This is a genomic window from Stenotrophomonas sp. SBJS02 (genome assembly GCF_020428325.2).
In the GTDB taxonomy this organism is placed as follows: Bacteria; Pseudomonadota; Gammaproteobacteria; order Xanthomonadales; family Xanthomonadaceae; genus Stenotrophomonas; species Stenotrophomonas africana.
This window is the reverse complement of record NZ_CP109812.1, coordinates 228,232-285,417: the sequence shown is the minus strand read 5'-3', so window position 1 is coordinate 285,417 and position 57,186 is coordinate 228,232. Positions and strand designations below refer to the sequence as shown.

The 57,186-nt window shown below is 67.1% G+C and carries 49 protein-coding genes and 1 riboswitch (1 of these 50 only partly in view); of the genes, 23 read left to right on the top strand and 26 right to left on the bottom strand.

Annotated elements, in window-relative coordinates:
* Positions 1-206: the start of a lysozyme inhibitor LprI family protein gene (locus tag FQS62_RS01280; protein ID WP_157804554.1), read on the bottom strand. The gene continues 658 nt to the left of window position 1, outside the view; only the first 206 of its 864 coding nucleotides appear in the window; its start codon is at positions 204-206; its stop codon lies beyond the left edge, outside the window.
* A gap of 265 nt (positions 207-471) precedes the next feature.
* Here FQS62_RS01280 and FQS62_RS01275 point away from each other — a divergent pair, with 265 nt between their 5' ends.
* The 6 genes from FQS62_RS01275 (at position 472) to FQS62_RS01250 (ending at position 5,271) form a co-directional block, all read left to right on the top strand.
* Complete coding sequence (locus FQS62_RS01275) at positions 472-876, top strand: lysozyme inhibitor LprI family protein (protein WP_226053678.1); 405 nt, start codon at positions 472-474, stop codon at positions 874-876.
* Between the two features lie 42 nt (positions 877-918).
* A complete protein-coding gene (locus FQS62_RS01270) occupies positions 919-2,700 on the top strand; it encodes a peptidoglycan-binding domain-containing protein (RefSeq protein WP_208043546.1) in 1,782 nt (593 codons plus the stop codon).
* A 145-nt stretch (positions 2,701-2,845) separates the two neighbouring features.
* Positions 2,846-3,136: a type II toxin-antitoxin system RelE/ParE family toxin gene (locus FQS62_RS01265; protein ID WP_049431373.1), complete on the top strand. Its 291-nt coding sequence runs from the start codon at positions 2,846-2,848 to the stop codon at positions 3,134-3,136.
* A gap of 38 nt (positions 3,137-3,174) precedes the next feature.
* Positions 3,175-3,468, top strand: coding sequence for an addiction module antidote protein (locus FQS62_RS01260; RefSeq protein ID WP_226053677.1), 294 nt, complete (start codon positions 3,175-3,177; stop codon positions 3,466-3,468).
* A 285-nt stretch (positions 3,469-3,753) separates the two neighbouring features.
* Complete coding sequence (locus tag FQS62_RS01255) at positions 3,754-4,734, top strand: cation diffusion facilitator family transporter (protein ID WP_208043547.1); 981 nt, start codon at positions 3,754-3,756, stop codon at positions 4,732-4,734.
* A 111-nt stretch (positions 4,735-4,845) separates the two neighbouring features.
* Positions 4,846-5,271, top strand: a complete 426-nt coding sequence (locus tag FQS62_RS01250; protein WP_004153735.1) for an organic hydroperoxide resistance protein — start codon at positions 4,846-4,848, stop codon at positions 5,269-5,271.
* A gap of 227 nt (positions 5,272-5,498) precedes the next feature.
* Here FQS62_RS01250 and mmsB read toward each other — a convergent pair whose 3' ends face one another.
* The 5 genes from mmsB to FQS62_RS01225 are packed head-to-tail and all read right to left on the bottom strand — an operon-like array spanning position 5,499 to position 11,038.
* Entirely contained in the window at positions 5,499-6,389 is an 891-nt protein-coding gene (gene mmsB, locus FQS62_RS01245; RefSeq protein WP_208043727.1) for a 3-hydroxyisobutyrate dehydrogenase, read from the bottom strand.
* Positions 6,386-7,561 (bottom strand): enoyl-CoA hydratase/isomerase family protein, encoded by a 1,176-nt coding sequence (locus FQS62_RS01240; RefSeq protein WP_208043726.1) that lies wholly within the window; start codon positions 7,559-7,561, stop codon positions 6,386-6,388. Before FQS62_RS01240 ends, mmsB begins: the two co-directional genes overlap by 4 nt.
* Entirely contained in the window at positions 7,558-8,355 is a 798-nt protein-coding gene (locus FQS62_RS01235; RefSeq protein ID WP_049448190.1) for an enoyl-CoA hydratase, read from the bottom strand. Before FQS62_RS01235 ends, FQS62_RS01240 begins: the two co-directional genes overlap by 4 nt.
* A complete protein-coding gene (locus FQS62_RS01230; RefSeq protein WP_032954680.1) occupies positions 8,352-9,518 on the bottom strand; it encodes an acyl-CoA dehydrogenase family protein in 1,167 nt (388 codons plus the stop codon). Before FQS62_RS01230 ends, FQS62_RS01235 begins: the two co-directional genes overlap by 4 nt.
* Before the next feature lie 14 nt (positions 9,519-9,532).
* On the bottom strand, positions 9,533-11,038 hold the full coding sequence (locus tag FQS62_RS01225) for a CoA-acylating methylmalonate-semialdehyde dehydrogenase (RefSeq protein WP_049448187.1): 1,506 nt from the start codon (positions 11,036-11,038) through the stop codon (positions 9,533-9,535).
* Between the two features lie 116 nt (positions 11,039-11,154).
* Here FQS62_RS01225 and FQS62_RS01220 point away from each other — a divergent pair, with 116 nt between their 5' ends.
* Positions 11,155-12,522: a helix-turn-helix domain-containing protein gene (locus FQS62_RS01220; protein ID WP_226053676.1), complete on the top strand. Its 1,368-nt coding sequence runs from the start codon at positions 11,155-11,157 to the stop codon at positions 12,520-12,522.
* Between the two features lie 344 nt (positions 12,523-12,866).
* Here the strand turns inward: FQS62_RS01220 and FQS62_RS01215 are convergent, their stop codons facing one another.
* Positions 12,867-14,759, bottom strand: a complete 1,893-nt coding sequence (locus FQS62_RS01215) for a patatin-like phospholipase family protein (RefSeq protein ID WP_049443629.1) — start codon at positions 14,757-14,759, stop codon at positions 12,867-12,869.
* A gap of 188 nt (positions 14,760-14,947) precedes the next feature.
* Between FQS62_RS01215 and FQS62_RS01210 the strand changes: the two genes are divergently transcribed.
* The 4 genes from FQS62_RS01210 (at position 14,948) to pncA (ending at position 19,314) form a co-directional block, all read left to right on the top strand.
* A complete protein-coding gene (locus FQS62_RS01210) occupies positions 14,948-16,003 on the top strand; it encodes a bifunctional nicotinamide-nucleotide adenylyltransferase/Nudix hydroxylase (RefSeq protein WP_086016255.1) in 1,056 nt (351 codons plus the stop codon).
* 64 nt (positions 16,004-16,067) lie between these two features.
* Entirely contained in the window at positions 16,068-17,477 is a 1,410-nt protein-coding gene (locus FQS62_RS01205; RefSeq protein WP_154348344.1) for a nicotinate phosphoribosyltransferase, read from the top strand.
* Positions 17,478-17,556: 79 nt separating this feature from the next.
* A riboswitch (cobalamin riboswitch) is annotated at positions 17,557-17,786 on the top strand.
* Positions 17,787-17,960: 174 nt separating this feature from the next.
* On the top strand, positions 17,961-18,632 hold the full coding sequence (locus tag FQS62_RS01200; protein ID WP_208043454.1) for an epoxyqueuosine reductase QueH: 672 nt from the start codon (positions 17,961-17,963) through the stop codon (positions 18,630-18,632).
* A gap of 55 nt (positions 18,633-18,687) precedes the next feature.
* Positions 18,688-19,314: a bifunctional nicotinamidase/pyrazinamidase gene (gene pncA / locus FQS62_RS01195; RefSeq protein WP_049443635.1), complete on the top strand. Its 627-nt coding sequence runs from the start codon at positions 18,688-18,690 to the stop codon at positions 19,312-19,314.
* Between the two features lie 96 nt (positions 19,315-19,410).
* On the opposite strand, the gene purU is transcribed toward pncA, so the two are convergent.
* The gene (gene purU, locus FQS62_RS01190; protein ID WP_099589804.1) at positions 19,411-20,262 is read right to left on the bottom strand and encodes a formyltetrahydrofolate deformylase; all 852 of its coding nucleotides are present in this window, start codon (positions 20,260-20,262) and stop codon (positions 19,411-19,413) included.
* 114 nt (positions 20,263-20,376) lie between these two features.
* On the opposite strand from purU, the gene FQS62_RS01185 reads away from it, so the two are divergent.
* Positions 20,377-21,288, top strand: a complete 912-nt coding sequence (locus tag FQS62_RS01185; RefSeq protein WP_049443637.1) for a LysR family transcriptional regulator — start codon at positions 20,377-20,379, stop codon at positions 21,286-21,288.
* A 3-nt stretch (positions 21,289-21,291) separates the two neighbouring features.
* On the opposite strand, the gene FQS62_RS01180 is transcribed toward FQS62_RS01185, so the two are convergent.
* From FQS62_RS01180 to FQS62_RS01170, 3 genes are all read right to left on the bottom strand, one after another.
* A complete protein-coding gene (locus FQS62_RS01180) occupies positions 21,292-22,392 on the bottom strand; it encodes an NADH:flavin oxidoreductase/NADH oxidase (RefSeq protein ID WP_080354786.1) in 1,101 nt (366 codons plus the stop codon).
* 165 nt (positions 22,393-22,557) lie between these two features.
* A complete protein-coding gene (locus FQS62_RS01175; protein WP_208043453.1) occupies positions 22,558-23,364 on the bottom strand; it encodes an NAD-dependent protein deacetylase in 807 nt (268 codons plus the stop codon).
* Positions 23,365-23,419: 55 nt separating this feature from the next.
* Positions 23,420-23,821 (bottom strand): acyl-CoA thioesterase, encoded by a 402-nt coding sequence (locus tag FQS62_RS01170; protein ID WP_049443640.1) that lies wholly within the window; start codon positions 23,819-23,821, stop codon positions 23,420-23,422.
* Positions 23,822-23,973: 152 nt separating this feature from the next.
* Between FQS62_RS01170 and FQS62_RS01165 the strand changes: the two genes are divergently transcribed.
* Positions 23,974-24,609: a LysE family translocator gene (locus FQS62_RS01165; RefSeq protein WP_208043452.1), complete on the top strand. Its 636-nt coding sequence runs from the start codon at positions 23,974-23,976 to the stop codon at positions 24,607-24,609.
* Positions 24,610-24,798: 189 nt separating this feature from the next.
* Here the strand turns inward: FQS62_RS01165 and FQS62_RS01160 are convergent, their stop codons facing one another.
* Together FQS62_RS01160 and FQS62_RS01155 are read right to left on the bottom strand one after the other, a co-directional pair.
* On the bottom strand, positions 24,799-25,818 hold the full coding sequence (locus FQS62_RS01160) for a ribonucleotide-diphosphate reductase subunit beta (protein ID WP_008264781.1): 1,020 nt from the start codon (positions 25,816-25,818) through the stop codon (positions 24,799-24,801).
* A gap of 144 nt (positions 25,819-25,962) precedes the next feature.
* Positions 25,963-28,365 carry a ribonucleoside-diphosphate reductase subunit alpha gene (locus FQS62_RS01155; protein WP_099589792.1) on the bottom strand — a complete coding sequence of 801 codons (2,403 nt, stop codon included), beginning with the start codon at positions 28,363-28,365 and terminating at the stop codon, positions 25,963-25,965.
* A gap of 531 nt (positions 28,366-28,896) precedes the next feature.
* On the opposite strand from FQS62_RS01155, the gene FQS62_RS01150 reads away from it, so the two are divergent.
* Positions 28,897-29,733: a DUF2884 family protein gene (locus FQS62_RS01150; RefSeq protein ID WP_208043637.1), complete on the top strand. Its 837-nt coding sequence runs from the start codon at positions 28,897-28,899 to the stop codon at positions 29,731-29,733.
* Between the two features lie 100 nt (positions 29,734-29,833).
* On the opposite strand, the gene zapE is transcribed toward FQS62_RS01150, so the two are convergent.
* Complete coding sequence (zapE, locus tag FQS62_RS01145) at positions 29,834-30,934, bottom strand: cell division protein ZapE (protein ID WP_057500051.1); 1,101 nt, start codon at positions 30,932-30,934, stop codon at positions 29,834-29,836.
* Positions 30,931-31,602 carry an alpha/beta hydrolase gene (locus FQS62_RS01140; protein ID WP_208043638.1) on the bottom strand — a complete coding sequence of 224 codons (672 nt, stop codon included), beginning with the start codon at positions 31,600-31,602 and terminating at the stop codon, positions 30,931-30,933. Before FQS62_RS01140 ends, zapE begins: the two co-directional genes overlap by 4 nt.
* A 43-nt stretch (positions 31,603-31,645) precedes the next feature.
* Between FQS62_RS01140 and FQS62_RS01135 the strand changes: the two genes are divergently transcribed.
* Positions 31,646-32,503: an EamA family transporter gene (locus tag FQS62_RS01135; protein WP_208043639.1), complete on the top strand. Its 858-nt coding sequence runs from the start codon at positions 31,646-31,648 to the stop codon at positions 32,501-32,503.
* 112 nt (positions 32,504-32,615) lie between these two features.
* Here FQS62_RS01135 and FQS62_RS01130 read toward each other — a convergent pair whose 3' ends face one another.
* The 3 genes from FQS62_RS01130 to FQS62_RS01120 form a co-directional block, all read right to left on the bottom strand.
* Positions 32,616-34,061 carry an ExeM/NucH family extracellular endonuclease gene (locus FQS62_RS01130; protein WP_208042868.1) on the bottom strand — a complete coding sequence of 482 codons (1,446 nt, stop codon included), beginning with the start codon at positions 34,059-34,061 and terminating at the stop codon, positions 32,616-32,618.
* Positions 34,062-34,325: 264 nt separating this feature from the next.
* Positions 34,326-34,844, bottom strand: coding sequence for a c-type cytochrome (locus FQS62_RS01125; RefSeq protein WP_005407662.1), 519 nt, complete (start codon positions 34,842-34,844; stop codon positions 34,326-34,328).
* A 205-nt stretch (positions 34,845-35,049) separates the two neighbouring features.
* Positions 35,050-35,658, bottom strand: a complete 609-nt coding sequence (locus tag FQS62_RS01120) for a TetR/AcrR family transcriptional regulator (RefSeq protein ID WP_208042867.1) — start codon at positions 35,656-35,658, stop codon at positions 35,050-35,052.
* A 161-nt stretch (positions 35,659-35,819) separates the two neighbouring features.
* Between FQS62_RS01120 and FQS62_RS01115 the strand changes: the two genes are divergently transcribed.
* The 3 genes from FQS62_RS01115 to FQS62_RS01105 are packed head-to-tail and all read left to right on the top strand — an operon-like array spanning position 35,820 to position 40,613.
* Entirely contained in the window at positions 35,820-36,983 is a 1,164-nt protein-coding gene (locus tag FQS62_RS01115) for an isovaleryl-CoA dehydrogenase (RefSeq protein ID WP_057500055.1), read from the top strand.
* Between the two features lie 10 nt (positions 36,984-36,993).
* The gene (locus tag FQS62_RS01110) at positions 36,994-38,604 is read left to right on the top strand and encodes a carboxyl transferase domain-containing protein (RefSeq protein WP_049448800.1); all 1,611 of its coding nucleotides are present in this window, start codon (positions 36,994-36,996) and stop codon (positions 38,602-38,604) included.
* A 26-nt stretch (positions 38,605-38,630) separates the two neighbouring features.
* Positions 38,631-40,613: an acetyl-CoA carboxylase biotin carboxylase subunit gene (locus FQS62_RS01105; RefSeq protein ID WP_208042866.1), complete on the top strand. Its 1,983-nt coding sequence runs from the start codon at positions 38,631-38,633 to the stop codon at positions 40,611-40,613.
* Between the two features lie 19 nt (positions 40,614-40,632).
* Here FQS62_RS01105 and FQS62_RS01100 read toward each other — a convergent pair whose 3' ends face one another.
* The gene (locus tag FQS62_RS01100) at positions 40,633-41,799 is read right to left on the bottom strand and encodes a putative peptide maturation dehydrogenase (protein ID WP_049448796.1); all 1,167 of its coding nucleotides are present in this window, start codon (positions 41,797-41,799) and stop codon (positions 40,633-40,635) included.
* A gap of 138 nt (positions 41,800-41,937) precedes the next feature.
* On the opposite strand from FQS62_RS01100, the gene FQS62_RS01095 reads away from it, so the two are divergent.
* Positions 41,938-42,234, top strand: a complete 297-nt coding sequence (locus FQS62_RS01095) for an NHLP-related RiPP peptide (RefSeq protein ID WP_049448795.1) — start codon at positions 41,938-41,940, stop codon at positions 42,232-42,234.
* A gap of 7 nt (positions 42,235-42,241) precedes the next feature.
* Here the strand turns inward: FQS62_RS01095 and FQS62_RS01090 are convergent, their stop codons facing one another.
* From FQS62_RS01090 to aceB, 4 genes are all read right to left on the bottom strand, one after another.
* Positions 42,242-44,740, bottom strand: a complete 2,499-nt coding sequence (locus FQS62_RS01090) for a putative peptide modification system cyclase (RefSeq protein WP_099589786.1) — start codon at positions 44,738-44,740, stop codon at positions 42,242-42,244.
* A gap of 4 nt (positions 44,741-44,744) precedes the next feature.
* Positions 44,745-45,785, bottom strand: a complete 1,041-nt coding sequence (locus tag FQS62_RS01085; protein ID WP_049448791.1) for a GGDEF domain-containing protein — start codon at positions 45,783-45,785, stop codon at positions 44,745-44,747.
* 418 nt (positions 45,786-46,203) lie between these two features.
* Positions 46,204-47,505 (bottom strand): isocitrate lyase, encoded by a 1,302-nt coding sequence (gene aceA, locus FQS62_RS01080; RefSeq protein ID WP_014035583.1) that lies wholly within the window; start codon positions 47,503-47,505, stop codon positions 46,204-46,206.
* 64 nt (positions 47,506-47,569) lie between these two features.
* On the bottom strand, positions 47,570-49,207 hold the full coding sequence (gene aceB / locus FQS62_RS01075) for a malate synthase A (protein WP_154348332.1): 1,638 nt from the start codon (positions 49,205-49,207) through the stop codon (positions 47,570-47,572).
* Between the two features lie 110 nt (positions 49,208-49,317).
* Here aceB and FQS62_RS01070 point away from each other — a divergent pair, with 110 nt between their 5' ends.
* On the top strand, positions 49,318-50,286 hold the full coding sequence (locus tag FQS62_RS01070; RefSeq protein ID WP_049448787.1) for a LysR family transcriptional regulator: 969 nt from the start codon (positions 49,318-49,320) through the stop codon (positions 50,284-50,286).
* Positions 50,287-50,622: 336 nt separating this feature from the next.
* On the top strand, positions 50,623-51,531 hold the full coding sequence (locus tag FQS62_RS01065) for a LysR family transcriptional regulator (RefSeq protein ID WP_049447258.1): 909 nt from the start codon (positions 50,623-50,625) through the stop codon (positions 51,529-51,531).
* A gap of 82 nt (positions 51,532-51,613) precedes the next feature.
* On the opposite strand, the gene FQS62_RS01060 is transcribed toward FQS62_RS01065, so the two are convergent.
* Together FQS62_RS01060 and lepB are read right to left on the bottom strand one after the other, a co-directional pair.
* Positions 51,614-52,870 carry an MFS transporter gene (locus tag FQS62_RS01060; RefSeq protein WP_049447256.1) on the bottom strand — a complete coding sequence of 419 codons (1,257 nt, stop codon included), beginning with the start codon at positions 52,868-52,870 and terminating at the stop codon, positions 51,614-51,616.
* Positions 52,871-52,994: 124 nt separating this feature from the next.
* Positions 52,995-53,621 (bottom strand): signal peptidase I, encoded by a 627-nt coding sequence (gene lepB / locus FQS62_RS01055; RefSeq protein WP_049447254.1) that lies wholly within the window; start codon positions 53,619-53,621, stop codon positions 52,995-52,997.
* A 304-nt stretch (positions 53,622-53,925) separates the two neighbouring features.
* Between lepB and FQS62_RS01050 the strand changes: the two genes are divergently transcribed.
* Positions 53,926-54,327, top strand: coding sequence for a hypothetical protein (locus FQS62_RS01050; RefSeq protein WP_049410017.1), 402 nt, complete (start codon positions 53,926-53,928; stop codon positions 54,325-54,327).
* A 3-nt stretch (positions 54,328-54,330) separates the two neighbouring features.
* Entirely contained in the window at positions 54,331-54,777 is a 447-nt protein-coding gene (locus FQS62_RS01045; RefSeq protein ID WP_049447252.1) for a hypothetical protein, read from the top strand.
* Between the two features lie 155 nt (positions 54,778-54,932).
* Here FQS62_RS01045 and dcp read toward each other — a convergent pair whose 3' ends face one another.
* On the bottom strand, positions 54,933-57,089 hold the full coding sequence (gene dcp, locus FQS62_RS01040) for a peptidyl-dipeptidase Dcp (protein ID WP_088480834.1): 2,157 nt from the start codon (positions 57,087-57,089) through the stop codon (positions 54,933-54,935).
* Between the last annotated feature and the right edge of the window lie 97 nt (positions 57,090-57,186).

Here is a 57,186-nt window from a genome sequence, read left to right as displayed (position 1 = left end):
TAGGAGCTGTCGGGGTAACCGGTGGGCGCGCCGCCTGCCGGCGCCAGCGCGGCCGGCGCTGACGCAGCGGCGGTGGATTCGGCCGATGCGGGGGAAGAAGGGGCCTGGCAGGCGGCCAGTACCGCACACAGACCCAGCGCCACCCAGTGCCGGCGGCCAGCGTGCTTCGTTACATTGCCCTTGCGGGGTGCCATTGCTTCACTCACGTGCGTCTCCCTGGCGTGCAGCCGGCGGGTGCCGGCCCAAGCGGGGCCGTCCATCGGTCCCCATCACGCGGGCCATCCTAAGGCAGCCTTCCGCCCCGGTACCTGACTGGATTCATGTTGCACCGATGCCGCCGCTGAAGTCCGGCCTAGAGGGCAACCGGTCACATTTGTCGTGAATCGTTGACGACGACGAAATAGTGACGCCGCTATAGTCCAGCGCTCGCAATGGATTGGACGTGTGGAGCAGATGATGCAGCACAAGCGCATGAGCAGGACCCTCGCCGCCGCGCTGGCGATTGCCGCCCTGGCCGTCGGCACGGCAACCGCAGCACCGGCTGCCAGCGGGCTGAGCCCGACCTTCACCACCTGCCGGGACAAGGCGCAGGGTGCTGTCGAGCAGGCCGCCTGCCTGACCTCGGAAAGCGCCCGTCAGGACCAGCGCCTGAACCAGGCGTACCGTCAGCTGCAGGCAAAGCTGAGTGGCGCGAAGAAGACCAAGCTGGTCAATGCCCAGCGCGCGTGGCTGCAGTCGCGCAGTCGCGATGGCGAACTGGATACCGCGCTGTACGACGATTCGCAGCCGGGCAACCTGCAGGGCGAGCTGAACGATGTGATGCGCCTGAGCGCGCGTGCCGACCAGCTGCAGAAGTATCTCCAGCTGCTGGACTGACCCAGGAGGGGCGGACCCTCTGACTGAACAAGGATGTAAGACATGCCAACCAACATCGATACCCACGATCTCGACGCCACCTCCGGCGCGGTGTATTTCGCCGTCGGCCGAGGCACCGAAGGTGGCCCCGCCTCCTACCACCTGGCCATCGCCGGCATCACACGGGGCGTGACCGAACCGCACTGGGGTACGGTGAACAAGGTCGCGCAGAACAGCGGTTACAGCCTGGGCGCGATCCAGGTCGACTTCGGCCAGCGTGGCGAATGGGCGCTGGGTGCCATCGACGGCCATGCCCTGAAGCCGGGCGAGACGACCTATGTCGACGCGGTGATCGATCAGGCCAGCGCCTACGCCAAGGCGCACAACCTGCCCTTCACCCAGGACCATGCCGACCTGCGCCGCGACCTGCTCAGCCACGGCAATGGGCTCAGCGGGCGCAGCTCGATCCAGTTCATCGACACCCACACGCGCGACAGCATCAATGCCTGGGCCGGTTCGGCCGAGGGCAAGCAGTGGATCCACGCCAACATCGACTACCCGCAGGTGCGCAACGCCACCCGGATCGGCATGACGATGGTGGACACGCATGGCAGCAACATCGCTGAGGAGAACCGGTTCGAAGCGATCAGCCTGATCGCCAAGACCGCCAACCAGTTGCCCAGCCAACTGCCCAAGCTGCAGAAGGTGCTGGAAGAAGGCGGTGACTACGAGGCGCTGCGCGCGAAGGCCGGGCAGATCCGCGAGACGTACCAGTACTTCGACGCGCCCAAGGCCGGCGACATCGCCGTGCGCTACGAAGACGCCTACGCCAGCAACAAAGAGGCGATGGACCGTGCCCACGCCAAGGTCAGCAGCCGCGACTACTCGCCCGCCGGTGAGCACAACGATGCGGACATCAAGGTGGCGCTGGACCAGATCGGCGCACCGCGCCAGCAGGCCGGTTCGCAGACGTTGAAGGAAGGGTCCAGCGGCCGTGACGTGCTGAAGCTGGAAAGCAACCTGGTCACGCTGGGCTATGCCAGTGCTGACGGCCAGCAGACACTGAATCCGGACCGGCGCTTCGATGCCACCACACGCAAGGCGGTGGAAGACTTCCAGCGCGCGCACAATCTGGACCCGGTGGACGGCAAGGCCGGGCCAGCCACGCTGGCCGCGATCGACCGCGACGCGCGCGAACTCCAGGGCAACCTGGCCGCGCTAGGGCTGACCGACGCCAAGGGCCAGGCCATCGGCAGCGATGGCTATCTGGGCGGTGGCAGCCGCCATGCGATCAACGCTTTCCAGCAGCAGCATGGCCTGCCTGCGACCGGCATTGCCGATGCGGAAACCCGCCAGGCGCTGGCCAATGAAGTGCAGCAGCGTGCGCAGGCACAGGGCAACACCCCGGAACAGCAGGCAGCGGCCGAGCCTGCGCGCGAGACGGTGTACCCGATGTCCGACCCGCGCAGCCCGCAGAACTGGCTGTACACCGAGACCCTGGTGCAGGTGAAGTTCGCCGAGGAAGCGCGTGGCCTGCCCTCCGGCGAGCACAGCGAGAAGCTGGCCGCTGCCCTCACCGTGGAAGCTGCGCGTGCCGGCCTGTACCGGGTTGATCGCGTTGAGCTGAACCAGGATGGCTCGATGGCGCGCGCGGTGCAGGCCAATGCGCTGCACGACGAAAGCGCGTTGAACCGCAATACCGCGCCGGTATCGACCGCTGACGCGATGCGCCAGAGCGTGCAGGAGAACAGCGAGCGGGCGTTGCAGGTGAGCGATCAGCAGCGCGAGCAGCAGAAGATCGACCAGCAGACCCAGCAGCACGGCCCGCGGGCCATGATGGCGTGAGGAATGCAGGCCCATGGGCCTGCTGTCGTCACTCGCGCCCGCCCCACTGGTCGGCCTGAGGCAGACCCGTGGGGTCGAGCACGGTGCGTCGATGAGCGTCGCGGATGCCGATTGAACCATGTATCCTTATGGATACGATGGATGAATGGCGATTCTCCAGGCAACAGAGACATTCACGCGATGGCTGCGTGGACTCAACGACAGCAGGGCCCGCGGCGTGATCGTGGAGCGCCTGCAGCGCGTCGCCCGCGGTCTCGAGGGAGATGTCCGATCAGTGGGTCATGGCGTAAGCGAACTGCGAATCAACCATGGGCCGGGATATCGCGTGTATTTCACACGTCGTGGGAGATCCATCGTCGTGCTCCTGCACGGTGGCGACAAGTCGAGCCAGCGTCGCGATATCGAAAAAGCGGTCAGGCTCGCGGAGCTGCTGTAGCCACCATTTGATTCCATGCCGTTCCCAGGACTCTCCCCATGAGCAAGCTGAAGACGATTCCCTTCGATCCCGCAGACTATCTGGATGATGACGTCGCAATCGCCGCCTATCTAAGCGAGGCGTTGGCAGCAGGTGACGCGGGCCACTTCCAGGAGGCACTCGGAACAGTGGCGCGCGCCCGCGGCATGGGCGGCGTTGCCGAGGTCTCCGGCCTGGGACGCGAAAGCCTGTACAAGGCGCTGCGCCCCGGAGCACACCCACGCTTCGATACCGTGCAACGTGTGCTGTCGGCGCTTGGGGTGCATCTGACCGTGCAGGCCGGCAAGGCCTGACCGCGACCGCTACATCCGCCGGGCATTGCCCGGCACTTCGACTACCAGCACGTGGCGCCGAAGGTACAGATTGATGGCCGGCCGAGGCAAAGAACACCTGCCCATGCACGCGGTAGACCTGCGTGTCACCGGCATCGTCGCGCTGCATATCCAGCATGCGGCCGAGAAATTCGATGACCATGTTGGCCACGCCCTGGACGACGCATTCGCGGTCACGCTCGCTGGGCGTCTCGGCGATGTCCTCGACGTTCTGCGACGATGCCGGACAGCAGAAGACAGCGGAGCATGCCGTCGCTCTACAATCGGGCCATGGCCACCGACCACCCGCATTTCTTCGACCCCGCCACCGAACAGGGCGTGCTGCGCCTGTCGATCGCCGGTGCACTGCTGCTGGCCGCTGCGGCGGTGGTGTTTGGCCTGCTGGCCAATTCCTCGCTGATCATCTTCGATGGCATCTACGGCCTGATCGACGTGGTGATGACCTGGCTGTCGCTGCTGGTGGCCCGGTTGATCGCGCTGTCCACGCAGACCGATGCACTGCAGTCGCGGCTCAACCAGCGCTTCACCATGGGCTTCTGGCACCTGGAGCCGATCGTGCTGGGCGTGAGCGGCACGCTGATGATCGGCGCGGCACTGTATGCGCTGGTCAATGCGGTGGATGCGCTGATGTCCGGTGGCCGCCACATCGCGCTGGGCCCGGCGATCATCTTCGCCGGCCTGTCACTGGTGGCCGAGAGCGCGCTGGGCTGGTTCGTGCTGCGCGCCAACCGCCGTATCGGCTCGGAATTCATCGCGCTGGATGCCAAGAACTGGGTGATCGCAGCCAGCATGTCGGCCTGCTACATGGTCGCCTTCCTCGGCGGCGTGCTGGTACAGGGCACCTCGTGGGCATGGGTCGGGCCGTACATCGACCCGGCCATCCTCGCCTTCGTCTGCGTGCTGGTGATGATTGCCCCGCTCGGCACCGTGCGCCGGGCGCTGGCCGGCATCCTGCTGGTCACCCCGCCGGAGCTGCAGGCGCACGTGGATGCCGTGGCACGCGCGATCGTGGCCAAGCATGGCTTCGTCGAGCACCGCAGCTACGTGGCCCAGGTGGGCCGTGGCGAGCAGATCGAGCTGTTCTTCGTGGTCCGCGAGGACGACCCGCCGCGGCCGCTGGTGGAATGGGACCAGCTGCGCGACGAGATCGGCGATGCGCTGGGCGAGGCCTCGCCGGACCGCTGGCTGACCATCATGTTCACCACCGACCGCGAGTGGACGATCTAGGCCCGCAGGACGATCGATCAAGTTTTTCGTACGCCTTGCAACCCAACGTACGCGGAAACCGGGCAAAGTAGGCTCCAACGAAACACCCACCCACCGACCAGGAGCATCCCGATGTCCATCGAAAAGGTTCTGTACACCGCCCAGGCCACCTCCACCGGCGGCCGTGAAGGCCGTTCCGTCTCCTCCGACAACGTGCTGGACATCCAGCTGTCGACCCCGCGCGAGCTGGGCGGCGCCGGCGGCCCGGGCACCAACCCGGAACAGCTGTTCGCAGCCGGCTACTCGGCCTGCTTCCTGGGCGCGCTGAAGTTCGTGGCCGGCCAGGCCAAGGTCGCGCTGCCGGCCGACACCACCGTGACCGGCAAGGTCGGCATCGGCCAGATCCCGACCGGCTTCGGCATCGAGGCCGAGCTGACCATCAACGTGCCGGGCGTGCCGCGCGAGCAGGTCGAAGAGCTGGTGCAGAAGGCGCACATCGTGTGCCCGTACTCGAATGCCACCCGCGGCAACATCGACGTGACGCTGATCGTTGCCTGATGCGGTGATGCCGGCCAGCGGCCGGCACTACCCGCGTGCAGGGCAAAAAATGGGCCGATGCCGGTCGAAACCGGGCATCCGCCCATCCCACCTCGGGTGGGCCCCGGCGCGCGCCGGGGACGCATTTGCTTCTGTAGAGCCGAGCCCATGCTCGGCTGATCCGTCCGGCGCTGGAACATCCGGCGGAAAAGCAGCCGAGCATGGGCTCGGCTCTACCTACCCAAGCCTTATTTCTCGCTCGTGATGAGCTGCACGACGCTGGAGAAATCCAGCTTGCCGCGGCCGGCCTGGTGGTTCATCGAGTACAGGTTGCGGGCCACTTCGCCCAGCGGGATCGAGGCGCCGACGCTCATCGCCGCTTCCACCGCCAGGCCCATGTCCTTCAGCATCAGATCGCTGCCGAAGCCGCCGCTGTAGCCGCGCGAGGCCGGGGCGTTTTCCAGCACACCCGGCCACGGGTTGCACACTTCGGTGGCCCAGCTGCGGCCGGTGCTGACCGCCATCATCTGCGACAGCACCTTCGGGTCCAGCCCGTGCGCCACGCCGAGGGCGATGGCTTCGCCGGTCACCGCCATGATCACGCCCAGCGCCATGTTGTTGCACAGCTTGGCGACCTGGCCGGCACCGCTGGCGCCGACATGGAAGATGTTCTTGCCCATTGCCTGCAGCACCGGGCGGGCGCGTTCCAGCGCGTCCTCTTCGCCACCGACGATGAAGGTCAGGGTGCCGGCCTGGGCACCGGCGGTACCGCCCGATACCGGCGCGTCGATCATCTGCAGGCCACGCGCGGCGGCCGCTTCCGAGACCTTGCGGGCACTGGCCGGTGCGATCGTGCTGCAGTCGATGACCAGTGCACCGGCCGGAATCGCGGCGAGAATGCCGTCATCGCCCAGGTACACACCCTCGACGTGGCGGCTGGCCGGCAGCATCGAGATCACCACTTCGGCATCGGCCAGGGTGTCGTGTGCCGACGACGCAGCGCTCGCGCCGGCATCGACGGCGGCCTGCACCGCGGCCGGGACAAGATCGAACACGCGCACGGTATGGCCGTTCTTGACCAGATTGGCGGCCATCGGGCCACCCATGTTGCCCAACCCGATGAATGCAATGCGGCTCATGCAAGGCTCCTTTCAACAAGGGGAGTGCCCAGGTCGGCCAGCGGGTGTGCGGCATCGGCCCAGGGGGAAGCGAAGAAGGTGTCGGCCCACGCGGCGGTGGCCTCGGCCAGGGTGGCCGGGTTCCACTGCGGATTGCGGTCCTTGTCGATCAGCAGCGCGCGGATGCCTTCGGCGAAATCACCGTGGGCGGCGCAATGCAGGGCGACGATGTATTCCAGGCGATAGATCGCGGCCAGGTCCTGGCCGGCACTGCGGCGCTGCAGCTCGTACGACAGCCGTGCCGAACCCGGTGCACCGGCGGCGAGGGTCTTCTGTGCCGCCTGCAACCAGGCATCGTCGGTCTGCAGACCGGCAATGCGCGCCACGATGGTCTGCAGGTCATCGCCTTCGCAGAGCACCTCGACCTGCGCTGCATTGGCCAGCAGCGGACCGGTCGCAGCATCACTGGCATGCGACTGCAGCAGATGGGTCAGGCGTTCGTGGTTGTGTGCGGCATCACTGGACCAGGCCACCTGCAGCAGCGCATCGAACACCGCGCTGCGGCGTTCTTCAGCCACGTGCACATCGGCCAAGCCGGCGTAGATGGCATCGCCTGGATTGAGCAGTGCGCCGGTCAGGGCCAGGAACAGGCCGCCCTTGCCCGGCACGCGCGGCAGGAGCCAGCTGCCACCGACATCGGGGAACAGGCCAACAGTGATTTCCGGGAAGGCCAGCTTGGAGCGCTCGCTGACCACGCGGTGGCTGGCGCCGGACATCAGGCCGATGCCACCGCCCATCACGATGCCATGGCCCCAGCACAGGATCGGCTTGGCGTAGGTGTGGATGAGGTAATCGACGCGGTACTCGACGTCGAAGAACTCGGCGGCGTAGTCGTTCTCGCGGATGTCGCTGCGGCCGACCTCGCGGAAGGCAACCATGCTCTTGTACAGGCTGTGCAGGTCGCCGCCGGCGCAGAACGCCTTCTCACCGGCACCCTGCAGCACCACCATGGCGATGCCGTCGTCATCGGCCCAGGCATTCAGCTGCTTTAGCAACAGGTGCGCCATCGGCAGCGAGAAACCATTGAGCGTGCGCGGCGCGTTGAGCGTGGCGATGCCGATGCGCGTGCCGTTGCCGGCCACGCGCTCTTCGAACAACACCGGTGCGTCGTCGGCAGCGGTGTCGATACTCATGCGTTCTTCCACTGCGCGGCGCGCTTTTCCAGGAAGGCGGTCACGCCCTCGACCTGATCAGCGGTATCGAACAGGTCGACGAAGGCTTCGCGCTCGGCCACCAGCGCCGAGGCGTGGGTGCCGGTGCGGGTGGACTGCACCAGGGTCTTGCAGGCGGCGATGCTGGTCGGGCTCTGCTTGCCGGCCTTCTTCGCCCATTCCAGGGCCAGTGCCTTGGATTCGCCCTTGCCGACCTTTTCTTCGGCCAGGCCAATGCGCAGTGCGGTCTCGGCATTGATGCGCTCGCCCAGCAGGATCATGCGCTTGGCCCAGCCCTCGCCGACCAGGCGCGGCAGGTTCTGGGTGCCACCGGCGCACGGCAACAGGCCGACGGTGGCCTCCGGCAGCGCGACCTGGGCGTGGTCTTCGATGATGCGCAGGTCGCAGGCCAGTGCACATTCCAGGCCACCGCCCATGGCGTAGCCGTTGATCGCGGCGATCGACACACCACGGAAACCGGACAGCGCTTCGAAGGCTTCACCGAAACGGCGCGCGGCTTCACGTGCAGCGGCCTTGTCACCGGAGGCGAACTGGTTGAGGTCGGCACCGGCGGAGAAGAACTTCTCGCCGTCACCGGTGATCACCAGCGCGTAGATGTCGCGGTCTGCATTGAGCGCGCCGACCAGGTCGCGCAGCGCCGACAGACTGTGCACGGTCCAGGTGTGCGCCGGCGGGTTGTTCAGGGTGACCACGGCGGTGTGGCCATCGACCTCCAGCTTCAGGCCCACGTGCTCCTGGGTACGCCAATCCTTCATCGCAGTTCCTCTTCGGTGTTGAGCAGGTGACGGGCAACGATCACCCGCATGATCTCGTTGGTGCCTTCCAGGATCTGATGCACGCGGCAGTCACGCAGCAGGCGCTCGATCGGGTATTCGCGGATGTAGCCGTAGCCACCGTGGATCTGCAGCGCCTCGTTGCAGACGTTGAAACCGGCATCAGTGGCGAAGCGCTTGGCCATCGCGCACCACACGTTGGCGTCGCTGGCACCGGCATCGAGCTTGCGCGCGGCGGTGTGCACCATCTGCCGTGCGGCGACCAGCTGGGTGACCATGTCGGCCAGCTTGAACTGCAGCGCCTGGAATTCGGCCAACGCCTTGCCGAACTGGCGGCGCTCGCCCATGTAGCGGCGCGCGGCATCCAGCGCACCCTGCGCGGCGCCCAGCGAGCAGGCGGCGATGTTGATGCGGCCGCCATCGAGCCCCTTCATCGCCAGCTTGAAGCCGCCGCCTTCCTCTCCCAGAAGGTGGCTGACCGGCACGCGGACGTTCTCGAAGGTGATGCCGCGGGTGGGCTGGCTGTTCCAGCCCATCTTTTCTTCCTTGCGGCCGAAGCTGATGCCCGGCAGGTCCGACGGCACCGCAATCGCGCTGACACCGCCGGCACCGGCACCGCCGGTACGCGCCATCACCACCAGCAGCTCGGTGGCACCGGCGCCGGAGATGAAGGCCTTGGAACCGTTCAGCACATAGAAGTCGCCATCGCGCACGGCCGTGGTCTTCAGCGACGCCGCGTCGGAACCGGCACCCGGTTCGGTCAGGCAGTACGAGGCCAGCTTGTTGCCCGAGGACAGATCGGTGCCCCACGCATCGCGCAGCGCCGGCTGGCCCCACGTGGACACCATCCACGAGGCCATGTTGTGAATGCTGATGTAGGCCGCGGTCGACGGATCGACGTTGGCGAGCTCCTCGATGACGACGGCGGCGTCCAGTCGGCTCAGGCCGCTGCCGCCCACCTCCGGGTCCATGTACAGACCGCAGAAGCCCAGTTCACCGGCCTTGGCGATCGCCTCGCGCGGAAAGATGCCCTCCGCATCCCATCGCGCGGCGTGCGGCGCCAGTTCGGCCTGTGCGAAGTCGCGCGCCGCCTCGCGGTACGCCTGCTGTGCTTCTTCCAGTTCCGTCGTCATCGAGTGGCTCATGGCTGCTCCTGCCGTTACTTCAGGCTGATCGTGGTGTTGACGCCATGGCTCAGCGTTTCGTCATCGAACCAGCGCGCGGTGACCGTCTTGGTCTGGGTGTAGAACAGCACCACCTGCTTGCCGTACGGACCCAGGTCGCCCAGCTTGGACGCGCGCGAGCCGGTGAACGAGAACAGCGGCACCGGCACCGGGATCGGCACGTTGATGCCGACCTGGCCGACGTCGATGTCTTCCTGGAACTTGCGTGCGGCCGCGCCGGACTGGGTGAACAGGGCGGTGCCATTGCCGTTCGGGTTGCTGTTGACCATCGCGATGGCGTCTTCCAGCGTTTCCGCTTCGAGGATGACCAGCACCGGCCCGAAGATTTCTTCCTGGTAGATGCGCATGTCGGTGGTGACACCGGCAAAGATGGTCGGGCCGACGAAGTTGCCCTTCTCGAAGCCATCCACCTGCGGCTTGCGGCCATCCAGTACCAGCTTGGCGCCCTGCTCCACGCCCGAGGCGATCAGGCCTTCCACGCGCTCGCGGGCGCTGCAGGAAATGACCGGGCCGACGTCGGTGCCGGACACGGTGCCGGCGCTGACCTTCAGGGTCTGGGCCTTGGTCACCAGGTCCTGCACCCAGTTGCGCGCTTCACCGACCAGCACCAGGGTGGAGGCGGCCATGCAGCGCTGGCCGGCCGCACCGAAGGCGGCGCCGACCATCGCGTTGAGGGTCTGTTCCTTGTTGGCGTCCGGCAGCACCACGGCGTGGTTCTTGGCGCCCATCATGCACTGCACGCGCTTGCCGGCCAGCGAGGCGCGGTTGTAGACATGGGTGCCGACGCGGGTGGAACCGACGAACGACACGGCCTTGATGTCCGGGTGGTCGCAGATCGCGTTGACCACTTCCTCGCCACCGTGGACGACGTTCAGCACGCCCTTCGGAATGCCCGCTTCCAGCGCCAGCTCGACCAGGCGCATGGTGACCATCGGGTCCTGCTCGGACGGCTTGAGGATGAAGGTGTTGCCGGTGGCAATGGCCATCGGGAACATCCACAGCGGGATCATCGCCGGGAAGTTGAAGGGGGTGATGCCGGCGCACACGCCCAGCGGCTGCATGATCGTGTAGGTATCCACGCCATTGGCCACGTTGTTGGCCAGCTCGCCCAGCTGCAGGTTGCCGATGGCGGCGGCGTGCTCGACCACTTCCAGGCCGCGGAATACATCGCCTTCGGCGTCCGGCAGGGTCTTGCCCTGTTCGGCGGTGAGGATGTGGGCCAGCTCGCTCATGTTCTCGCGGATCAGCTGCTGGTACTTCAGGAAGATGCGCGCGCGGGTACCGATGGGGGTCTTGCGCCAGGTCTTGAAGGCTTCCTTGGCGGCGGCGACGGCGGCGTCCACTTCGCCGGTGGTGGCGAACGGCACCTTGGCCAGCACGTCCTGGGTGGCCGGATTGATCACGTCCTGCCAGTGGGAAGTGGCCGATTCAACGAACTGGCCATCGATCAGCATGCGGATACGGGGCGCTGCAACAGTCATGACGACAAATCCCACGGGGTGCGAAAGATGCTTGGCATTATTCACAGCACCCACCTCGATTTCCGGGCTGAATCCGCTTAATCTGGCCAACACGCCAGACGATTCATGTTAATTCTGTGAATTATTCAGCCACACAGCGGCAACTTGGCCTGCGCCTGCTGCGGCTGCGCGAGCAGCGTGGCTACAGCCAGGTGGACCTGGCCCGCGCCTTGGGCCTATCGGCCAGCTACCTGAACCAGATCGAGCGCAACAAGCGCCCGCTCACCCCGGCCGTGCAGAAGAAGCTGGGCGAGGTATTGGGCGATGTTTCCGCACTGTTCGACGAAGATGAGCCCGCCGCGCTGCAGGAGTCATTGGGCGAGACTCTGCGCGACCTCGGCCTGGCCGATGTCAGCGCGACCGAGCTGCGCGCCCTGGCCGGCAACCTGCCGCAGGTCAGCCGCGCGTTGCTGGACCTGCACCGCCGCCACCTGGCGCTGCGTGAGCATGCCGCCGCCCTGGAGTTCCAGCTGGGTGAACCCGGCGCCGGCAGCATCCTGCCCGCCGGTGACCAGGTGCGTGAGTTCTTCAACCGCATGCACAACCACATTCCCGAGCTGGATGAGCTGGCCGAGCGCCTGTTCGCCGAGTGGGGGCTGTCGCCCGGGCACGTGGCGCCGCGCCTGCGCCAGCTGTTGGCCGACCGCCATGGCGTGCTGGTGGAAGTGGCCGCGCTGCAGGCCGGGCGCGAGAAACGCCAGTACGACGCGGGCACGCGCCGGTTGTGGCTGCCGGACTACCTGGAGCCGGGCCAGCAGGCGTTCCAGATGGCCGCCGAGCTGGCCCTGCACGGTTACCTGCCGCAGATCGATGCGGTGGTGGCGCGTGCCGGCTTCACCGATGAGGCACGCATCGCGCAGGCGCGTATCGGCCTGTCGAACTATTTCGCCGGCGCACTGGTGATGCCGTATATGCGTTTCCTTCGGGCGGCCGAAGGCAGCAGCTACGACATCGAGCTGCTGGCGCATCAGTTCGGCGTCGGCTTCGAAGCGGTCTGCCATCGGCTGAGCACGCTGGCGCGGCGCAGTGCGCCCGGGCTGCCGTTCTTCTTCATCCGCGTGGACCGCGCCGGCAACGTGTCCAAGCGTCATTCGGCCACCGACTTCCACTTCTCGCAGGTGGGTGGATCGTGCCCGCTGTGGATCGTCTACGAGGCGTTCAACCAGCCCGGCCGCATCCTTACCCAGACCGCGCGCATGCCCGATGGCCGCCGCCATTTCTGGCTGGCGCGTCAGGTCAGCAGTGGCCCGGTGGGCCATGGCCAGCCCCGCAAGACCTTCGCGGTGGCGCTGGGCTGCGACCTGCAGCATGCCGAACGCCTGGTGTATTCGCTGGGGCTGGACGTGCAGAGCCCGGGCAACTCGGTGTCGATCGGGCCGGGTTGCCGGGTGTGCCCGCGCGAGGACTGCATGCAGCGCGCGTTCGCGCAGTTGCCGGGGAGGTAGGGGGTTTTGCAGGGCTGCGCCCTGCACCTGCCGAGGCCGAAGCAACAGCAACGGCAAAAGCTGGCATTCCGTGGAATGACGGGGTGGATCCGGTTGCGGGGGACGCCGTAAACCCGTCCTTGGGGGCTTGGCCGCGGCATCCATGCCGCGGACACCCCCGCAACCGGACCCACCCCGCCTTCGACAGTTTCCTGCCATCTGTCGGAACGACGTATTGCCCTGGTAGGTGTCGACCTTGGTCGACACGGTAGATCCACGCCATGCGTGGATGCTCTTCGATGAATGTTCGAAATCTTCGATTTCGATGGACATTCATCCACGCATGGCGTGGATCTACTACCGGGTCAGTAGATCGGCGTGACCTTCATCTGCGGCAGCGGGCGCGGTGCACCGTCGGTGAGGTCGGGACCGAGGTCCTCCCAGCTGCGGCCCTGCTCGACCATCAACCCCCACAGCTGCTGCGAGGCCAGCCGCTTGTCTTCCGAGCCCAGCTTGTACGAGGGCGGAGACGGTTCACCGCGGGCAACCATCGCGTACGCCGCGCGGTAGGCCAGCACCTGCTGCGCCGGGTCGTCGGTTCGCGCCACTTCCAGCGTGTAGCGCTGGTAGGCCGAGGCCAGGTTGCGCCAGCGGATCCAGTAGTGGTTCTCGAACGAGAACGAACAGAAGCGCGCACCGGCCAGGCTGCCCTTGTCGGCGATGCGGGTCAGCACCTCCTGCGGCATGTCCAGGTTCATGCCGCCCTCGTCGCCCTGCAGGCTGACGTGCACGATACGGTCGCGGTAGCCCGGCGCGCGCGCCTGCAGCAGATCGCGCCAGTTCTGCATGGTCGCCACCACCGCGAACAGGAAGCGACCCAGCTCGGCGGCTGCCAGTGGTGTGGCGATCGACTGGTAGGTGCGCTGCCAGCCGTGTCGGTTTTCGGTGGGCAGGAACACGGCGTGTTCCAGCGACTGGCGGCCACTGCTGCCGTGGTTCACCTCTTCGGCGTGCTGCGGGTAGACCAGATTGATGGCGAAGGTCGGCCAGCGTGGCAACGCGGCATCGAACAGATGGATCGGGAAGTTGCTGCTGATGCCACCATCGGAGAACCAGCAGATGCGGAAGGCGGTGATCACCGGACCGCAAGCCTGCCCGGCGCTGGTCAGTCCTTCCATGCTGTCGGCCACGTTGTGCTCGGGGTCGGCCGCCGGCGCGGTCGGTTCGCAGCGACGCTCGCGCCGCGAGGGCTCGTGCAGCGGCACTGCGCTGATCAACAGCGGGAAGCTCAGGCTCATGCGCGTGGCCACCAGCACCGGCAGCTGCGGGCCCGGCGGCAGGTGGTAGTACTGCCGCCCTTCCACCTCCAACGGCGGGCCGGCCTGCGTCACCAGCCACTGCACCACGCTGGCCGGGAACAGCTGCTCGAATTCCTCGCGCAGGAACCAGAACTGCGCGCCACCCAGCGGCAGCGTACGCGGCTCGTTGTGCGACACGCAGGTGGTGATCATCTGCAGGCTGATCGCATGCGGGCTGTCCGGCTCGCCGGCATAGCGCGGCGCGTCGTGCAGGTCGGCGAAGGTGAGCGGTGCATCCAGCGGCTTGCCGGACAACTGCTGCAGGCATTCGTGCAGCCACTCGGTCAGTGCCGGCGTGCGTGCATCGCGGCCGAGTCCACTGCACAGGCCCAGCAGGTTGCGCCGCGCCACACGCGCGACCCGCAGCGCGGCACCGGCTACGCCGGCACCATATGCACACAGCAGCGACGGCAGCAGCGTGGCCGCCACGCCGCTCCAACCACCGCCCCACCAGCCCAGGCCGAGCAGCAGCGCCAACGACACCAGCACTTCCAGCGGCGCGATCTCGAACACGGCAACCGCCAGGCACAGCAGCTTGTGCGGCAGGCTGGCATTGCCGGTCAGCACCACCAGCAGCCGATAGGCCGCGCGCGCGCCGCGCGCCGGCTGGAACAGGCTGTAGATGAAGCCGCGCCGCGACAGCTGCGCCGATACCGCCGACAACCCGCCATAGCCGGCATCGCCGGGCAGGTGCTCGCCGGCCTGCTGACGGCGATCACCACACGCTGCCGCAGCCGCCACCGCCGCGGCGATGGCGCCGGCCGAAGTGCCGCCGATGCTCTTGAAGCGATACTCGCGCGCCAGCGCCAGTACCGCATTGGGGTACACGATGCCGCTGGTGATGCCGCCTTTCATGACCAGATCGCAGTACTTGTCCGCCACTGTCTTGACCCCGAGCATGCCGTCCGCCGCGTGGGTACCAGTATGGCGCAGAGGCTTCTCAGGGCCTGAGAACACCACCGCAGTCCGGACAGGAATCTGCGGCGTTCAGCCGATGGCATGCCTGCAGGCTTGACCCGCCGCGCCATCGGCGTAGCATCTGCAGCAAGCCAAGGGACAGACCCGCGGCTGCCACAACGACATGAGGGATTCTCATGGAATTCGACTATCTCGTCTTCATCGGGCGATTCGAGCCCTTCCACAACGGCCACGCCGCCGTTGCCCGCTTGGCCCTGAGCCGGGCCCGCAAGCTGATCTTCCTGGTCGGTTCTGCCGATACTCCCCGCAGCCTCCGCAATCCCTGGACCGTGGCCGAACGCGCCGTGATGATCCAGGCTGCCCTCGATGGCCACACCGACCGCCTGCTGATCCGCCCGCTGCGCGACCACCTCTACAACGAAGCGCAGTGGATCGCCAACGTGCAGCGCCAGGTGGCCGAGGCCCTGCGCAACGACGGTGCCGCCGCCGATGCAAAGGTGGGCCTGATCGGCATGGACAAGGATGCCTCCAGCTATTACCTGCGCGAATTCCCGCAGTGGCCGCTGGTGGACGTGCAGCACACCGCCACCCTGTCGGCCACCGAGCTGCGGCGTTACCTGTTCGAAGCCGGCGACGTCGACTTCCACGGCGCGCTGCTGATGTTGCGTGGCAACGTGCCGGCGCCGGTGTACGACATGCTCGAAGCATTCCGCAAGAGCGCGCCTGCCTATGGCCAGCTGGTGGCCGAGTACCGCTTCATCGAACAGTACAAGGCCGCCTGGAAGGATGCGCCCTACGCGCCCACCTTCGTCACCACCGATGCGGTGGTGGTGCATTCGGGCCACGTGCTGCTGGTGCGTCGCCGTTCGGAACCCGGCAAGGGGCTGTGGGCGCTGCCCGGCGGTTTCGTCGGTCAGGAACAGAGCCTGCTCGACAGCTGCCTGCGCGAACTGCGCGAGGAAACCCGGCTGAAGATTCCGCTGCCGGTGCTGAAGGGTTCGCTGAAGGGACAGCAGGTGTTCGACCACCCGGATCGCAGCCAGCGTGGCCGCACCATCACCCACGGTTTCCACTTCGAATTCCCGGCCGGTGACCTGCCGCCGGTGCGCGGTGGCGACGATGCCGACAAGGCCCGCTGGATACCGGTAAGCGAAGCCCTGGACATGGGCCCGCAGCTGTTCGAAGACCACCTGCACATCCTGGAGTATTTCCTCGGCCGCGGCTGACCGGCCCGGCCTCCCCACTGGCGGATAGACCGCTGGTGTCACTCGACGCGAAGGAGCTTCCGTCATGCACTACCTCGATAATCTTCTCCTCAACACCGACAGCTACAAGGCCAGCCACTGGCTGCAATACCCGCCGGGTACCGATGCCACGTTCTTCTACGTCGAATCACGTGGCGGCCTGCACGATCGCACGGTGTTCTTCGGCCTGCAGGCGATCCTCAAGGACGCGCTGGCACGGCCGGTCACCCACGCCGATATCGACGACGCCGCTGCGGTGTTCGCCGCGCATGGCGAACCGTTCAACGAGGCCGGCTGGCGCGATATCGTCGACCGTCTCGGCGGCCATCTGCCGGTGCGCATCCGCGCCGTGCCCGAAGGCAGCGTGGTGCCCACCCACCAGGCACTGATGACCATCGAATCGACCGATCCGGCCGCATTCTGGGTGCCGTCGTACCTGGAAACGCTGCTGCTGCGCGTGTGGTACCCGGTCACCGTGGCCACCATCAGCTGGCATGCACGGCAGACCATTGCCGCGTTCCTGCAGCAGACCAGCGACGATCCGCAGGGGCAGCTGCCGTTCAAGCTGCACGACTTCGGCGCGCGCGGTGTCTCGAGCCTGGAATCGGCCGCGCTGGGCGGTGCCGCGCACCTGGTCAACTTCCTCGGCACCGATACGGTCTCGGCGCTGTGCCTGGCGCGCGCGCACTATCACGCGCCGATGGCCGGCTATTCGATTCCCGCCGCCGAGCACAGCACCATCACCAGCTGGGGCCGCGAGCGCGAGGTGGACGCCTACCGCAACATGCTGCGCCAGTTCGGCAAGCCCGGTGCGATCGTAGCGGTGGTGTCGGACAGCTATGACATCTACCGCGCCATCAGCGAGCACTGGGGTACCACCCTGCGCGATGAAGTGATCGCCTCCGGTGCCACCCTTGTCATCCGCCCCGACTCGGGCGACCCGGTGGAGGTGGTTGCCGAAAGCCTGCGCCGGCTGGATGAAGCCTTCGGCCACACCCTCAACAGCAAGGGCTACCGCGTGCTCAACCACGTGCGGGTGATCCAGGGCGATGGCATAAACCCGGATACCATCCGCACCATCCTGCAACGCATCACCGACGACGGCTACGCCGCTGACAACGTAGCCTTCGGCATGGGCGGTGCGCTGCTGCAGCGGCTGGACCGCGATACGCAGAAGTTCGCACTGAAGTGCTCGGCGGCGAGGGTCGAGGGTGAGTGGATCGACGTCTACAAGGATCCGGTCACCGATGCTGGCAAGACCAGCAAGCGCGGCCGCATGCGCCTGCTGCGCCGCCTGGACGATGGCAGCCTGCATACGGTGCCACTGCCGGCCAGCGGCGACGACACCCTGCCGGACGGCTTCGAAGACGCAATGGTGACCGTGTGGGAGAACGGCCGCCTGCTGCACGACCAGCGGCTGGACGATATCCGCACGCGGGCTGCCGCAGGGCATTGAAGGTGTTTCCGGGGTCGGATCCCGTTGCAGCGCAGCGGGCTCTGCCCCCTGAGCTCTTGACCCGCGCCACCAACAGGTCCACTTTGCACACGCCGAAGGTATCCCTCTCATCGCTCCGGCGCGGGGAGGGATTTAAACGGGAATCCGGTGAAGGCGCCTCGCGCGCCCATTCCGGAGCTGCCCCGCAGCGGTGAATGGAAACGAATCCTGCCAACAGCACTGGGCTCGCGCCTGGGAAGCGGCAGGTAGTAGGTGGGCTGCGGCCCGTGTCCATCAGCCCGAATACCGGCCCCGGCCGGGGGACACGACCGTTCCCTGACTCGACCTGGAATCTCCGCGGGGAGGTTGCCGGGGCCGTCGTCGTCCTGCGCGTGCAGGCCGCGCGGCCGCGCGCGTCCTGTCACGGTATCCGGCCAGACCTGTTCACCCACGCGCTGATGCATGGGCCACCGCCGTTGCCGGCGGTCCATGCGGTACCTGACGATGACCGAGCTCAAACGCCCCACCCTGACCCTGCCCGCCGACGGCAAGCGCCTGCTGCTGCATTCATGCTGCGCGCCCTGCTCCGGCGAGGTAATGGAGGCGATCACCGCCTCCGGGATCGACTACGCGATCTTCTTCTACAACCCCAACATCCATCCGGTGAAGGAATACGAACTGCGCAAGCAGGAAAACATCCGCTTCGCCGAGCAGCATGGCATTCCCTTCATCGACTGCGACTACGACACCGACAACTGGTTCAGCCGTGCCCGCGGCATGGAAAACGAGCCCGAACGCGGCATCCGCTGCACGATGTGCTTCGACATGCGTTTCGAGCGCACGGCGCTGTACGCGCACGAGCACGGCTACGACACCATCAGTTCTTCGCTGGGCATCTCGCGCTGGAAGAACATGGCGCAGATCAACGATTGCGGCATCCGCGCCGCCTCGCGCTATGAAGGCCTGCAGTACTGGGACTACAACTGGCGCAAGGGCGGCGGTGCCAGCCGCATGATCGAGATCAGCAAGCGCGAGCAGTTCTACCAGCAGGAGTACTGCGGCTGCGTGTATTCACTGCGCGATGCCAACCGCCACCGCCGCGAGAACGGCCGCGAACGGATCAAGATCGGCCTGCTGTACTACGGGCAGGACGCTGAGACGCCGCAGGGCGATTGACGTGCAGGCATGGGGCGGCCACGCTGGTCGCCCCTTCTGTTGTACCGGAACTGCCATGACCGCCCTGCCCGCCGATGTCGCCCTGCTGGTGATCGACCTGCAGCCGGACTTCATGCCCGGCGGTGCGCTGGCCTGCGACCAGGGCGATGCGCTGGTGGCACCGATTGCCGATCTGCTGGCGCAGCGCCGCTACCGCACCGTGGTGGCAACACAGGACTGGCACCCGGCCGACCATGCCTCGTTCGCCAGCCAGCACCCCGGCCAACGCCCCTTCGAGACCATCCTGCTGCATGCGCAGCCGCAGACCCTGTGGCCGGACCACTGCGTGCAGGGCAGCGCCGGTGCCGCCCTGCACCCGGACGTAGACTGGACCGTGGCCGACCTGATCCTGCGCAAGGGCACGCGCCAACAGGTGGATTCGTACAGCGCGTTCCGCGAGAACCATGGCCCTGACGGCGAGCGCCCGGCCACCGGCCTGGCCGGCTGGCTGCACGAACGCCGCATCCGCGAAGTGCACGTATGCGGCCTGGCCCGTGACTACTGCGTGCTGTGGAGCGCGCAGGACGCAGTGAAGTCCGGCTTCCGGGTGAAGTTCCTGTGGGAGCTGACCCGGCCGGTGACCGAGGCCAACGACGCGATGGTGCGCGAGGCGCTGGGCAAGGCGGGGATCGCGATCATCTGAGTTGCCCTGTAGAGCGAGCATGCTCGGCTCATCCGTCAGATTCACGGCATTGGGCCGAACTGCAGCCGAGCATGGCTCGGCTCTACAGAAAGGCACCTACCGGAACACCACCGTGCGATGCCCGTTGAGCAGGATGCGGTGCTCCACATGGCGGCGAACCGCGCGTGCCAGCACCAGCGATTCGGTATCGCTGCCCAGCCGCACCAGCTCGCGCGGTGCCATCGCGTGGTCCACGCGGGCCACGTCCTGTTCGATGATCGGGCCTTCGTCCAGGTCCTCGGTGACGTAGTGCGCGGTGGCGCCGATGATCTTGACCCCGCGCGCGTGTGCCTGGTGGTACGGCTGCGCGCCCTTGAAGCTGGGCAGGAAGCTGTGGTGGATGTTGATCGCGCGTCCAGCCAGCGCGCGGCAAAGCGTGGGTGACAGGATCTGCATGTAGCGCGCCAGCACCACCAGGTCGATGCGTTCGCGCTCGACCAGGTCGATGATCTGCTGCTCCTGCACCGCGCGTGTATCGGCGGTCACCGGCAGGTGGTGGAACGGCACCTGGTAGGACGCCGCCAGCGGCGCGAAGTCGGCGTGGTTGGACGCCACCGCCGCGATGTCCACCTTCAGCTGGCCACTGTGGGCGCGGAACAGCAGATCGTTGAGGCAGTGGCCCTGCTTGCTGACCAGCACCAGCAGGCGCGCGCGGCGTCGGCCATCGTGCAGCTGCCAATCCATGCCGAAGCCCTCGGCGAGCGTGGCCATGGCCGCGTGCACGGTCTCCAGCGGCAGGCCGGCATCGCGGTCGAAGTGCACGCGCAGGAAGAAGCGGCCACTTTCCTCATCACCGAACTGCTGGGCGTCGAGGATGTTGCAGCCGTGGTCGAACAGCATGCCGGACACGCGGTAGACGATGCCGGTGCGGTCGGGGCAGGACAGGGTAAGAATGGAATCGGGGCGCATCGCCACAGTGTAGGGCAGCGCCCTGCCCAGCGGCCGGATGATCACGGATGCAACCGACCTGCTTGGTTCAGTCCCAAGCGATACTTTGGACTCCCCGTGGCAAGCTGGTCGGTCATGAACCTGTTGCAACTGATCCGCAGCTTCACCCGCACCGCAGAGACCGGCAGCATTGCCGCCGCGGCCCGCATCCTTGGCATCAGCGCCACCGCAGTCGGTCAGAACATCAACCGTCTGGAGGCCCACCTGGGCGTACGGTTGCTGAACCGAAGCACGCGGCAGCTGGCCCTCAGCGAGGCCGGCGCGCTGTACCTGGCGCAGGTGCGCCACATCGAAGCCGACCTGGCGCGCGCGCAGGCGATGGTCACCTCCGGTGACATCGAACCGGCGGGGCCGCTGCGCATCGCCGGCAGCAGCGCCTTCGGTCGCCACGTGCTGGCACCGTTGCTGCCTTCGCTGCAGCAACGCTACCCGCAGCTGCAGCTGGAGCTGCGCCTGACCGACCGCGCCGTGCAGCATGGTCCTGAGGCGGTGGACGCCAGCATCCGCATCGGGGCGCAGCTGGAGGACGGCGTTGTCGCACGGCAGCTGGCACGCGTGCCCTTCGTGTTCTGTGCCTCACCGGCCTACCTGAAGGCACACGGCACGCCGAAGCAGCCCTCCGAGCTGAGCGGTCATCGCGGGCTGCTGCACCGCTTCCCCACCGATGGCCGGCCGCTGCGCTGGGGCCTGCTGAAGGATGGACAGCGCGTGGACGCCGCGCTGCCGCCGAGCATGGTCTGCGATGACATCGATGCACTGGCAACGCTGGCCGCGGCCGGTGCCGGCATCACCCGGCTGGCCGCCTTCGTGGCCGAGCCGTACCTGCGCGATGGTCGCCTGCAGGCGGTGTTCGGCGCCGACACTGGATGGCGCCCGGAGCCGATGGAGGTCTATTTCTGCGTCAGCGACCGCCGCGATTTCACCGCCAAGATCCGCGCGCTGTTCGAGCACCTGCAGGCCGGCATGGCGCCGGCCTGGCGGGTGTGAACCTCAGCGCGTCTTGAACACGCCGCGCGCATCGCGCGGCTCGCAGCGCAGGTACTGCGGCGCCGGTTCCACGCTGTCGCGCAGCGCGGCGGCGGCATGCCACGGCCAGCGCGGGTCGTAGAGAATGCCGCGCGCCAAGGCCACAGCATCGGCGTGGCGATGGCGCAGGATCGATTCGGCCTGCTCGGGCTCGGTGATCATGCCCACGGCGATGACCGGCATGCGCACCTTGGCCTTGATCGCTGCTGCGAACGGTACCTGGTAGCCCGGACCGACGGTGATCTTCTGGCGCTCGTCCAGGCCGCCGCTGGAGACATGCAGGAAATTGCAGCCGCGCGCGTCCAGCACCTGGGCCAGCGCTTCGCTCTGCACCAGATCCCAACCGCCATCGACCCAGTCGCTGGCGGAAATACGCACGCCCACCGCGACCTTGTCGGACACCGCCGCACGCACCGCATCGAACACTTCCACCAGCAGGCGCAGGCGGTTCGGCAGCGAGCCACCGTAGCCATCGGTGCGGTGGTTGCTCAGCGGCGACAGGAACTGGTGCAGCAGATAACCGTGCGCGGCATGCAGCTCGATCAGCTCGAAGCCCAGGCGCTCGGCGCGCACCGCGCTGGCGGCGAAGGCGGCGATGACCTCGGCGATGCCGGCCTCATCCAGTTCCTGCGGTGCCGGGTCGGCGGCATGGAACGGCAGCGGCGACGGCGCCACGGTGGCCCAGCCACGCGCGTCATCGGCCGGCAGCTGGCCACCACCGTCCCACGGGCGGTTCACAGAGGCCTTGCGGCCGGCATGGCCCAGCTGGATGCCCAGCGGCATCGGCGACCAGCGGCGGACGCTGGCCAGCACCTGTGCCAGTGCGGCTTCGGTACCGTCGTCCCACAGGCCCAGGTCGGCCCAGCTGATGCGGCCGCGCGGTTCGACGGCAGTGGCTTCCAGGATCAGCAGGCCGGCACCGGACTGCGCCAGGTTGCCCAGATGCATGGCGTGCCAGTCGCTGGCGCGGCCGTCTTCGGCGGAATACTGGCACATCGGCGCGATGACGATGCGGTTGGACAGGGTCAGGGGGCCGAACGAGATCGGCGAAAACAGCTGGGTCACGGCGATGCGGGGGACAGGCGGATGGAGGGGGCGTATTGCACCGCCGCACGGCCTGCGAATCAACCGTCTGGATGGATCGCTGTTTCGCGCGGCCTGCTGAAGCCGAGCGTGGGCTCGGCTCTACAGAAACCAACAACCCCTTGTAGAGCCGAGCCCGCGCTCGGCTCAGCCCGCCACCCAACCGGCCAACGCCTCGGCGCAATCGCGCTCGTCCTTGAACTGCAGCAGGTCGTCGGCACGGGTGCGGCCACGGTTCAGCGCCGCCACCGGCAGCCCTGCCCTGGCCGCGGCCTGCACGAAGCGGAAGCCGGAATAGACCATCAGCGACGAGCCCACCACCAGCACGGCGTCGGCCTGCTGCAGGTGCTCATGCACCGTCGCCACGCGTTCGCGCGGCACGTTCTCGCCGAAAAACACCACGTCCGGCTTCATCACGCCGCCGCAATGCGGGCAGTCGGGCACCACGAACGTGGAGAAATCCGTCTCCAGGTCGGCGTCGCCATCCGGGGCGACGCCGGCCTGCAGCGCGTCCCAGCCTGGGTTGGCGTCCAGCAGGCGCTGCTGGAATTCCTCGCGGCCACTGCGGCGCTCGCAGCCCATGCAGCGCACAAGGTCCAGGCGGCCATGCAGGTCGATCACGTTGTGGCTGCCGGCGCGCTGGTGCAGGCCGTCCACATTCTGGGTCAGCAGCACCTGCAGCTTGCCCCGGCGTTCCAGGGCAGCCAGGGCCTGGTGGGTGCCGTTGGGCCGGGCCAGGCCGAAGCGCGGCCAGCCCAGCAGGCTGCGCGCCCAGTAGCGCTGGCGGGTGGCCGCCTCGCCCATGAAGGCCTGGTAGGTCACCGGCGGCGTGCGTTTCCACTGACCGTCGGTATCGCGGTAATCGGGAATGCCCGAGGCGGTGCTGCAGCCGGCGCCGGTCAGCACGAACAGGCGCTGGGCGCGGTCGATGAAGTCGGTCAGTGGCGGGGTCATGGCTGCCAGATGGGGGCGCGGCCGTGCCCCCGCAAGCGCAGGTTCAGCCGGCGGATCAGGCCGCCGGCAGCGGCGGCACCGCGATCGGGTGGCCTTCCTCGTCCAGCGCGATCATCACGAAGTGGCCGCGGGTGCACAGCTTGCGCTCGCCGCTGTGCAGGTCTTCGGCGATCAGTTCCACCTCGACCTTCATCGAGCTGCGGCCGACTTCGACGATGCGGCCGATGGTTTCCACCATCTGGCCGATGCGGATCGGCAGCTTGAAGTCGACCTGGTCGCTGCGCGCGGTCACCACGGTACGGCGCGAGTAACGGGCGGCGGCCAGGAAGGCGGCCTTGTCCATCCAGGCCAGCGCCTGGCCACCGAACAGGGTGCCAAGGTGGTTGGTGTGATTGGGAAAGACGATTTCGGCCATGCGCACTTCGGTGGGCGGCACGGTCTCGGCGATCGGGGTCATGGGGGTGCTTCGGTGTGGGGTGCTGCGGATTCTAAGCGACCGGCGTGATGGCCATCGGAATGCACGTGCAACGGTCACCCGGCAGCGGTGCCCGCGCAGGCCGCGCCTGCGGCAGGCGTTACACTGCGCCACGCCCACTGCCAGGACCGCCCATGCCTGCCACTTCCGACCTGCTGGCCTTTGCGCTGGTTTCGCTGGCCATGGTGCTCACGCCCGGGCCGAACATGATCTACGTCATCTCGCGTTCGATCTGCCAGGGACCGATGGCCGGGCTGATCTCGCTGGGTGGGGTGGCGTTGGGCTTTGTCTTCTACATGCTGTGCGCGGCACTGGGCATCACCGCCCTGCTGATGACTGTGCCGTTCGCCTACGACGCGCTGCGCATCGGTGGCGCGCTGTACCTGCTGTACCTGGCCTGGCAGGCACTCAAGCCCGGCGGCCGTTCGCCGCTTGCAGTGCGTGACCTGCCGCAGGACAGCCCGCGCAAGTTGTTCACCATGGGCTTCCTGACCAATCTGCTGAACCCGAAAGTGGCGGTGATGTACCTGTCGCTGCTGCCGCAGTTCCTGCACCCGGACAGCGAAGGCAGCGTGCTGATGCAATCGATCGTGCTGGGCTCCACCCAGATCCTGGTCAGTGTCAGCGTGAACGGCGTGATCGCGCTGACCGCCGGCAGCATCGCCGGATTCCTGGCCGCGCGCCCCACCTGGCAGATGGTGCAGCGCTGGCTGATGGGCACGGTGCTGGCCGGGCTGGCGGTGCGCATGGCGGTGGAAGGGCGGCGCTGATTGTAGCGTCGAGCTTGCTCGACTGCTTTGCGCGAACGGCAGTCGAGCAAGCTCGACGCTACAAAGGCCCGCGTGCAGCATGACGGCCGGTAGCACCAGGCAGGCTCCGCCGGGCATGGCCCGGCGCCACCAACAAAAAACCCCGGCGTTGGCCGGGGTTTTTCGTTGCGACAGGCCTGACCGGTTCGATCAGAAGTTCATGTCGAAGGCGACTTCGCCCTGCACGCCGACCTGGTAGGCCGAGACGCGGCGTTCGAAGAAGTTGGTCAGTTCCTGCACGTCCTGCAGTTCCATGAACGGCAGCGGGTTGCGCACGTTGTACTTCTTTTCCATGCCCAGCTTGGCGAAGTGCTGGTCGGCACAGTGCTGCAGGTACTGGCGCATGTCGCGGGTCGAGATGCCGGCCACGCCGCCGGACAGCACGTCCTCGGCGAACTGCACTTCGCATTCGATGGCTTCGGCCAGCATGTCGTAGACCTGCTGCTTCATCTCGTCATCGAACAGGTCCGGCTCTTCCTCACGCACCACGCGCACCGATTCGAACGCGAACTCCATGTGCGCGCTCTCGTCGCGGAACACCCAGTTGGTGCCCGAGGCCAGGCCCGGCAGCAGGCCGCGCGAACGGAAGTAGTACACGTAGGCAAACGCCGCGAAGAAGAACAGGCCTTCGATGCAGGCGGCGAAGCAGATCTGGTTCAGCAGGAACTGGCGGCGCTCGGCACGGGTCTCGATGCGCTTCAGGTCCTGGATCGAGTCGATCCACTTGAAGCAGAAATCGGCCTTCTTCTTGATCGAGTCGATGTTCTCCACCGCGGCGAAGGCTTTGACGCGCTCTTCCGGATCCGGCAGGTAGTTGTCGAGCAGGGTCAGGTAGAACTGCACGTGCAGCGCTTCTTCATACAGCTGGCGCGACAGGTACATGCGCGCTTCGGGCGCGTTCAAGTGCTGGTACAGGTTCAGCACCAGATTGTTGGACACGATCGAGTCGCCGGTGGCGAAGAACGCGACCAGGCGGTGGATCAGGTGACGCTCACCCGGCGACATCTTGCTGTGCAGGTCGGTGATGTCGATCTGGAAGTTGATCTCTTCCACCGTCCAGGTGTTCTTGATCGCGTTCCGGTACATGTCATAGAACTGCGGGTAGCGCATCGGGCGCAGGGTCAGTTCAAAACCGGGATCGAGCAGCATCTGCTTGGGCTTGTCGGCCATGGGTGCTTCCTTGAATTCCTGGGTGAGCCGCCGGGCATGGCCCGGCGCTACCGTGGGTGTTTTTCCGCAGCCGAGCATGGCTCGGCTCTAAAGGTGCGAGGTGTTCGAGTGCCGACCAACGGTCGGCACCCACCGCGCGGTGTCTTACTGGCAGGCCTCGCAGGCTTCCGGGTTTTCCAGCGAGCAGGCGATGGCTTCGTCCGGGCTGAACACCTTGGCCGGCGCGGCAGCGCTCACCGTGGTCTTGGCGATCTTGGTGGCCGGGCGCGAACGCAGGTAGTAGGTGGTCTTGATGCCCTGCTTCCAGGCGTACATGTACATGGAGGACATCGCGCCGATGTTCGGGCTTTCCATGAACAGGTTGAGCGAGGCCGACTGGTCGATGAAGGCGCCGCGCTCGGCGGCCATGTCGATCAGCGAACGCATCGGCAGCTCCCACGCGGTGCGGTAGACCTCGCGCAGCGTTTCCGGAATCTGTGCCACGCCGGCGATGGAACCTTCGGCCAGCTTGATGGCGTCGCGCATGTCGGCGGTCCACAGGCCCAGCTTCTTCAACTCGTTCACCAGGTAACGGTTGACCTGCAGGAAGTCACCGGACAGGGTCTCGCGCTTGAACAGGTTGGACACCTGCGGCTCGACGCACTCGTAGCAACCGGCGATCGAGGCGATGGTCGCGGTCGGTGCGATCGCGATCATCAGCGAGTTGCGCAGGCCGTGTTCCTTGATACGTGCACGCAGGGCATCCCAGCGTGCGGTGTCTTCCGGCACCACGTTCCAGGCGTCGAACTGCAGTTCGCCGCTGGCGGCACGGGTGTCGTTGAACGACGGGTGCTTGCCGCGTTCCTGGGCCAGCTCGCAGGAGGTTTCCAGCGCGTGGAAGTAGATCGCTTCGGCAATCTTCTTCGACAGGGCGCGGGCTTCGGCGCTGTCGAACGGCAGGCGCTTGCGGAAGAACACGTCCTGCAGGCCCATGCAGCCCAGGCCGACCGGACGCCAGCGCAGGTTGGCGCGGCGGGCAGTTTCGATCGGGTAGAAGTTCAGATCGATGACGCGGTCGAGCTGGCGCACGGCCAGGCGCACGGTCTCGGCCAGCTTCTCGAAGTCGAACTCGTTGTGCTCGTCGAAGTGGTTGCCCAGGTTGATCGAACCCAGGTTGCACACTGCGGTTTCATCGTTGGAGGTGACTTCCAGGATTTCCGTGCACAGGTTGGACAGGTGGATCACGTTGCCCGGACGCAGGGTCTGGTTGCTGGCGCGGTTGCACTTGTCCTTGAAGGTCATCCAGCCGTTGCCGGTCTCGGCCAGCGTACGCATCATGCGGGCGTACAGCTTGCGCGCGGAGATGGTGCGGTTGGCCTTGCCCTGGGCTTCGGCCTGCAGGTAGGCGGCCTCGAAGGCTTCGCCGAACAGGTCGGTGAACTCCGGCACGACGCGCGGATCGAACAGCGACCATTCCTGGTCGGCCTCGACACGCTTCATGAACAGGTCCGGCACCCAGTTGGCCAGGTTCAGGTTGTGCGCACGGCGGGCTTCGTCACCGGTGTTGTCACGCAGTTCGAGGAAGTCCTCGATGTCGGCGTGCCAGGTTTCCAGGTACACGCAGGCTGCGCCCTTGCGCTTGCCGCCCTGGTTCACCGCGGCCACGGACGAATCCATGGTCTTCAGCCACGGCACGATGCCGTTGGAGTGGCCGTTGGTCGACTTGATGAGCGAGCCACGCGAACGCACGCGGGTGTAGCTGACGCCGATGCCGCCGGAGAACTTCGACAGCTGGGCGATGTCGCCGTACTTGGAATAGATCGACTCCAGCGAGTCCTGCGGCGAATCCAGCAGGAAGCACGAGGACAGCTGCTCGTGGGTGGTGCCGGAGTTGAACAGGGTCGGGCTGGACGGCAGGTAGTCCAGGTTGCCCATGCGCTTGTACAGCGCCAGGGTCTCGGACACGTCCTCGCTCAGCGCGCTGGCGATGCGCAGGAAGAACTGCTGCGGGGTCTCGATCACCTTGCGGGTGTGCGGGTGGCGCAGCAGGTAGCGGTCGTACAGGGTACGCAGGCCGAAGTAATCGAAGTTCAGGTCCAGCGAGATGTCGATGGCATCGTTGAGCTTGCGTGCGTTGGTCTGCACGAAGTTCAGCAGGCGGTCGTTGATCAGGCCGACTTCATGGCCACGGCTGACCGACTGCGAGAAGGCATAGATTTCCTGGCCCGAGACTTCCTTGGCGATGTAGTTGGCCAGCAGGCGCGCGGCGAGGCGGCCGTACTCGGGCTCTTCACCGATCAGCAGGGCGGCGGTGCGGATGGACAGTTCGTCCAGCTCGCGGGTGGTGGCGCCGTTGTACAGGCCGGAAATGGTGCGGGTGGCCACGCGCATCGGATCGACGGCGTGCAGGCCTTCGGAGGAACGCTGCACCGCGCGCACGATCTTGTTCAGGTCAACCAGTTCGGTGGTCCCGTTGCGCTTGGTCACACTCATCGCGTTGGCCGTCGGCGGCGACGTCAACAGGAATTCGCTTTCCTTCTCGATGGTGGCGCTGGATTCGGTGCTCACGGCGTATGTCCTCTTGGCGTGATTTGGGGGTGCTCGATGCATCGGGGTGACGCAGCCCGGGACATGACGGCCCAGGATGGCAGGACGGCGTCGCAGGGGATGAGACCCTGCGCCTGCCACTGCCGTTGACGACCGCGGATGGGAACCCCGGGCAACCCCTGGAATTGGGGTTGCTGCGACCGACGGCCACAAGATAGTGGGGGTAAAGGGGTCCGTCAACGCCAAATGTAGTGAAATTCGGCAATCCCTTGCGCCGCAAGGATCGTGCCATCGGCGCCCGGATCAGACGCTTCAGACCTGCCGGAACGGGCTGCGCAGTCAAGCCCGAAAGGCGTCATTGCGGTGGTACAACGCACCGCGAAAACGGAACAATGACAGCTTCACATGACAGTGATGAAACTGGCTAGGGACAACCCTGTGGATAGGTGGTGGGCATCCAGTGGGAATCCGGTGGACGGGTGACTTCCGGCCGGTGACGCGCTCGGACGGGCGGCGGATGCTGGCCGCTCGCTCCCGGAAAAGGACGCTCCGATGCACCTGCGGTTGCCCGCGCTGGCCCTGCTGCCTGCCCTGTTCATTGCCCCGGCGCTGGCCGCCGAAGGGCCGGACCTGCGTTCGGACCAGTGCGGCATCCATACCGACTATGACGTGCTGGTGGACAGCGGCGGCATCTGGCTGCGGCATGGCCCGCAGGCGCCGCATGAAGTGGTGTTCCACGACGGCGAGCTGAGCCTGGACGGCAGGATGGTCACGGTCAGCGCCGCCGACGCCGCCCGCCTGCGGCAGCTGGAGGCCGGTGCCCGCCAGCTGATGCCGGCGGCCACCGCGCTGGCCCACGAAGTCTCCGGGGTCACCTTCGATGCGTTGGACGCCGCCTTCGAGGCCATCACCGGCACGTCCCGCAATCGCCAGATGCGTGCGATGCGCGGCGAGATGCAGGACTGGATCGACGCCAGCCTGGGCCGAGGCTACTGGGAGCAGGAGACGTTCGGCGACGGCTTCGACGCGCACATCGAGCAGATGGCCGAGACAATGGCCGGGTCGATGACCCGCAGCGTGCTGTGGCAGGTGTTCACCGGCCGCGCCGGCGCCATGGAGCGCCGTGCCGACCGCCTCGATGCCGAAGTCGACCGCCGCATGGAAGCGCGCAGCCAGCAGCTGGAAGCCAAAGCAATGGCCCTGTGCCCGCTGGTGCAGTCACTGGCGCAGGCCCACGATGCGCTGGAAGTGCGTTACCAGGGACAGCCGCTGCGGCTGCTGGAGCGCGGCGAGAGCGTACGGGTGGAGCACGGCAGCGGTTCGGGGCTGCATGTGTCGGCCGGGCCGGATGAGCGGCCGCGCGGGAATGCCGTTGCACCCTCCCGATAACTGCGCGGCGCTGCTGTAGAGCCGAGCCCATGCTCGGCTCCTTTTCGGCACATCATGCAGAAGCAGCCGAGCGTGGGCTCGGCTCTACAGTAAACCACCCTCACGCCCGGTGCGGGGTACCCAGGTACTCGGCGCTTTGCATCTCGATCAGGCGCGAGGCGGTGCGCTCGAACGCGCCCTGCAGCCGCTGGCCGGTGTACAGCTCGATCGGCGAGGTGCTGGCGGTGCAGACCAGGTTGACGTGGCGGTCGTACAGCTCGTCGATCAGGTTGACGAAACGGCGCGCGGCATCTTCGTTCAGGCGGTCGAAGGCGGGGATGCCGCCCAGCAGCACCGTGTTGAACTCGTGCGCAATCTCGATGTAATCCGAGGGCCCGCGCGGGCCTTCGCACAGCGCGGCGAAATCGAACCAGGCAATGCTCTTGCCGCGGCCACGCACCGGGATCTTGCGGCCCTCGATCTCGATGTTGCCGGGCTTGGCCGGCTGGCCGCCGCTCAATTCGTTCCAACGCGTGGCCAGCCAGTCGTCGCTGTCGGCCGCCAGCGGTGCGCGGTATACCGGCGAGCGGGTCAGCGCGCGCATGCGATAGTCCTCGGTACCTTCGGCGTACAGCTCCACGCAGAAGCGCTGCAGCAGGCCGATGGCCGGCAGGAAGCTCTCGCGCTGCAGGCCGTTGAGGTACAGGTTCTCCACCGCGGTGTTGGAGGTGGTGACCAGGGTCACGCCCTCGGCAAACAGGCGCTCCAGCAGCCGCGCCAGCAGCATCGCATCGCCGATGTCGGTGACGAAGAATTCATCCAGCACCAGCACGCGCAGGTTGCTGCGCCATTCCTGGGCGATCTTCGCCAGCGGGTCGCTCTGGCCCTGGTGCTCGCGCAGGCGCTCGTGGATGCTGCGCATGAAACGATGGAAATGGGTGCGGTACTTCTGCTTGATCGGCAGCCCGTCGTAGAACAGGTCCACCAGGAAAGTCTTGCCGCGGCCGACGCCGCCCCAGAAGTACAGGCCCTTGACCGGCTCGGGCTTCTTCCAGAACGAGGACAGGCGGTCCAGCCAACCGTCCTCGGCACTATCCAGCAGGCCCAGGTGGATGCGGTCCAGCTCGGCCAGCGCCGCATGCTGGGCCGGGTCGTTCTGCCAGTCGCCACGGGCAACCCCTTCCGCGTACCGCTGCGACGGGGTCAACTCGGTTGCACTCATGCCGCCGCGCCCAGCCAGTGCTTGACGCCGTGGGTCAGTGCGCCGCGCAGATCGATCAGCTTGCGGTGGAAGAAATGGCTGGTCTCGGGCATGCGCACCAGCTCATGCGGGAAATCCAGCGTGTCCAGCCACTGGTAGACGGCCTGCGGGTCGACGATCTCGTCCTGCTCGCCCTGGATCACCAGCCAGCGCGCCGGCGGTGCGATGCCATCGAAATCCCAGCGGCCGGCCGGCGGCGCGATCGAGATCAGCGCTTCGGGCTGCAACTCGCCCGCGGCCTTCAGCGACACGAACGAACCGAAGCTGAAACCGGCCAGCCACAGGCGGTCGTCCGGACGCTGGCTGCGCACCCAGGCGGCGACGGCCTTCAGGTCATCCTGCTCGCCCACGCCGTGGTCGAACTCACCGGCCGAACCACCCACGCTGCGGAAGTTGAAGCGCACCGTGGCGATACCCAGCTCGCGCAGGGTGCTGGCGGTCATGGTGACCACCTTGTTGTGCAGCGTGCCGCCCTCGGTGGACAGCGGATGGCAGACGATGGCCACGATCGGCTGCACCGGCACATCGGCCTTGGGCAGGTCGACGACCACTTCCAGCGGGCCGGCCGGGCCGTCCAGTTCGAGGCAGGCGGTTTCGCCAGGGGCGACGGGGAACGAAGGCTTGTGCATGGCACCATGATACCGTCCCCTGCCCCTGCCCTGTGCCCGCCCCATGCTCTACCTGTCTTTGGCCGTGATCTGCAGTGTGCTGGTTTCGGTGGTGTTGAAGGTGGCCGGACGCCGTCAGCTGGATGTTGCGCAGATGGTCACCTGGAACTATCTGGTGGCGGCAACGCTCACCGCCGTGGTACTGCAGCCGCCGCTGGACGCACTGCGCGCGCCGCATGCCCCGTGGCTGTCATTGCTGGCGCTGGCGGTGGTGCTGCCGTCGATCTTCCTGGTGCTGGGCCGCGCGGTGGCCGTGGCCGGCATCGTCCGCAGCGACGTGGCACAGCGGCTGTCGCTGCTGCTGTCATTGGCCGCCGCCTTCCTGTTCTTCGGCCAGACCGCCACGCCCTGGAAGCTGGCTGGGCTCGCCCTGGGCCTGCTGGCGATGGTGGCCATCAGCCTGCGCCCACGCGGGCCGGTGGTCGCGTCCTCGCCCGGTGGCTGGGGCTGGCTGCTGGGGGTATGGGCCGGGTTTGCGGTGGTGGACGTGCTGCTCAAGCAGGTGGCGCTGTCCGGCACGCCGTCGATGGCGGCGGTGCTGGCCAGCTTCAGCGTGGCCTTCGTGCTGATGCTGGTGCTGCAGCTGTGGCGGCATTTCAGTGGCCGCAGCCGGCTGGCCTGGCGCAACCTCGGTGCGGGTGCACTGCTGGGCCTGCTCAATGGCGGCAACATCCTCTTCTATGTGCACGCGCACCAGTCGATGCCGGACAGCCCGGCCACCGTGTTCGCCGGGATGAACATCGGCGTGGTGGTGCTGGGCGCGCTGGTGGGCGTGTTCGCCTTCGGCGAGGCCACCACGAAGTGGAACCGCGCCGGGCTGGCGCTGGCGGTGCTGGCGATCGGGTTGATCGCCTGGGGGTAAGCCCGGAACGATCCTGCCTTCTGTAGAGTCGAGCCATGCTCGACTGCTGTTGGCAGAGCAGTCGAGCATGGCTCGACTCTACAGAGAGCCGCCGGGCGTGGCCTGGCGAACCTTATCTGTCGAAACCCAGCAGCAGCGGGTCGTGGTCGGAGCTGCGCCACGGGCCCTGCACGTTGCGACCCTGGTAGCCGCTGGCGTCCTGCTCGTCGGCGTTGCTATGCCATTCGGCGGCACCGCGCAGGCGCTTGGCCATGCCCGGGCTCAGCAGCGCGTGGTCGAGGCGGCCGGTGTAGCCGTTGTAGACGTAGCTGTAGGGATGCTCGACCTTGGCCACCTTGAATGCATCCTGCCAGCCCAGGTCATGCAAGGCGCGGATCGGGTCTTCCATCGCATAGGCGTTGAAGTCACCCAGCAGCACGGCGTCCTTGGCTCCGGTACCGGTCGGGTCGGTCTGCAGCCAGGCATGCAGCTGCTGCGCCGAGGTCACGCGGGTCGCGTTCCAGCAGCCCTGGTTGTCGTTGCGGTCGGCGTCGGCACCGGCGGCGTCGCGGCAGCCCTTCGACTTGAAGTGGTTGGCGACCACCACGAACGGCGCACCCTGCTTGCCCTGGAAGGCCTGCGCCAGCGGCACGCGGCTGTGTTCGACGAACGGGCCACCGGTCAGCGTGGCCGGCTTGCCCAGCGGCTGCAGGCGGCTGCTGCGGTAGATGATGCCAACCCGGATCGGATTGTCGCCTGGGCCGTTGCCGGCATCGACGAGGCGCCAGTCGCCCTGCGCGCCACGGTCGCGGTTGAGTGCATCGACCAGTTCGGCGATGGCCGACTGCGGACCATAGCCATCGTTCTCCAGCTCCATCAGCGCGGCGACATCGGCGCCCAGCGCGTTGACCGTGGTGACCAGCTTGGCCACCTGCGCCTTGTGCTCGTCCAGGGTGCGCGCGCCGCGCAGGGTCGGGAAGCCACCGCCCTGGCCATCACCATTGAAGAAGTTCTCCAGGTTGAAGGCCGCCACGTGCAGGCTGCCCGGCACGGTCGGCACCGCCGGACGCTTCAGCTCCGGCAGCTTCAGCACGCCTTCGACCTGCAGGCGCGGACGGCCCTGTGCGTCCACGCGCACGATGCCCTCCACATTGCGCAGCTGCATGCCGGTGCGCAGCACCGGGTGGGCCGGCAGGTAGGCCACGCTGGCCGGGTCGCGGGCATCGCTGCCGTCGTCCAGCACCAGGCGGCGGCGCTGGTTGTCGGCCATCACCTGCTCGTAGCCGGCAGTACCCGGCGCGGCCACTTCGGTGGGCTGCCAGAGGCGGCCATCGAAGGCCACGGTGAGCTGGCCAAAGCTCTCAAGGCCGTCGGTACCGGCCAGGGTGAGCGGTGCGGCGATGCGCACGCGCTGGCCATCCAGCGCACGCCAGTCGGCCGGCGCGGCGGTCAGCACCACGGTGGCGCTGCTGCGCGCGGTGGAGGGCGACGCGACCGGTGCGGCCTGCGGCTGGGCCTGGGCAAAGGCGCCGGCCGGCAGCAGCAGGGACAGGGCAAGGGCGAGGGAACGGCGGCGCATCAACGGGCGACTCCATGGAAGAGGCGCACAGACTAACCCTGAAATGCGAAACCCCAGCGACGCGCGCGGTTTTGGCCTTGGCCGGCAAAGCCCCCGGCAGCGGACGGAGAACGACCGGGGCGATCGGGCGACGGGGGCGACCGGCGGGTAGAGTCGACTGTCAGTCGACTATCGCGCGCAGCGCGGGTTTTTCGGCGGCGTTGGGAAGAGCAGTCGACTGACAGTCGACTCTACCGGCGGTTCCGCGGTTTCGCCGTTCGCCGCCTACTTCAGGTTGCCCAGCATCCAGTCCACGGTGGCGTGGATCTGTTCCTCGGTCAGCGCCGGGTTGCCGCCCTTGGGTGGCATGATGCCGCCATCCGGGCCGGTGTAGCCCTCGATGGCGTGCTTGTAGAGGGTGTCCTTGCCCTGTGCGATGCGCTTGTCCCAGTGCGAATGGTCCAGCGTCGGCGCCATGCCCACACCGGTGGTGTGGCAGGCGGTGCACAGGTTGTCGAAGATGACCTTGCCGTCCTTGGTGCCACCGTAGGCCACCTGCGACGCGGCCTTGGCCAGCGCGGCGGCCTTGGCCGCTGCCTGCGCGGCGGCGCCGGTACTGCCGGCATAGACCGCACCGGTGGGCGAGATGCGCTGCTCGGTGCGCTTGGCCGCGGTCGGCGACACCTCGGGCGGAATCCGGGTGTGGATGTAGGCGGCAAGGAGGATGAGACCGAGGGTGATGGTCGCCAGCAGCGCGATCACCATGGAGAAGCGTTTCAGGAACTCCAGATCGTAATTCCGCACTCTTCGTTACCCCTGGCTGATAGTCGTTGGACCACGGCTGAGCGATTGCGTGATGAACCGAGTATAGAACGGGCTTTGCGTGCGACAACAGGCGTCACTGCTGGTGCGGCGCAGCATTCGGCCCCGGTAGTGCCGGCCGCTGGCCGGCATCTCCATCCCACCGGATAGATCATGCAGAAGCCGGCCAGCGGCCGGCTCTACCACGTTACCGGGCGCCGATCGCGCGCAGGCAGAAGCTGCAGATTGCGTCCACCAGCGCGTCCTCGTCGCGGTGTGCTTCGCGGCTGGGCGCGGTGGGACCGACCATCGCCTCGGTGAAGGCACCGACCAGGCAGGCGGCGGCCACATGCGCGTCCTGCGCCGGCAGCTCACCGGCCGCCACGCCCTCCTCCACCAGCCGCAGGAACACGTCGCCGAAGGCGCGACGACCGCGCATGCGCTCGGCTTCCACATCCGGGTCGACCGGTTCGACGATGAAGGCATGCGCCAGCCCCGGCCCGGCCAGGGCGCGGCGGACGAAGGCGGCGATCGCCAGCCGCAGGCGCTCACTGGCCACCTCCGGGCCACTGGCGATGCGCTCCATGATCGCGACCTCGTGGGCCACCGCAGCGTTGAGCACCTCCACGAACAGCTCGGCCTTGGACGGGAAGTGGCGGTAGATCAGGCCGGTGGACACCCCGGCCTGGGTCGCTACGGCCGTCACCGGGGCATTGCGCCAGCCGCCGGTGGCGACCAGCTCGCGAGTGGCCAGCAGGATCCGTTCACGGGCGCCCGCCAGGCGTTCTTCCATCAGTGCAGAGCGTTTATAGGCCATGTTTTGATTCTATTTTCAATTTTTGAATTTTTATTCACTTCTTGCCCGAACCCCGCTACGCTGGGGTCCAATCGCCCGTGCGGGCAGCGGTCCTGCAGACCGCCGCCCGCTCCCCCGCCGGGTGCGTCCATTTCCTGCCATCCCGCCGTGGAGCCACCACAATGCACGTGCCATCCCTGAACTTCGACCTTGGCGAAGACATCGACCTGCTGCGCCAGAGCGTGGCCCATTTTGCCGCCGCCGAGGTCGCACCGCTGGCCGCCGAGGCCGATGCCACCAACCAGTTCCCGCTGGCTCTGTGGCCGAAGCTGGGCGAACAGGGCCTGCTCGGCCTCACCGTGGAGGAAGAATACGGTGGTACCGGCATGGGCTACCTGGCCCACGTGGTGGCGATGGAAGAAATCTCGCGCGCTTCCGGTGGCATCGGCCTGTCCTATGGCGCGCACTCCAACCTGTGCGTGAACCAGCTGCGCAAGAACGGCAACGAAGAACAGAAGCAGCGCTTCCTGCCCGGCCTCTGCAATGGCAGCCTGGTCGGCGCGCTGGCGATGAGCGAACCGGGTGCCGGTTCGGACGTGGTGTCGATGAAGCTGCGCGCCGACAAGCGCGGCGACCGCTACGTGCTCAACGGCAACAAGATGTGGATCACCAACGGCCCGGACGCCGACGTGCTGGTGGTCTATGCCAAGACCGACATGGAGGCCGGCGCCAAGGGCATCACCGCGTTCCTGGTCGAGAAGGGCATGAAGGGCTTTTCCACCGCGCAGAAGCTGGACAAGCTGGGCATGCGCTCCTCGCCCACCTGCGAACTGGTGTTCCAGGACTGCGAAGTGCCGGAGGAAAACGTGCTGGGCCAGGTCGGCGGTGGCGTGCGCGTGCTGATGTCCGGCCTGGACTATGAGCGCGTGGTGCTGTCCGGTGGCCCGCTGGGCCTGATGGCCGCGGCCATGGACGTGGTGATGCCGTACGTGCACGAGCGCCACCAGTTCGGTGAAGCGATCGGCAGCTTCCAGCTGATCCAGGCCAAGATCGCCGACATGTACGTGGGCCTGGGCGCCTGCCGTGCGTATGTCTATGCCGTGGCGCGCGCCTGCGACCAGGGCCGCACCACCCGCCAGGACGCCGCCGGTGCCATCCTGTACGCCGCCGAGAAGGCCACCTGGCTGACCGGCCAGGCGATCCAGATCCTGGGTGGCAACGGCTACATCAACGAATATCCGACCGGCCGTTTGTGGCGCGACGCCAAGCTGTATGAAATCGGCGCCGGCACCTCGGAGATCCGCCGCATGCTGATCGGCCGCGAACTGTTCCAGCGCACCCTGTAAGGCTACCGCGATGACCGTCCTGAACAGCCAGCTGCAACCGGGCAGCGAAACGTTTGAAAGCAACCGCGCGGCCATGCAGGCCGTGGTTGATGACCTGCACGCCACGCTTGCCCGCACTGCACTGGGCGGCAACGAGGCGGCACGCGCCAAGCACACCGCGCGCGGCAAGCTGCTGGTGCGCGACCGCATCGACGCCCTGCTCGACCCCGGCAGCGCCTTTCTGGAAATCGCGCCGTTGGCCGCGCATGGCATGTACGAAGACGCCGTGCCTGCCGCGGGCGTGGTGGCCGGCATCGGCCGCGTCAGCGGCGTGGAATGCGTGATCGTAGCCAACGACGCCACGGTCAAGGGCGGCACCTACTATCCGATGACGGTGAAGAAGCACCTGCGCGCGCAGGAGATTGCCGAGCAGAACCATCTTCCGTGCATCTACCTGGTCGATTCCGGTGGCGCGTTCCTGCCGTTGCAGGACGAAGTCTTCCCCGACCGCGACCATTTCGGCCGCATCTTCTACAACCAGGCCAATCTGTCCGCGCAGGGCATTCCGCAGATCGCCTGCGTGATGGGCAGCTGCACCGCCGGTGGCGCCTACGTGCCGGCGATGAGCGACGAGACGGTGATCGTGCGCGAGCAGGGCACGATCTTCCTCGGCGGCCCGCCGCTGGTGAAGGCGGCCACCGGTGAAGTGGTGACGGCCGAGGAGCTGGGCGGCGCCGATGTGCACACCCGCATCTCCGGCGTGGCCGACCATATGGCCGACAACGATCTGCAGGCACTGGCACGGGTGCGCGCGATCATCGCGCAGTTGAACTGGCGCAAGCCGGAGCCGGCGATGGCGGTGCAGCCTTCCGAAGAACCGCTGCTGCCGGCGCATGAGTTGTACGGGGTGATCCCCGCCGATACGCGCAAGCCCTACGACGTGCGCGAAGTGATCGCGCGGCTGGTCGATGGCTCGCGCTTCGATGAGTTCAAGCCGCGCTACGGCGCAACGCTGGTGACCGGCTTCGCGCATCTGAACGGCTACCCGATCGGCATCATCGCCAACAACGGCATCCTGTTCTCCGAGTCGGCACTGAAGGGCGCGCACTTCATCGAGCTGTGCACCCAGCGCAACATCCCGCTGGTATTCCTGCAGAACATCACCGGCTTCATGGTCGGCCGCAAGTACGAACAGGGCGGCATCGCAAAGGACGGCGCCAAGCTGGTGATGGCCGTGGCCTGTGCCAAGGTGCCCAAGTTCACCGTGGTGATCGGCGGCTCGTTCGGTGCCGGCAATTACGGCATGTGCGGCCGCGCCTATTCGCCCAACTTCCTGTGGATGTGGCCGAACGCGCGCATCGGCGTGATGGGTGGCGAGCAGGCCGCCAGCGTGCTCGCCACGGTCAAGCGCGATGGCATCGAGGCCAAGGGCGGCCAGTGGCCGGCGGCGGAGGAAGATGCGTTCAAGGCGCCGATCCGCGACCAGTTCGAGCAGCAGGGCCACCCGTACTACGCCAGCGCACGCCTGTGGGACGACGGCGTGATCGATCCGGCCGACACCCGCCGGGTGCTGGCCTTGGCGCTGTCGGCCAGCCTCAATGCCGCCCCGCAGCAGACGCGCTTCGGCGTGTTCCGCATGTAACCCGTGCCATGACCGAGCCTGTTGCCATGTTCACCAAAGTCCTGATCGCCAACCGCGGCGAAATCGCCTGCCGCGTCATCGCCACCTGCCGCCGCCTCGGCATCGCCACCGTGGCGGTGTATTCCGATGCAGACCGCAACGCACGCCATGTGCGCCTTGCCGACGAAGCCCTCCACATTGGTCCGGCCGCTGCGCGTGAGAGCTACCTGCGCGGCGACGCCCTGCTCGACGCCGCACGCCTGACCGGCGCGCAGGCCATCCACCCCGGTTACGGCTTCCTGTCCGAGAACGCCGACTTCGCCGATGCCTGTGCTGCGGCCGGCATCACCTTCATCGGGCCGCCGGCCAGCGCCATCCGCGCGATGGGCGACAAGAGCGCGGCCAAGGCGCTGATGGCCAAGGCCGGTGTGCCGCTGACCCCGGGCTACCACGGCGACCAGCAGGCACCGGACTTCCTGCGCGTGCAGGCTGACGGCATCGGCTACCCGGTGCTGATCAAGGCCAGTGCCGGCGGCGGTGGCAAGGGCATGCGCAAGGTCGAGCGCAGCGAGGACTTCGTCGATGCGCTGGCCAGCTGCCAGCGCGAGGCGGCCTCGGCATTCGGCAACGACCACGTGCTGGTCGAGAAGTACGTCGAGCGCCCGCGCCATATCGAGATCCAGGTATTTGGCGACAGCCACGGTGAGGCGGTCTACCTGTTCGAGCGCGACTGCTCGGTGCAGCGCCGCCACCAGAAGGTGCTGGAAGAAGCGCCGGCACCGGGCATGAGTGCGGAACGTCGTGCTGCGATGGGCAAGGCCGCGGTCGATGCCGCGCGTGCGGTGGGCTACGTCGGTGCCGGCACGGTGGAATTCATCGCCGGCCCGGATGGCGATTTCTACTTCATGGAAATGAACACCCGCCTGCAGGTCGAACACCCGGTGACCGAGTACATCACCGGTACCGATCTGGTGGAGTGGCAGCTGCGCGTGGCCTCGGGCCAGCCGCTGCCGCTGCGCCAGGAAGAGCTGGCGATTCACGGTCATGCCATCGAAGCACGCCTGTACGCCGAAGATGCCGACCGCGGCTTCCTGCCGTCCACCGGCACCCTGCGCCGCCTGCGCCTGCCCACGCCGTCGGCCCATGTGCGCGTGGATACCGGCGTGGAGGAAGGCGACAGCATCACGCCGTACTACGATCCGATGATTGCCAAGCTGATCGTCTGGGACGTGGACCGCGACGCCGCACTGCGCCGCATGAACCAGGCCCTGGCCGACTGCCAGGTGGTGGGCGTGACCACCAATGCCGGCTTCCTGCGCCGGCTGGTGAACACCGATTCGTTCGCGCACGCCAAGCTGGATACCGCGCTGATCGAACGCGAACAGGCGGCGTTGAGTGCGGTGGGCGACACGGATGATGCTCTGTGGCAGCTGGCCGCCATGGCCGCGGTTGCAAGCACTGCCGGTGCCAGCACCGACGCGCGCGACCCGCATTCGCCGTGGCAGGCCCAGGACGGCTGGCGCCTTGGCGCATCGGCACCGCGCCTGCTGCCGCTGCAGCAGGGCGAACGCAAGCACACGCTGAAAGTATGGGCACAGGCCGATGGCTGGCGCGTGCAGCGCGATGACGCCGCACCGGTGCAGGTGATCGGCACGGCCGATGCGCAGCGCTTGTCAGTGCAGTTGGATGGCCGTCGCTGGTCACTGCAGCAGCTGCGCGAAGGCGATCAGCTGTATCTGTTCGGCGCCGATGGCCAGCACCGCTTCACCCTGCATGATCCGGTGGGCGAATCGGACCACGCCGTGGCCGATGCCGGCAGCCTGCTGGCGCCGATGCCGGGCAAGATCGTCGCGACACTGGTCGCGGCCGGCACCGAGGTCAAGCGCGGCACGCCGCTGGTGGTGCTGGAAGCGATGAAGATGGAGCACACGCTGCAGGCACCGGCGGACGGCACGGTGAAGGGTTACCGCGCCAAGGCCGGCGACCAGGTGGGTGATGGTGCGGTGCTGGTGGACTTCGAAGCGGCGTGAACGCCGGGGCGGCGACCGCTCAGCGGTCGTCGCCCGCCACCACCCGGCCAGCGGGATCGAATTCGGCCGTGTCCAGCGTGGCACTGCGCCAGCCCAGGCCGCAGATGGCCATCGCGCTCTGTCCGATGCCGTCGAAACCGAAGGCGCGATCGACATCGGCATCGTTGATGGCTGCGGTGACGAATGCCGCCAGGCCACGCTCGGTCGCGCACAGGTACAGCAGCTGCGAGATGTGGCCGACATCCAGCGTCACCGCACGATATGCCTTGGCGTGGTTGCGGTACTTCCAGAAGCAGCGGTCGTACCGCGGTGCGAGCACCAGCAGCGCCGGTGCATCGGCGAACCACTCCTGACCGGACAGCATCCGCCGTGCCAGCGCAGGCAATGCATCAGCCGGCGGCGAAGGCAACGGCAGTACCGCGTGCTGCACGGGGTGGTAGTGGTACAGCCCCGGTACCAGCCCTTCCACGTTCTGTACCAGCAGGAAACCTTCGGTAGGATGCAGGCCGCCACCGGAGGGCACGTTCTTCTTCAGGAACTCGGTATCACGCTCGACCTTCTGCACCGCGTGGGCCATCAGCGTGCGCTGCAGCACCTGGGCCAGCAGCGGCAATGGCAGCGCACGCTGCGGGTCGAAATTGCGGCAGGTCGTGCGCTGCGCCAGCAGCGCGTCGAACGCAGCCTCTTCGCTGCGCGGCAACGGCTGGTAGTCGCCCTGCATCGGCTGCACCACCGGCGGCGGCGGTCCCAGCCGCTGGCGCAGGCCGGCAGCGGTATCCAGACCCTGCCGGCGCATGTCCTCCACGCTGTCCACGGCCTGCCAGCGCGCATGGCGATGAGCCAGTGCAGCCAACGGCCACCATTGACTGCGCCGCAATGCCTCATCACGCATCTGGTGCCCGACCTCATCCGGCGGGTCGGTCAGCAGCAGCCCCTGCTCGACCAGGCGCGCCAGCATCGCCGGAGAGGTGCCGGCCGGCGGTTCGCTCCAGCGATGCGCGCTGAGCTCGCCCAGCAACTGGCGCTCCTCGGCGTCCACCGGCAGGGGTTGGTCCAGGTGGGCGGCCAAGGCCACCCAGCTGATCTGGCTGTCCATCTCGGCGTGGCCGGCCAGCATCGCGCGCAGGTCCAGGGTGACCGACTCGCGGGGCTCGAACATCAGGCTGGCGCAGCGGCGCAGGCGCATGGGTTTCCTTCCTCCTGCCGCACAACCGGCATAGCAGCAACGACCGCGGCGCGGCCAACTTTAGCGACAGGCACGCCACCGCCCTCAATGGCAGGCCGTGGCGGCCGATACGAGAAACTCAACCTACGGACGATCCCCATGAGCACCCATCCCCGCCTTTCCGCCGAAGACGCCAGCACCCTGCTGGACCACCTCATCGGCAACGACGACTTCCGCAACCACTTCACCGCATCGCCGGGCAAGGCCCTGGCCTCGATCGGGCTGGACGGTGCCGTTGGCGAGAACGACTGCATGAAGATCGGCACCCTGGCTTCGGTCGAGGAGCTGCGCCGCACCCGCGATTCGCTGCATGCGTACCTGAGTACCTCGACTGCCTCGATGACGGTGGTGTTCTGCTTCGAAGCCGACCGGATCGACGAGCGCGTCAACGCCTGAGTCCGCATCAGCGCGACACCCGCACCGACACCGCCTCCGTGGCGATGTCGTGCACATTGAGGGGCTGCCAGATCTGCATGGACGCCACCTCGGCAATGGCCTGACCGTGGTGCCGGGCCAGCCAGGCCTGCTCGCGGCGCACACCGGCAGCGTCCTGCTCGGCACGCAGTGCCTGCAGCAGCACAACATGGGCCTGCACCGGTTCGCTGCCATCAAACGTGGGCTCGAGCAGATGGCGTGCCGCTTGCGGACGCTGTTGCGCCAGTTCGGCCATCGCCAGCACGACCCGGCGCCACTTGGCGACCACAGGGCTGCGCTGCCGCTCCAGCAGTTCGCCATGGTCCCGCAGCCACTCTGCGGCCAGCGCATGCTGGCCCTGGCGCTGGGCCAGATAGGTCAGGGCCAGCAGCTGCAGACTGCGGCTGCCCACGGCGGAGTCGTCGTTCTTCCGCAGCAGCGGCCGCAGAACGGTGGCGATGGATTCAAGCTCCTTCGCATCGCCGGCCGTGCACAGCGTGGTCACGGTAGCGTGTTGCAGGCGTTGATGGATCTGGTAGTCGATCAGGTCCGGCGGCGGACCATCCGCAGCAATCGCGGCATGCAGGCCGCTGCAATCACGCTGCTCCGCAGCCACCAGCAGGTGGGCCCGCAGACGCATGCGCTGCTGCAGGTCGTCCCCCCGCGGCAACCGCATCAACAGCTGCTGCGCCTGTGCGTCCAGGCCCTGCGCAACCAGCACGTCCACATCCAGATCGTCGGCCTCGTCATTGCCGCGCAGCATCTGTGCCTGATGCAAGGTGCGCATTGCCTGCTGCGGCTGGCCGAGGCCCAACTGTGCCCGCGCCAGATGGATCATCGGATACAGCCGCAGCGGGTCCTGGGGCACCATCGCGGCACGCGCATAGGGCTCGGACTCGGTGAAGCGATTGTCCTGCAGCAGCCCCCAGGAAGTGTTGGACAGCCCCGCAAACGAATCCGGATAGATCTTGGCCAGTGCACGCCACTGTTCCAGCGGCCAGCCACCGGGTTCCAGTTCGGCCTGCCAACCCTTCAGGTACAGGCGCTCACGCGCGGGCAGGCGCTGCTGCTGGGCCAGCGCGTGCTCCAGCGCGTCACGCGCCTCCGCAACCTGCGCGGTGCGGGCCAGCAGTTTGGCCACGCCCATGTAGGCCAGGGCGAAACCAGGATCGATATCGATCGCCGCCTGGTAGAGGTTGCGTGCTTCCTCGAAGCGACGCTGGCCCAGTGCGCTTTCGGCCAGGGCAAACGCACGCAGTGCGCGCAGGTCCTGGGTCGATGCCCGTGGCAGCGGCAACGACTGTTCCAGGCTCGCCACCGACTCACCCAAGCCACGTCGCAGGCGTCCGACCACGTCGTCCACCGCGAACACCATCTGATCGGATCGATCCGCGGTGGCGGTGAACGTCTGGATCACCTGGCCGCTGCCCGGCGCTGCGACGTCGATGGCCAGCTCGTAGCCACCGATCTTCTGCCGCACGGTCGGCAACAGCACGGCGCGGGCGCCTTCACGCACCGCCACGTCGACGGCGGTATCCCGGTTCAGCCGGGTATCGCCCGAGAGCCGCGCCATTTCCAGGCTCTCGCGGATCTTGCCCTCGGACAGCACGTTCACGTAGCGCGACTGCTCCAGCGCGATCCGGATCGCGTGCCGCATCGAGTCGTCGAAGATCGGATCACCGGTGAGATTGTCGACGTCCCCCAGCACCACCCAGTCGCGCTCGGCAAACGCAATCGCCGGTTCCGGGCGCAGCAGCAGCCAACCGCCCAGCACCGCCACCGTCAGCACCAGGCCTTCAGCGGCCAGCACCCACGGCTGCCGCCACAGTGGCAGGTCGCGGCGCGCCTTGGCATTGGCGCGCGGCATGCGCAGCGGTGCGGAGCCGATCTCGCCTACTTCGATCACTTCCTGCACCACCGGCACGCCCTTGAAGCGCCAGCGTCCGTGCGACTTCCACAGCAGGCGCGTGCCGCGCTCACCCAACGCATCGGCGGCGCGGTGGGTCAGTGATTCGGCAACGGCGGACAACAGGATCTGGCCGGGGCGGGCCAGCGTCATCAGGCGCGCCGCCATCGGCTTGGCCAGACCTTCCACTTCCATCGACTTGGCGCCAACGCGAACCGCCTCGGCACTGTTTTCCCAGGTCAGCACGTCACCCACATGCAGGCCGGCACGCGCACGCAGTTCAATCGCACGCTGCTGGCCAAGCGCATGCAGCTCGCGCTGGTAGTCCAAGGCGAAGCCCAATGCATCGATGGCGCGCTCGAACAGCATGAACAGGCCGTCGGAGCGATCGATCAGCTGGCCATTCCAGCGGTGCTGCAGCACCAGCACCAGGCGGTCGTGTTCCTGGAACAGGCTCGCCGCCGCCATGTCGCCGATGCGCTCGACCAGCTGCAACGAATCACACAGATCAGTGAACAGCAGGGCGCGTAGCTGTGGGCTATGCGGGGCTGACGTTCCGTTGTCGCCATTCATCGCCTGCATCTCCCTATTGGTCGTCCGGATCATCCACCCAGCGCAGGCAGTTGCCGCCATCGCGCTTGGCCTGGTACAGCGCGCGATCCGCGCTGGCGTACCACTCGCTCCAGCCGGCCTCGGGTGCCAACAGGCTGGCACCGATGCTGACCAGGCTGACATGCGGCGTGCCATGACTGCGTTCGAGCAGGCCATGTACCGCGCTGAGGATGAACTCGGCCGCGTGCTGCACGATCTCATGGTTGCCACGGCGCAGGATCAGGCAGAACTCATCGCCGCCGAGGCGGCACGCCAGGTCCTGCTCACCGGCCATCGAGCGCAGGATGTTGCCCATGCTCTGCAGCACGCGATCACCAGCCTGGTGTCCGTGGCGATCATTGATCTGCTTGAAGCGATCGCAGTCGATCAGCAGCAGTGCCTGCGGCAACCCGCCGCCGTCGGCGCGGCATTCCTGCAGGTACAGGGTCAGGCCACGGCGGTTGTGCAGCCCGGTCAGTTCATCGGTACGCACCAGCTCACGGGTGTGGGTCAGTTGATGGGTGGTGATGTACAGATTGTCCAGCGCGGTTTCCAGATCATGGTTGCGCCGGCGCAACTGGCTGATCAGGGCCTGCTCGTTGGTCAGCACGCGCATGATCGTGCGGCGCAGGAAGTAGGCGACCAGGCCGGGATCGGATTCCACCAGGCGATGGAAATCGGCCGGGCCCAGCTCCAGTACTTCGCAGTCGACCAGCGCGCGCGCGCTGGCGCTGCGCAGGTGATCGCCGACCAGCAGGCCAAGCTCGCCGAAGAACTCATGCTGGCCGAGCGTCTTGATCACCAGGTCCTCGCCGAAATCCAGTTCGATCTGGCCTTCGAGGATCACATACATCCGTTCGCCGCGATGGCCACGCTGGAACAACCACTGTCCGGCATGAAGCTTGCATGGGCGGGCGAATCTGGCGAACAATGCAACCTCGGCAGCGGAAAGCAGCGCGTGCACGATCTCGGCCATCGCCACCCGGGCGATACCTGACGTCACATCACTGTTCTCGGCCGCACCCCTGCCGGTCATTCCCTGCACCCGCCGCCAGCGTCCCCTGGTGAGCCGCGGAGCATAGCACCGGTTTAAAGTGTGCGTCCTATCTCATTTTTAATGCCCAAACGATCTTGCCTGATGTGAAGATGCGTGGTGGCCGTTCTGGTCACGGGTGTCCGGGCAAAAATGCTGCTGGATCAATCCGATGGCGGTTTTCACAGGATTCTGGCCAAGTTGCCGCGGACAGGGGTGCGCCTGATTGACGCTGCCTGCTGGCCGCGCCTTTGCATCGATACAACAACGCCGGCAGGTCCCCCGACCGGCCGGCGTTGTCTGGCCCTTCCCTGGCCACCCTGATCGGATTGCGGCGCTTCGGTAGAGCCGGCCGCTGGCCGGTTTCCCTGCAGTGCCCGCAGGATCACGTGGTTGCCGGCCAGAGGCCGGCACTACCGCATCACGCAGCGCGTTCGCTGCGCCCGCCATGGAACTGTTCTTCCTCGGTGGAGCCGGTCAGCGCGGTGGTCGACGACTGGCCCTGCTGGATCGCCTGGGTCACCGCGTCGAAGTAGCCGGTACCGACCTCACGCTGGTGCTTGACCGCGGTGAAGCCACGCTCGGCCGCTTCGAACTCGGCTTCCTGCAGTTCCACGAACGCGCTCATCTGGCGGCGTGCGTAGCCGTGGGCCAGATTGAACATGCCGTAGTTCAGCGCATGGAAGCCGGCCAGGGTGATGAACTGGAACTTGTAGCCGTAGCTGCCCAGCTCACGCTGGAACTTCGCAATGGTGGCGTCATCCAGGTTCTTCTTCCAGTTGAAGCTGGGCGAGCAGTTGTAGGCCAGCAGCTTGCCCGGGAACTTCGCATGGATTGCCTCGGCGAACCTGCGTGCGAATTCCAGATCCGGCTTGCCGGTCTCGCACCACACCAGGTCGGCATACGGGGCATAGGCCAGGCCACGGCTGATCGCCTGGTCCAGGCCATTGCGGGTCTTGTAGAAGCCCTCGACGGTGCGCTCGCCGGTGGCGAACGGCTTGTCGTTGCCGTCGATGTCGCTGGTCAGCAGATCGGCGGCTTCGGCATCGGTGCGCGCCACCAGCAGGGTCGGCACGCCCAGCACGTCGGCAGCCAGGCGCGCGGCGTTGAGCTTCTCGATCGCCTCGCGGGTCGGCACCAGCACCTTGCCACCCATGTGGCCGCACTTCTTCACCGAGGCCAGCTGGTCTTCGAAGTGCACGCCGGCAGCGCCGGCTTCGATCATCGCCTTCATCAGTTCGAACGCGTTGAGCACGCCGCCGAATCCGGCCTCGGCATCGGCCACGATCGGCTGCAGGAAGTCGATGTCATCCTTGCCTTCGGCGTGGTGCAGCTGGTCGGCGCGCAGCAGCGTGTTGTTGATGCGCTTGACCACTGCCGGCACCGAATCGGCCGGGTACAGCGACTGGTCCGGATACATCTGCCCGGCCAGGTTGGCGTCGGCCGCCACCTGCCAACCGGACAGGTAGATCGCCTTCAGGCCGGCCTTGACCTGCTGCATGGCCTGGTTGCCGGTCAGTGCACCCAGCGCGTTGACGAACTCGCGCTCATGCAGCGAGGCCCACAGCTTTTCCGCACCCAAGCGGGCCAGTGAATGCTCGATGTGGACGGTGCCGCGCAGGCGCACCACGTCGGCTGCGCTGTAGTTGCGCTGGATGCCTTCCCAACGCGGGTTGGTATCCCAGTCGTGCTGGATCTGTTCGGCAGTGGGCAGCTTGCTCATGTCTTTCTCCAGTTCGGTTCGTGCGTGCAGCGGGGAGGGAAACGGCGGGTTTGCGGGCAGTCGGTCAGTCGATGCGCGCGTAGGCCGGCAGGGTCAGGAAATCGGTCAGTTCTTCGCTGCGGCTCAGTTCGCCGAGCAGGGTGATGGCCTCGCCGATGCGTGCACCACCGGGCAGTGCGCTGGTGTCGCCCAGGCGCGCTGGCAGCTGTGCCAGGGTGGAATCCAGCAGCGCCAGATCGATCGCAGTGCCATCGTCCAGCTGCTGGCCCGGCGTATGCAGCCACTGCCACAGCTGGCTGCGGCTGATCTCGGCGGTGGCCGCGTCCTCCATCAGGTGATGGATCGGCACGCAGCCGTTGCCATCCAGCCACGCCGCCAGATAGCGCACGCAGACTTCCACGTTGCCCTCGAAGCCGGCGCGGGTGATGGTGCCCGGCGGCCGCGCGATCAGTTCGTCGCGGCCGACGTGCACATCCTGGCGCAGCACGCTGTGCTGGTTCGCACCGGGCATGTGTTCATCGAAGATCGCCATCGCCACCGGAATCAGCGCCGGATGCGCAACCCAGGTGCCGTCATGGCCGGCGGTGACTTCGCGCAGCTTGTCGGCGCGCACCCGGGCCATCGCCTGTTCGTTGGCGGCGGCATCGTTGTTGATCGGAATCTGCGCGGCCATGCCGCCCATCGCATGCGCACCGCGGCGGTGGCAGGTCTGGATCAGCAGTTCCGAATAGGCCTTCAGGAACGGCTGGGTCATGGTCACCTGGCCGCGTTCGGGCAGCACGCGGTCGGCGTGGCGGCGGAAGGTCTTCAGGTACGAGAAGATGTAATCCCAGCGCCCGCAGTTCAGGCCGACGATGCGGTCACGCAGCGCGTGCAGGATCTCGTCCATCTCGAACACCGCCGGCAGCGTTTCGATCAGCACGGTCACCTTGATCTGGCCGTGCGGCAGGCCGAGCATGCCTTCGATGTGCGACAGCGCGGTCTCCCACAGCGCAGCCTCTTCCATGCTCTGCAGCTTGGGCAGGTAGAAGTACGGGCCACGGTCCTTCGCCTGCAGGCTGCGGGCGTTGTGGAAGGCGAACACCGCCGCATCGAACAGGCCGCCGGCGATGAACTGGCCATCGATGCGCACGTGCTTCTCGTCCAGGTGCCAGCCACGCGGGCGCACGATCAGCACCGCCTGTTCGTCGTACGGGCGCAGGGTGTAGTGCTTGCCGGCCTTCCCGTTGGATGCCGGCGTGGTGTACTCGAGGTCGCCGCGCACCGCCGCCGCCAGCGACTGCTGGCCGGCCAGCAGGTTGCGCCAGGTCGGCGAGGTCGAATCCTCGAAGTCGGCCATGAACACCTTGGCGCCGGAGTTCAGCGCGTTGATGACCATCTTCGGGTCGGTCGGGCCAGTGATCTCGACGCGGCGGTCCTGCAGCGCGGCCGGCAGCGGTGCAACGCGCCAGTCGCCGCTGCGGATGGCGGCGGTGTCTTCGCGGAAGTCCGGCAGGCCGCCCTGGTCGAAGAACGCCTGACGCTCGCGACGGGCCTGCAGCCGTGCCTGCCGGCCCGGTTCCACCGCGCGGTGCAGCGACACCAGCAGAGCCAGCAGCGCCGCCGGCAGCACGGCGTCCTGGCCAGCCACGCGGGTCGCCAGGGCGATACCGGGGGTAGCCTTGGCGGCGGGGGTGGGAACAGCGGAAGCGACGGCGGACATGGGGCGACTCCAGCGGTGGGGGAACGAGTCCACGGTGCCGCTGGGCCTGAGTATTTGGCAAAACAGTTTTTGCAATGTTCTACATAAGTTGTGCTAATACTCATGACACGATGAGCACACGCCCGCATCCAAGTCCGCGTTTTTCCTACAAATCCGACCGGCTGAAGCCGCTGCGCGCGTTCTGCCAGACGGTGCGCCTGGGGTCGGTCTCACGGGCCGCTGAGGCGCTTTTCGTCAGCCAGCCGGCCATCAGCCTGCAGCTGCAGGCGCTGGAACGGGAGCTGGGGGTGCCGTTGTTCGAGCGCAGCGGTCGCCGCCTGGTGCCCAGCCGCGAGGGCCAGCTGCTGTACGAGATGGCACAGCCGCTGGTGGAGAACCTGGATGGGCTGGAGGCGCGCTTCCGCGACAAGGTGCGTGGCCTGGACGCGGGCGAGTTGAACATCGCCGCCAACAGTTCGACCATCCTGTACCTGCTGCCGAAGATCGTCGAGCGCTTCCGCCTGCATCACCCGGACGTGCGCCTGACCCTGCACAACGCGATCAGCGCCGATGGCACCGACCTGCTGCGCGAGGACGCCGCCGACCTGGCGATCGGTTCGATGACCGATGTGCCGGCCGACCTGACCTACGCCCCGGCCTACCGCTTCGAGCAGGTGCTGATCGCACCGCACGACCATCCGCTGGCCAGTGGCGGCGAGCTGGAGCTGGCCGACATCGCGCGCTATCCGTTGGTGCTGCCGCCGAAGCGGCAGATTACCTACCGGCTGGTGGACCAGGTGTTCCAGCGCCACCGCATCGCCTACACCGTGGCGCTGGAGGTGGGCGGCTGGGAAGTGATCAAACAGTACGTGGCGATGGGCATGGGCATTTCCATCGTGCCGGCGCTGTGCCTGAACGAGGCCGACCACGAGCGGCTGGCGGCGCGGTCGATGAAGCGGTGGTTCCCGGAGCGCAGTTACGGGGTGATCGTGCGCCGGGGCAAGGCGTTGTCGGCGCAGGCGCGGGCGTTCATCGAGCTGATCCAGCCGGAGTTGTTCAGCCCGCGCGATTACGACCAGAGCGGGCATTCGGAGCGGTGAGGGGTGTTCGGCAGGGCTGCGCCCTGCACCTGCCGAATCAACGGCAACGGCAGAGGCAACGGCAACGACAACGTCAAAGGCAACAGCGGGGATTCCGTGGCGGGCGGGGCGGTGTGGGTGGGCAGGACACGCCGTAAACCCGTCCTTGGGGGCTCGATGGCGCCATCCATGGCGCCAACGGTCCTGCCCATCCACACCTCCCCACCTCTGACAGATTTCCGCGATCTGTCGGAACGGCATGGCCTGCTCTTGGTGGGTGTCGACCTTCGTCGACACGGTTGATCCACGCCATGCGTGGATGACGATTCCGGGCGTCGGGCTGGATAGACTGCATCCATGTCCATCGAACTCCGTCACCTGCGCTACTTCCTCGCTGTCGCCGATACGCTGCACTTCGGCCAGGCGGCGGAGCGGTTGGGCATGTCGCAGCCGCCGCTCAGCCAGCAGATCCGCCAGCTGGAAGATCTGATCGGTGCGCGGCTGTTCGTGCGCAGTCATCGCCGTGTGCAGCTCACTGCCGCAGGTGAGCTGCTGCAGGAACGTGCACGCGCCATCGTGCAGCAGGTCGAGTCTGCGGTGGACGAAGTGCAGCGTGCGCAGCGCGGCGAGCAGGGTGAGCTGCGCATCGGATTGACCCGCGCCACGCCGCTGTCACCGCAGATTCCGCGTTCGATCCTGCGCTACCGCCAGCAGTACCCGCAGGTGCGGCTGCAGCTGAGCGAGATGAACACCCTGCAGCAGATCGATGCACTGCTCGATGGCAGCCTGGACGTGGGCATCATCCGCAAGCGCGCGTTGCCACCGGAACTGGTGGCGCACAGTCTGTTCGTCGATCCGCTGGCGTTGATCGTGCATGCCGACCACCCTGCCCTGCGCAGGCTTTCGAAGCAGGGCACGCTGTCGCTGCGCGACTTCGCGCAGGAGCCGTTCGTGGCGTTCCGCCGCAGTGCCGGTGCGGGCATCCATGACCACATGATCGCGTTGTGCGCGGCTGCCGGATTCACACCGCGCATCGTGCAGGAGGCGGGTGAAGCCTCGACGCTGATAAGTCTGGCCGCTGCGGGCCTGGGCGCCGCGATCCTGCCGTCGTCGTGCGATCACATCCGGGTGGAAGGCGCGCGCTTCGTGGCGCTGGCCGATGCCGGCGCGCATTCGGAAGTGCAGCTGGCATGGCATCGCGAGGGGGTGACGCCGCTGATCCGCAATTTCGCCGGGCTGCTGCGCGGGGCGTTCGCCGAAGGGTGAGGCGCAACCCACCCGGTAGTGGCCAACCTTGGTTGGCCCACGGCCACAGCGCCAACCAAGGTTGGCATCTACCAGAGCAAGGTCACGCCGTGACCGGCTGCGGGGCGCGCTGGTGCAGCGCCCAGACGATGCCACCCCCGATCAGGGTCAGCACGGCAGCGAACGCACACACGCCTAACCAGTCCCAGGCCGCATAGGCCAGACCGCCGACCCCGCCCAGCACGCTGGACCCAAGGTAGTAGGCAAACAAATACAGCGCCGAGGCTTCAGCACGCATCGTGCCGGCACGGCTGCCGACCCAGCTGCTGGCCACCGAGTGACCGCCGAAGAAGCCGAACGTCACCAGCGCGATGCCGAGTGCCATCGTGCTCAGCCAAGGCAATGCCAGCAGCGCTATGCCGACGCCGATCAGTGCGAACGAGATCGACAGGATGCGGCCGCGGCCGTAGCGCGTGGCCTGCTGGCCCATCCACGCCGAACTGAAGGTACCCACCAGATAGACGCTGAAGATCAGGCCGACCACGGTCTGGCTGAGGCGGTACGGCGGCGCCAGCAGGTGGTAGCCCAGGTAGTTGTAGAGGGTGACGAACACGCCCATCAGCACGAACGAGGTGGCGAACAGCCACGGCAGGCCCGGGTCGGCGAACAGCATGCGCCAGCGTGACGGCAACTGGCGCAGGCCATCACGGCGGGGATGGAAGTGGCGCGACGGCGGCAGCTGCAGCCACAGCAGCACGGTGCTGGCGATGGCAATGATCGAGACCACGCCGATGCCCCAGCGCCAGCCCCAGTGATCGGCGATGATGCCGGCCAGCAGGCGCCCGCTCATGCCACCAATGGCGTTGCCGCCGATGTACAGGCCCATCGCCAGGCCCAGCGCGCGGCTGTCCATTTCCTCGACCAGGTAGGTCATCGCCACCGCCGGCACACCGCTCAGCGCCAGGCCCAGCAGGGTGCGCAGCACCAGCAGCGTGGTCCAGTCGTCCACCAGCGCCGTGCTCAGCGACAGCATGGCCGAGGCCAGCAGCGCAACGATCATCAACGGGCGCCGGCCGACCGCATCGGACAACAGGCCGGCCAGCAGCATCGCCACCGCCAACGTGCCAGTGGTCAACGACAGCGACATCGCGCTGCCGGCGGCGGACACACCGAAGTGACGGCTGAACTCGGGCAGCAGCGGCTGCACCGTGTACAGCAGGCCGAAGGTGGAGAAGCCGGCCAGGAACAGCGCCAACGCGGTGCGGCGGAAGGCTGGTGTCCCCTGCTGGATGCGGGTCTCGGTGTCGAAGTCGACGGTGTGGGGACGGCGCTCGACGGCCGCCGTGGTTTCGCCAGTCATGGAATCAATGGGCCGGTGGGGACGGCCGGGCGTTGGAGGGAACGGGCCTCAGACTAGGCCCGTCCATCCAGTCGATCCATAACCCGATAGATCAGGATTGATACACAGAAAGTATCAATTCAGGTTAGAGGCGCTGCCATTCGAAGCCGGCGCCTCGACGGTAATACACCGCCACAGCGCGGCCGTAGACCTTGTCGGCGTCGACGAAGCCGAAGAAGCGGCCATCGAAGCTGTTGCCGCGGTGGTCACCCAGCACCAGCACCTTGCCGGCCGGCACCACCAGATCGGCGATGTCCGGGCCGCCGCCCATGTCCAGATCGAGGCTGGCACGGCGTTCGCCGAAGGCTTCCACGTCCTGCAGGTCGGCGATCTGCAGCGGCTGGCCGTTGATGCTCAGATGGCCCTCGCGCATCTGCACATGGTCACCGGCCACCGCCGCCACGCGCTTGATCAGGCGGGTGCCGTCGGCCGGTGAATCAAACACCGCCACTTCACCACGCTGCGGAACGCCGGTGGCCATCAGTTCCTTGCCGGTGAACGGCAGGCGCAGGCCATAGGCACGCATGTCCACCACCACCCGGTCGCCGGGCTGCAGGGTCGGCTGCATCGAGCCACTCGGCACCACATAGTGGTTGGCCAGGGTATCGCGGGCGGCGGCGAGCAGGCCGAGCATCACCAGCAACGGCAGCGCCTCCTTTTTCAGCCAGGCCAGCGCGCGTTCGGAAAAGGGAGGGCGGGCAACGGCGTCCACGGCAGGCTCCGGGTGAGTGGTAGCTGCATCAGACCACATCCGGGCCGAAGAGGTTCCCGCGCCTAGAACCTGTAGAGCCGAGCCCATGCTCGGCTTGCTCTTGTAGCGTCGAGCTTGCTCGACTGAGGCGCAGAGCAGTCGAGCAAGCTCGACTCTACGGAACGGCAGCCGAGCATGGGCTCGGCTCTACAAAACGGGTTACGCAGGTTTTACGCCCCGGCCCGGCCGCGGGCATCGCACCTTTACGGGCAGCACGCGCATCGTGTGCCCACCGCGCCACAGGGCGCATTCCGCAAGGTGTTGTATGACCCTCCTGGTGATCCGCCACGCGTCTCCGTCGGCGCCGCGCCCGCAGCTGCCGGCGCAGTTGAGCGGCCATCGCGTGCTGTGCAGCGACTGCGCCAGCCTGTCCGAGGTACGCCAGTGCCTGTGCCAGCCGCAGGCGCGCTCGGCCGACTGGGTACTGCTGGATGTTGGTGCCGCCGACGAGGCGCAATGGCAGGCCGAAGGTGGCGCGCTGCAGGCGGCGCTGGAACGGCTGCCGGCGCAGTACATCGAGCTGCAGGCGCCCAGCGAACCCGGCCTCGAGGCACGCCTGCGCCTGCAGCATGGCCCCGCAGCAGTGGTGGTGGACCAGCGCAGCCAGCAGGCCGGTTATCCCTTGTCGCTGGCCATCGTTGGCCGCCGCCTGGCGCAGGAGGGCTGAGCCATGTCGATCTTCATCATCCGTGGCCCGGAAGCCGCCGGTGCATTGATCCGCACGGCGATGCCACTGCCGGCGCCGGTACTGAAGTCACTGGTGCATCGCGCGATCGACGCCGGCACCAGCGTGGCGATCCGCGCCTGCGGCTCGGAACAGGAACTGCTGGATGCCCTGCGCGTGGCCGACCACAGCCGTGGCGAGGTGACGCTGCTTGACCCGGGTGCGTGTGCCAACAGCCTGCGCCTGCAGCGGCTGCTGCCCTACCTGCACAACGCCTACGTGGAAGTGCATGACGACGGCGCGGTGGCCGAGCCGTGCCTGCCGGCCGGTGTCGGCCAGCGCCTGGGCATCGCCGCCGGGTATGGCGCGCAGAGCTATGTGCTGGCGCTGGATATCGCGCTGGATTACCTGGGGCTGGCCGAGCAGGCGAACCGGGTGCATGTGGGGACGTAAAGCGCTTGTGTAGCGTCGAGCCATGCTCGACTGGCTTTTCCGCCTTTGTAGAGCCGAGCCCATGCTCGGCTGCCTTTCCAGGAAACATCAGCCGAGCATGGGCTCGGCTCTACACAAAGAAAAACGGCGGGGTTTCCCCCGCCGTTTTCTGTTTCTTATTTCAGCCCGCGGAACTTCAGCAGCGGTTCCACCGACGGGTCCTTGCCGCGGAAATCGCGGTACAGGGTCGACAGCTCCACGCTGTTGCCGCGCGAGAGGATCTTGTCGCGGAATTCCTGGCCGTTGGCCGCGGTCAGGCCACCGTGTTCGGTGAACCACTGGTAGGCGTCATGGTCGAGCACTTCCGCCCAGAAGTAGGCGTAGTAGCCAGCCGAGTAACCACCACCCCAGATGTGGTCGAAGTAGGTGGTGCGGTAACGCGGCGGCACCTGCGGCAGGTCGACCTTGAACTTCTTCAGCGCGCTGGCTTCAAAGGCGCCGACATCCTGCAGCGGCGCGTCGGCCTTCTGCGTGTGCCAGGCCAGGTCCAGCAGTGCGGCCGACAGGTACTCGGTGGTCGCGTAGCCCTGGTTGAAGCTGCGTGCCTTGAGGATCTTGTCGACCAGTTCCTGCGGCATCGCTTCGCCGGTCTTGTAGTGCTTGGCGTAGTTGGCGAACACCTTCGGGTCCAGCGCCCAGTGTTCGTTGAACTGCGACGGGAACTCGACGAAATCACGCGAGGTGGCCGTACCGGCGATCGACGGGTACTTCACGTTCGAGAACATGCCATGCAGTGCGTGGCCGAACTCATGGAACATGGTGGTGACGTCGTCGAAGCTGATCAGCGCAGGCTGGCCGGCGGCCGGCTTGGTGAAGTTGCAGACGTTGTAGACCACCGGCTTGGCACCGGTCAGGCCATCCTGTTCGACGAACACGTCCATCCAGGCGCCACCGGACTTGCTGTCACGCTTGAAGTAGTCGGTGTAGAACAGGGCCAGCGAGGTGCCGTCCTTGTCGAACACTTCGTACACCTTCATGTCCGGGTTGTAGGTCGGAATGTCGGTGCGCGGCTTGAAGGTGATGCCGTACAGCTGGGTGGCGGCGTAGAAGACGCCGTTCTGCAGCACGTTGTCCAGTTCGAAGTACGGCTTGATCTGCGACTCGTCCAGATCGTACTTGGCCTTGCGCACCTGCTCGGCATAGAAGTCCCAATCCGAGGCGGCGACCTGGAACCCACCCTTCTGCGCGTCGATCACCTTCTGGATCTCGCCGGCTTCGGCGCGGGCCTTGGCGGTGGCGGCCGGCACGGTGTCGGTCAGCAGCTTGAGCGCGGCGGCCGGGGTCTTGGCCATCTGGTCGCCCAGCTGGTAGTCGGCGAAGGTGTCAAAGCCGAGCAGCTTGGCCTTCTGCGCGCGCAGCTGGGCCAGGCGCTGTACGGTCTGCCGGGTATCGTTGGCATCGCCGCGCTCGGCGCGGGTTTCCGAAGCCTTCAGCACGGCGGCGCGCTGGTCGCGGTCACTCAGCGAGCCGAGCACCGGCTGCTGGGTGGTGTTCTGCAACGGCAGCAGGAACTTGCCATCCAGCTTGCGCTCCTTGGCGGCGTTGGCAGCGTTGTTGATCGCATTCTCGTCCAGGCCAGCCAGCTTGGCCTTGTCGTCGACCACGACGGCCGCTGCGGCGGTGGCGGCCACCAGGCGGGTGTGGAACTGGGTGGAAAGGGTGGTTTCTTCCACGTTGAGCTTGCGCAGGCTCGCCTTGTCGGCGTCGGACAGCTGCGCGCCAGCGCGCACCAGGCCGTCGTAGTAATGCTCGACCAGGCGCTTCTGCACCGGATCCAGTTCCAGCGTGTCACGCTGGTCGTACAGCGACTTCACGCGCGCGAACAGCTTCGGATCGAGATTGATCTCGTCCTGGTGCGCGGCCAGCTTCGGCGCCACTTCTTCCTGGATCTTCTGGCGTGCATCGTTGGTATCGGCCTGGACCAGGCCGAAGAAGATGCGCGACACGCGGTTCAGGGTCTCGCCGCTGCGCTCCATCGCCACGATGGTGTTGTCGAAGGTGGCCGGTTCGCTGCTGTCGGCGATCTTGCGCACGTCGGCCAGGTGCTGGCGCATGCCTTCCTCGAACGCCGGCAGGTAGTCGCTGTCCTTGATCTTGTCGAACTGCGGCGCCTGGAACGGCAGCGTGCTGGCGCTCAGCAGCGGATTGGTGGAGGCTTCGGCTGGCTGCTGGGCCGGGGCTTTCTGGGCATCGGACACGGGGGTGGACTCCTTGCCGGAACAGGCCGCCAGCGCCAGGCTGATGGCGGCGGCCAGGACTACGGTACGCGACATGTAAAACACTCCTTGGGCAGACGGTACGGGATACCAGCCCTCCACCCTACTCCTGTCGCGCTCGCCCGGCATGTGCCGGACGTGGCGTCTATGCGGC

Bases quoted from the DNA above. Each gene is read 5' to 3' on its own strand.
- FQS62_RS01275 (WP_226053678.1), top strand. From the start codon at position 472: ATGAGCAGGACCCTCGCCGCCGCGCTGGCGATTGCCGCCCTGGCCGTC.
- FQS62_RS01270 (WP_208043546.1), top strand. From the start codon at position 919: ATGCCAACCAACATCGATACCCACGATCTCGACGCCACCTCCGGCGCG.
- FQS62_RS01265 (WP_049431373.1), top strand. From the start codon at position 2,846: ATGGCGATTCTCCAGGCAACAGAGACATTCACGCGATGGCTGCGTGGA.
- FQS62_RS01260 (WP_226053677.1), top strand. From the start codon at position 3,175: ATGAGCAAGCTGAAGACGATTCCCTTCGATCCCGCAGACTATCTGGAT.
- FQS62_RS01255 (WP_208043547.1), top strand. From the start codon at position 3,754: ATGCCGTCGCTCTACAATCGGGCCATGGCCACCGACCACCCGCATTTC.
- FQS62_RS01250 (WP_004153735.1), top strand. From the start codon at position 4,846: ATGTCCATCGAAAAGGTTCTGTACACCGCCCAGGCCACCTCCACCGGC.
- mmsB (WP_208043727.1), bottom strand. From the start codon at position 6,389: ATGAGCCGCATTGCATTCATCGGGTTGGGCAACATGGGTGGCCCGATG.
- FQS62_RS01240 (WP_208043726.1), bottom strand. From the start codon at position 7,561: ATGAGTATCGACACCGCTGCCGACGACGCACCGGTGTTGTTCGAAGAG.
- FQS62_RS01235 (WP_049448190.1), bottom strand. From the start codon at position 8,355: ATGAAGGATTGGCGTACCCAGGAGCACGTGGGCCTGAAGCTGGAGGTC.
- FQS62_RS01230 (WP_032954680.1), bottom strand. From the start codon at position 9,518: ATGAGCCACTCGATGACGACGGAACTGGAAGAAGCACAGCAGGCGTAC.
- FQS62_RS01225 (WP_049448187.1), bottom strand. From the start codon at position 11,038: ATGACTGTTGCAGCGCCCCGTATCCGCATGCTGATCGATGGCCAGTTC.
- FQS62_RS01215 (WP_049443629.1), bottom strand. From the start codon at position 14,759: ATGCTCGGGGTCAAGACAGTGGCGGACAAGTACTGCGATCTGGTCATG.
- FQS62_RS01205 (WP_154348344.1), top strand. From the start codon at position 16,068: ATGCACTACCTCGATAATCTTCTCCTCAACACCGACAGCTACAAGGCC.
- FQS62_RS01200 (WP_208043454.1), top strand. From the start codon at position 17,961: ATGACCGAGCTCAAACGCCCCACCCTGACCCTGCCCGCCGACGGCAAG.
- pncA (WP_049443635.1), top strand. From the start codon at position 18,688: ATGACCGCCCTGCCCGCCGATGTCGCCCTGCTGGTGATCGACCTGCAG.
- purU (WP_099589804.1), bottom strand. From the start codon at position 20,262: ATGCGCCCCGATTCCATTCTTACCCTGTCCTGCCCCGACCGCACCGGC.
- FQS62_RS01185 (WP_049443637.1), top strand. From the start codon at position 20,377: ATGAACCTGTTGCAACTGATCCGCAGCTTCACCCGCACCGCAGAGACC.
- FQS62_RS01175 (WP_208043453.1), bottom strand. From the start codon at position 23,364: ATGACCCCGCCACTGACCGACTTCATCGACCGCGCCCAGCGCCTGTTC.
- FQS62_RS01170 (WP_049443640.1), bottom strand. From the start codon at position 23,821: ATGACCCCGATCGCCGAGACCGTGCCGCCCACCGAAGTGCGCATGGCC.
- FQS62_RS01165 (WP_208043452.1), top strand. From the start codon at position 23,974: ATGCCTGCCACTTCCGACCTGCTGGCCTTTGCGCTGGTTTCGCTGGCC.
- FQS62_RS01160 (WP_008264781.1), bottom strand. From the start codon at position 25,818: ATGGCCGACAAGCCCAAGCAGATGCTGCTCGATCCCGGTTTTGAACTG.
- FQS62_RS01150 (WP_208043637.1), top strand. From the start codon at position 28,897: ATGCACCTGCGGTTGCCCGCGCTGGCCCTGCTGCCTGCCCTGTTCATT.
- zapE (WP_057500051.1), bottom strand. From the start codon at position 30,934: ATGAGTGCAACCGAGTTGACCCCGTCGCAGCGGTACGCGGAAGGGGTT.
- FQS62_RS01140 (WP_208043638.1), bottom strand. From the start codon at position 31,602: ATGCACAAGCCTTCGTTCCCCGTCGCCCCTGGCGAAACCGCCTGCCTC.
- FQS62_RS01135 (WP_208043639.1), top strand. From the start codon at position 31,646: ATGCTCTACCTGTCTTTGGCCGTGATCTGCAGTGTGCTGGTTTCGGTG.
- FQS62_RS01130 (WP_208042868.1), bottom strand. From the start codon at position 34,061: ATGCGCCGCCGTTCCCTCGCCCTTGCCCTGTCCCTGCTGCTGCCGGCC.
- FQS62_RS01120 (WP_208042867.1), bottom strand. From the start codon at position 35,658: ATGGCCTATAAACGCTCTGCACTGATGGAAGAACGCCTGGCGGGCGCC.
- FQS62_RS01115 (WP_057500055.1), top strand. From the start codon at position 35,820: ATGCACGTGCCATCCCTGAACTTCGACCTTGGCGAAGACATCGACCTG.
- FQS62_RS01110 (WP_049448800.1), top strand. From the start codon at position 36,994: ATGACCGTCCTGAACAGCCAGCTGCAACCGGGCAGCGAAACGTTTGAA.
- FQS62_RS01105 (WP_208042866.1), top strand. From the start codon at position 38,631: ATGTTCACCAAAGTCCTGATCGCCAACCGCGGCGAAATCGCCTGCCGC.
- FQS62_RS01100 (WP_049448796.1), bottom strand. From the start codon at position 41,799: ATGCGCCTGCGCCGCTGCGCCAGCCTGATGTTCGAGCCCCGCGAGTCG.
- FQS62_RS01095 (WP_049448795.1), top strand. From the start codon at position 41,938: ATGAGCACCCATCCCCGCCTTTCCGCCGAAGACGCCAGCACCCTGCTG.
- FQS62_RS01090 (WP_099589786.1), bottom strand. From the start codon at position 44,740: ATGCAGGCGATGAATGGCGACAACGGAACGTCAGCCCCGCATAGCCCA.
- FQS62_RS01085 (WP_049448791.1), bottom strand. From the start codon at position 45,785: ATGACCGGCAGGGGTGCGGCCGAGAACAGTGATGTGACGTCAGGTATC.
- aceA (WP_014035583.1), bottom strand. From the start codon at position 47,505: ATGAGCAAGCTGCCCACTGCCGAACAGATCCAGCACGACTGGGATACC.
- aceB (WP_154348332.1), bottom strand. From the start codon at position 49,207: ATGTCCGCCGTCGCTTCCGCTGTTCCCACCCCCGCCGCCAAGGCTACC.
- FQS62_RS01070 (WP_049448787.1), top strand. From the start codon at position 49,318: ATGAGCACACGCCCGCATCCAAGTCCGCGTTTTTCCTACAAATCCGAC.
- FQS62_RS01065 (WP_049447258.1), top strand. From the start codon at position 50,623: ATGTCCATCGAACTCCGTCACCTGCGCTACTTCCTCGCTGTCGCCGAT.
- FQS62_RS01060 (WP_049447256.1), bottom strand. From the start codon at position 52,870: ATGACTGGCGAAACCACGGCGGCCGTCGAGCGCCGTCCCCACACCGTC.
- FQS62_RS01050 (WP_049410017.1), top strand. From the start codon at position 53,926: ATGACCCTCCTGGTGATCCGCCACGCGTCTCCGTCGGCGCCGCGCCCG.
- FQS62_RS01045 (WP_049447252.1), top strand. From the start codon at position 54,331: ATGTCGATCTTCATCATCCGTGGCCCGGAAGCCGCCGGTGCATTGATC.
- dcp (WP_088480834.1), bottom strand. From the start codon at position 57,089: ATGTCGCGTACCGTAGTCCTGGCCGCCGCCATCAGCCTGGCGCTGGCG.